Genomic DNA, 57,671 nt, shown 5'->3' with positions numbered 1-57,671 from the left:
GGGTGGCATCGCGCAGGGCGGCTCGAATCTCAACGGGGCTGAGCTCCTCCTCGTTGATGAACTTCTCCATCACCGTCTCGTCGGACTCGGAGAGCACGTCGATGAGTTCCTGGCGGTATTCGTCGGCCAGCTCCACCATGTCGGCGGGGATGTCGGTGACCTCCCAGGAGGCGCCCAGCTCCTCGCCGTTCCAGACCCACGCCTGCATCGTGACCAGGTCGACGATGCCCGCGTACTCGGCCTCGGCGCCGATCGGCAGCTGGATCACCGCCACCTTGGCGTTCAGCCGCTCCTTGATCGACTTGAGGGCGCCGAAGAAGTCGGCGCCGGTGCGGTCCATCTTGTTGATGAAGCACATGCGCGGCACGTGGTATTTATCGGCCTGACGCCACACCGTCTCGGTCTGCGGCTCCACGCCGGCCACCCCATCGAACACGGCAACGGCGCCGTCGAGCACCCGCAGCGAACGCTCGACCTCGACGGTGAAGTCCACGTGTCCGGGGGTATCGATGATCTGGACGCGGTGGTCGACCTTGTTGACCGTGTCGGTCCAATGGGCGGTGGTGGCAGCCGAGGTGATCGTGATGCCCCGCTCCTGCTCCTGGACCATCCAGTCCATCGTGGCGGCACCGTCGTGCACCTCGCCGATCTTGTAGCTCTTGCCCGTGTAATAGAGGATCCGCTCGGTCGTGGTCGTCTTGCCGGCATCGATGTGGGCCATGATGCCGATGTTGCGGGTTCGTTCGAGGGGAAGGTCTGACATGATCTAACTCGGTTCCTGCGTCTGCTGCGTTTCGGTGGGGTGTCGTCGGTGGTTGGGGATGTCTGCGTGATCGAGACGGATGTGTTGGCAACGGGTCGGCTGGTCAAACGGCCGAGGCTCGGGCAGTTCAGCCCGAGCCGTCGACAACTTCTGGAACTGCGACCGTTGCCGAGGCGCTACCAGCGGTAGTGGGCGAATGCCTTGTTGGATTCGGCCATCTTGTGGAGATCGTCACGGCGCTTGACCGAGGCTCCGATGCCGTTGGAGGCGTCGAGCAGCTCGTTGGCCAGGCGTTCGGCCATCGAGCGCTCCCGGCGCTGGCGGGAGTAGCCGACCAGCCAGCGGATCGCCAGCGTGTTCGACCGGCGGGGGCTGACCTCGACGGGGACCTGGTAGGTGGCGCCACCGACACGGCGACTACGAACCTCGAGGGCCGGCTTGACGTTGTCGATCGCCCGCTTGAGGGTGCCGACAGGCTCCGAACCCGTCTTCTCCTCGATCATGGTGAGGGCGTCGTACACGATCTTCTCTGCCAACGAGCGCTTACCCTGGCGAAGGACCTTGTTGACGAACTGGGTAACGAGAAGCGAGTCGTACACCGGGTCCGGAGAGAGCTCGCGACGGGTCGCAGGTCCTTTACGGGGCATCTCAGCTCTCCTTCTTGGCGCCGTAGCGGCTACGGGCCTGGCGACGATCGCGCACGCCGGCGGTGTCGAGGGTGCCCCGCACGATCTTGTAGCGAACGCCGGGCAGGTCGCGCACCCGGCCCCCGCGGACCAGGACGATGCTGTGCTCCTGCAGGTTGTGACCCTCGCCGGGAATGTAGGCGGTCACCTCCATGCCGGATGACAACCGCACACGGGCCACCTTGCGCAGCGCCGAGTTCGGCTTCTTGGGGGTGACGGTGTACACGCGGGTGCACACCCCACGACGCTGGGGGGCGCCCTTCAACGCAGGCGTGGTGTTCGTCTTGCGCTTGGTAGAACGGCCATTTCTGACCAGCTGTTGGATGGTGGGCACGTGTGACCTCTTCGTGGATGTAGTACGGATGTGGGGGCGTAGCGGACGGCAGCGACACAGGCGAGCCGCCGGCGCAGGGCCCCGGGAGGAAGCCCGCCGAAGCGGCGCACGCGAGCCTGCGCGCAGAAGGGCTGACCACCCTAGCGAGCAGTGCCCGAGCGGGCAAAGCCCACCCGGGCAGGGCGCCGGGTGGGATCGGGTCGGTGCCCTTCCCGGCCATCCACTCAGATGCCTCGTCTCCCCGACGTTCAGGCGAGGGCGGGCGCTGCCAGCTCCAGCTGATCTGCGGCGGCTTCGGCCTTCGACGCACTGCGGGTGATGCGCTTGCGGTCGGCGCCCCAGGCGCACAGCAGGTCGATCATCAACGAGCGGGTCAGGCCGGGCAGGTCTGAGATGGCGCCGTCGGGCAGGTTGGTGAAGAGCGAGGCGCCGTTCAACATGGCGACAAACTTGGCCGGACGCCGATCGGCGTCGACCTTGTTCAGCACGCCCGCTTCGACGGCTTCGTCGATGAGTTCCCGGACAAGGGTGGCCCACTGACCTGCGGCCTCCAGCACGGTGGCCTGATCCTCGGGGAGGATGGAACGCCCGCCGTCGGTCAGCAGGAGCAGCTGGAGAAAGAAGTCGTCGCGCAGGGATCCGGGGGCCCGAACCACGAACTCGACGAAGGTGGTCAGGCCGGCCTCGGCCTTACCCTTGGCGTCGAGGCGACCCATCTCGCCCTGCCAGCGCGGGGCGGCATCGGCATAGGTGGACGTCAAACGTCCGATCGCCAGCACCTGCAGCTCGGCGACCAATGCAGACTTGGATGCGAAGTACGTGTACGCCGTGCCGACCGCAGCACCCATCTCACGTGCGAGGGCCTGCATCGTCAACGCCTCCAGCCCGCCGTTGAGAACGATGCGGATGGCGGTGTCGATGTACTCCTGGCGCTTGCGCTGACGGTTCGCCGCCCGCCCGGTGGGCGCTGTGGTCAAGGTTTGGGTCATGGTCGTACTCCAATTGGGTGGCTTGAAGGCCGTTGTGTTGTGGTTGATCCCATTCGCCGGATTGGTCGGGCAGGGATGTGATCGCCCGTAGGATTGACATCCGATGACGCCTGGTACCCGTTTTCGCCACCGAGCAACCACGAGTGCATCCCGGTGGGCGGTTGCGCTCCGGGCGCTGCGTCGCGCTGCGGCTCGTCTTGCTGCACGACGTCGGTCGGGTTCGGTTGAGAACTATCTCGACGAGATCGTACGAGACGCTGTGGATATTCCCATGTCATCGAACGAGATATCTCACTCACGAACCTCACACGTCGGCCCCTTCGTCGATCCAACCGAACGCAGGTCGATCGGACGACCACCTACCGATGAATCTAAGCACCGATCCACTCAATTGTCCACCACGTTCAATCAATCCGAAATGATCGAACGGTCGGATTCGTGAAAAATCTCGCCATCGTGGCACCGAGCCCCGTCCCGTTTCGCGAGGGCGGCGCCGAACGGCTCTGGAACGGCCTAGCGGTAGAACTCCGACGCCAAGGAACCCCCACCGAGCTGCTCAAGACACCGGTAAGGGAACGCACGCTCACCCAACTCGTCACCGGTTACGCCGCCTTCGCCGAATGGGATCTCGCACATTTTGACCAAGTGATCACCGGCAAGTACCCGGCGTGGGCGGTCGATCACCCCAACCACCGGTTGTGGATGTTGCACCCGCTGCGCGGGCTGTACGACCGCTATCCGACGCACCTGCCTGCCGGGCCCGGCCGGCGAGTCGACCCGGACCTGGCCGCTGCGCTCGAACTCCCCGGGCGCTTGGCCGCCCGCGCCTCCGCATCCGGCGTGATCCTCGAGATCGCCGACCGTCTCGCCCGGGCCGCCGAGCGGCTCGGACCCGACCACCCCGACCTGGCGATCCCCTCGCCGACGGCGCGAGCGCTGGTGCAGGGGCTCGACCACCACCTCCTCGCCGCCTCGCGGGTGCGTTCGCACGCCGCCATCAGCGCCGAGGTGGCCACCCGGCCCGCCTGGTTCCCACCCGGAATCCGCCCGCTGGTGGTCCATCCCCCGCTCGACACCGACTGGGCGGCCGTCCTCGCCGGCCTCGCTCCCCCCGAGCGCACACCGGGGGCGCCGCTGCGCGTGCTCAGCGTCGGCCGGCTGGAACGGGCCAAGCGCCACGACCTGGCGATCGCCGGCGTGAAGGCCATGACGCGCCCGGCCCGTCTGCGCATCGTCGGCACTGGTCCCGATGCTGATCGTCTGGCCGAGCTGACGGCCGACGACGAGCGAATCGAACTGCTCGGCGGACTCGATGACCGGGCCCTCGCTGAGGCCTACGGCTGGGCCGACGTGCTGTGTTTCACCTCCGATCGCGAGGACTACGGCCTGGTCACGCTCGAGGCGCTCACCGCCGGGCGGGGCGTCATCGCCACCACCGACGCGGGAGGCGCGTTGGAGCTGCTGAACGATTCGGGCGCCACCGGTGCGTCCCATGAAGCCGACGGCCCGGCGAACGGGATGGTCGTCGCGCCCCGGGCGAACGACCTCGGCGATGCGCTCGACTCGATTGCGGGCACCGACGGGCTGGTCGAGCGGATGGGTGAGGCCGCCCGCATCTCATCAACCGCACTGTCGTGGGAGCGCACCATCGAGGCGCTCGTCGATCCGCCTCGAAAGCGTCGGGTGGCCGGCGCCCCCGGGCCGGTCCAGCAAGCTGGCCAAGGTCCGTCGGTCGTGGCGCTCAGCACCTACCCGATCGGCGAGCGCCGCCAGGGCGGAGAGCTGCGGGCGTTCCACCTGCTCGCCGGCCTGGCCGACGCCGGGGCGCAGGTGTTGGTGGTGTCGCTCACCACCGATGCCGACCGGGCGGGCCGACGTCGCCTGGCACCCGGATTCGACGAGGAGACCGTCGCCATCTCCCCCCGCCAGAGCGAGGCCGAGCACCGCATGCGGCTCGTCTCCACCACCCACGCCATCACCGACATCGCTGCGTCGCTGTTGTGGTCGGCAACCCCCGAGTTCACGGCGTCGGTCCGGGCCGAGTTGGCCGACGCCGCTGTCGCCGTGTTGGTCCAGCCCTATCTGGCGAGTGCGTTGGCGGCGCTGGCTCCCCGCCACCTGCCGGTCGTCCTCGATGCCCACAACCACGAGGCGACGATGAAGGCCTCACTCCTGGGAGGCACACGCGGTGGGCGGTGGCTGGCTCGGGAGGCCGCCGACGCCGAACGGCTGGCGCTCGATCTGGCGGCTGCGGTCGTGACGACCACCGCTCAGGACGCAGCGCTGTTTCGCCGCGTCGACGGCGTCGACGCGGACGCGCTGCACGTCATCGCCAACGGTGCCTCCGTCATCGGCTCGCCCTTCACCGATGGGGCCGAGCGCAGCGCTCTCGGGGACCGCCTCATCGGACAGCTCGGACTGGGCGGGCCGCCTGCGGCGGTCGGGCCCGGCCTCCGGCCTCGACGCCGCCTGGCGGTGTTCGTCGGCTCCGGCCATCCGCCCAACGTCGACGCCGCCCAGCGCATCGTCGACGCCGTCCGCCATCGCAACGATGTGGCGGTCGCCCTGATCGGCCGCCACTCGGAACTGCTCGGTGGCCGTCTTCCCGACCACATCGTTGCCTTGGGTCGCGTCGAGAACGAGGTGCTGGCTGACTACCTGGCCGGTGCCGACGTAGCGCTCAACCCGGTCGAGGAGGGCTCGGGGTCCAACCTGAAGCTGATCGACTACTTCGCGGCCGGGGTCCCGGTGATCACCTCGCCATTCGGCGCCCGTGGCGTCGCCGACCCGGAGCGGTTCGCCCTGCTCGCCCCCCCGAGGGGCCTGGGCGCCGCCCTCGACGCCTTGTTCGCCGATCCGGACGCACCGACACGGGCCCGGGCGGCCCGCGCCTACGCCGAAGCACACCTCGACTGGTCGTCGCTCGGTCGGCGCATGGCCGAGGTGACGCTGGCCTTGGCCCGCCCACCTGCCGATCGGGCCGCCGGGCAGGCACCGACGCCATTCGTGGAGGACCGACGATGAACTCCCCCGGGGATCCCACCGATGCATCGCCAGCCCGCCGACCGCCCACGCTCCGACCGATCGTGTGGGCCGACGTCACCAACACCGTCGCCAGCTCGGGTACGACCGGCGTCCAGCGCGCCTCCAAGAACCTGCTTGCCCCCTTGGCGGACCGGGACCCGCGCCTCGACCTCCGCCTGATCCGCTGGTGTCCGGAGTGCGCCGCATTTCTGCGCCTCGACGACGACGAGCGACGACGCTTCAGCGATGACGCCCCTCCCCCGGACCGACGGGTGGACCGACTCCCCCAGCGCATCCGACCCGTCGCCCGCCGGGTGGCCGACCGGCCGCTGCTACGGCGGCTCAACGAGGCGATGCGCCGGCGGCGCCGTCCACCCCACCCGGTCGACGCCCATGCCGGCCTGACGGTGAGCATCGACGACGGCACGTTCCTCGACCTCGACGCCGCCTGGCACAACCCGCTCGATCGTCGGGACCTGCTGCCGGCGCTGTCGGCGGCCGGCGTCCGCACGGCCGTGCTGTTCCACGACCTGTTCCCGATCGACCACCCTGAGTGGTCCGACCGGGGCACGCGGGAGCTGTTCCCACCGTGGGCCGACGCCCACCTGCGCTTCGACGCGCTGATCGTGGGCAACTCCGACTGGACGCTGCAACGGGCCCTCGATCGACGTCGAGGAATGGGACTGCCCGATCCCGGTGTCTCGGGGGTGGTGCACCTGAGCGGGGATGGAGGTGCGGGCCGTGACGAGCCCGTCGCCCCGCAAGGTCCGACGCCGACGGGCGCCCGGCCCGGCCTCCCTCCTCAACTGCAAACGGCAGGAGCATCCGAACGGCGCCTCGACGGCTACGTCATCTGTGTGTCCACGCTGGAGCCGAGGAAGAACCACCAGGTGCTGCTCGACGCCTTCGATCTGTGGTCACAGCGGACGCCGGGCCTGGGCCTGGTGTTCGTCGGGCGGATCGGGTGGAACACCGAGGCGCTGGTGCGACGTATCGAACGCCACCCCCTGCTCGGCAGCCAACTGTTTTGGTTTGCCCACGCGGACGACGAGACGATGCGCACCCTGCTCGGGGGTGCGACGGTCGCGGCGATGCCCAGCCATGCAGAGGGGTTCGGCCTGCCGGTGCTGGAGGCGCTCGCTCTCGGGGTTCCGGTCGTGACGACGAACGGCGGTGCGCTCGGCGAGGTGGGCGGCGACGTGCCCCTGAGGTTGGCGGCCGATGATTCGGAGGCCTGGGCCGACGCGCTGGTGCGCCACCTCGCCGACGAGGACTATCTCCGGACACGACGGGCCGAGGCCCGACGCGCCGCTGGGGCACTGCCCACGTGGAGTGCGGCCCGGGACGAACTGGTCGAGCTGCTCACCCGCCCCGCTCCCCCGTCCTGAGTTGACCCTCGGCCGGCGGTACAGCCGGTAGCATCGCAAGCCGCATCCGTCTGGTTGCGGAGCCCACCCCGACCCAGAGGTCAGCTGTGTACGACCCCCCGGCCATACCTTCGAGATCGCAGCTCTGACGTGCAGGTCCTGTATCTCTCCAACCGCCCCGAGGTACTCGCCGTCACCGTCGAGTCGTTGCGCACCGCGGTAGCCGAGGAGCTCGAGATCCTGGTCATCACCCCGGCCCCGACCGGCATCGACGGCGTGACCGACCTGATCGAGTCCGAGTTGCTCACCGCGGCCGAGCGGCGGGAGGCCGCTGCCGCCGACCACGACGACGTCACGATGCTGCGCGACCTGGCGGTGCGCCGGGGCCCAACCGCCGATCGGTTTCTGCTCTCCGACGACGACTACCGACCCCTCGGGCTCGTCCCAGCGGACTTCTGGCTGCGGTCGGGCAAGTTGCGCCACTACGTCAGCCACGACCTGGCCCGTTGGCGGCGTCTCAACACCAGCTACGACGGCATCCAGCTCAACACCTGGCTGGCGCTGGCCCAATGGGACTGTCCCCACCTCGGGTACGGCGCCCACCTTCCTCAGATGATCGTCCGCGAGCATTGGCTGGAGGCCTTCGACTCCTGGGCCGCGCTGTCGCAGGCGGCCGCAGCGGCCGGGCACCCGGCCGGTTGGCTGGTGGACGAATGGTCGCTGCCGCTCAACTGGGGGCGTGGCCGCCACCCGGGCGACTACCACGAAGCCGAACCGCACCGCACCCTGTGCTGGCCGCAGTTCCCGTGGGAATGGACCCGCGACTACCGGGCGCCCCGCTACGACTTCGAGAACTTCTACCCGCAGCATTACCAGCCCGGCGGGCTGTTCGAAGGACTCCCCGAAGTTGCACCGGCCAACCCGGCGGCTGCGGCGGCGACAGCCTTCGAAAAAGCGCGCCGCTGGCACGAACTGGAACGCACGATGGTCGACCTGCGGGTTCCCGACGGCCTGGTCACGCCATGGACGGGGAGCGCGTCGAAGCGCACCGCACTCGCCGGGCTCCGGCTGGCCAAACGCTTTCGCACCTGGAGCGACCTGGCTGCGGCGGGCCGCGACGAAGACGTAAGCGAGGACCTCCGCCATGGCTGAGCCCACTGACCTGACCCCGGCCGACACCGACGCTACGGCCCGCTCACGCTCCCTCGCCGACCTTCCCCGATGGGAATTGTTCCTGGCGCTGTCGATGGTGACGATCGGGCTCATCGCCCGCCTGTGGCCCCGAGGGCCCTTGTGGCTGGACGAGGCGCTGTCGGTCAACATCGCCCGCGTCCCGTTCGACGAGCTGGGCGCTGCGCTCAAACAGGACGGCCATCCACCGCTCTACTACGCCCTGTTGCACCTGTGGACCAACCTGGCCGGCACCTCGACCGCTGCGGTGCGAGCGCTGTCGGTGTTCTTGTCCTTCGCCGCCTTCCCCCTCGTCTGGATCGTGGCCCGCCGTGCGGGCGGCACCCGGGTGGCACTGTGGTCGGTGGCCGTATGGGCCGTGTTGCCCTACGGCGTCCGCTACGGCACCGAAACCCGCATGTATGTGCTGATGATGGTGTTGGTGCTCGCCGGGTGGTGGTTCCTCGAACGGCTCTGGACCGAGCCGCATTGGCCGGACGCTGTCGCCCTCGCTCTGATCGCCAGCGCCCTGTTATGGACCCACTACTGGTCGATGTGGCTGCTCGCCGCGGTCGGTTTGGCCACGCTGCTGCGCTGGTGGCTCAACCGCGCCGAAGCCCGGGCGTTGCCCGAGCTGTTGTTCACCGGCGGGGCGCTGGGCATCGCCGGGGTCAGCTTCCTTCCCTGGGTGCCCACCCTGTTGTTCCAGTCCCAACGCACCGGAACCCCCTGGGGCGGGGTGGAACGGCCGACGACCGCCGTGGTGATCACGATCATCGAGTTCGCCGGACGCGCCTCCGCCGAACCCCAGCTGATGACCTATGCCCTGGTACTCCTCGTCGTTGTCGCCCTGGTCGGGCACACCCGCAACGGCGACAAGTGGGCGCTCATGCTCGCCGGCCCGGTGCGCCACGGCGCCCTGTGGGCGCTCGGCCTGGCGGCCGCCACCCTGCTGATCGGCTCGACGGCAGCGATGGTCGGCGGTGCCACGTTCGTCAGCCGATATGCGGCGGTGATCTACCCGATCGCGGTCGTGCTGATCGGCTGGGGCCTGGCCAGCTGCCCACCGCGACTGCGCGGCGCCCTCGCCGCGGTCGTGTTCGCCGGCTCGCTGGTCGGCGTGGCCCTCGAGATCTCGATGCCCCGCTCCATCTCGGGAGTCGCCGCCGACGTGATCGAGGCCGAGGCGCCCGACGCGCTGGTCGTCACCTGCCCCGACCAGCTGTCGGTGGCGCTCAGCCGCGAGCTCGACGACGGACAACAGGTGGTCTCCTTCCCGGACCCAGGCTCCGACCCGAGGTTCATCGACTGGGTCGACTACGAAGCCCGGGTCGACGACGCCGACCCCACCGCGGTCGCCGCCGAGGTGTGGCGGTTGGCCGACGGCCGGCCGGTGGTGTTGGGCTCCGCCGACACCTACGCCACACACGTCACTGCATGCCCGGCCTTCCTTCGGGCTCTGTCGAACGGCCACGAGCAACGTGACCTGCTCGTCTCCACCGGCAAAGATGCCTTCGAGCACATGAGCCTGGTGCTACTCGTACCATGACTGACCGGCGAGGACTTCCAGCCCCAACCGCGCTTTCGGGAGCTCGGTGGAACACCTGCGGAACCATCGACGCCACCAGGTGGTGGCTGACCATTCTCGGCACATGGGCCGCCGGCCGTCTTATCGTGCTGATCAGCATCCTATTGTCACCCCGCTTGGCTACCTTCGTGCCAAAAGCGGTCCCCCTCGGGATGGACCTACGCTGGAGAGCGTGGGATGCGCTGTGGTACGAGCGGATGCTCACCCTGGGGTGGGATGGTGTCTCGCCTGAAGGCTACCGGTTCTTCCCCGGTTACCCCCTGACCGCCGAGCCACTGGCCATCCTCTTCGGCTCCCTTGTTGCCTTGTTTATGGTCAATTGGCTGACTGCCCTCGGGGGCATCGCCTTGGCCGGAGAACTTACGAAGCGGACTACCAACGACGATGCGCTAGCACGCCGAGTAATCGTATTGACTGGCATCTTTCCGGCCGCAATGGCACTGGTGCTGCCCTATAGCGAAGGCCTAGCGCTCCTGCTTATAGCCGCCGCACTGATCTCTCTGCTCGGCCACCGTTGGAGATGGGTTACCGCGCTGGGGCTCGCCGCTTCGGTGGTTCGTCCCACGGGGGTACTACTGGTGGTCCCGGTGGGTATTGAACTGTGGCGGGCTTGGCCAGGAACTACGGCGCGCAGCAGAACGGCAATGCTTGCCGCCATCGCCGCACCGGTGATCGGGCTGATCGGAGTGTTCACTTGGGTCGGCGTGGCCTCCGGTGACTGGGGACTACCCTTCTCAGTTCAACGCCAAATCCGCGGGGGGTTTCTTGATCCGGTTCGGGCTGTGGCCCAGCTTCCAGGTGAGGCCTTAGGCGGCAACCTGTCAGATGGCGTTAACCTGATATTCGCCCTACTGCTGTTGGCGGGGGCAGCCGGCATGTGGAGGGTAACTTTGCCAGCATCACTGAGGGCGTTTGGCATTGTCTCGCTCGTCGTGGCGCTGTCGGCCAACAACATCGACTCGATCGGCCGCTACGGCATGGTGACCACGCCTCTCATCATCGGCCTATGTGCCTGGCTCGATCGTCGTTGGGTCTACGCCGGAGCATTGGCCATCTCTACTTCTGGTTTGGTGGCCATGACCCTGGCTGCGCAGTGGAGCCTCGTGGTGCCGTAGGCTCCGCCCGCCAACTGCGCCCGCCGGGCCGGAACGGGTTCCTACTCAGAGCAGATTGACATCTCGTCCGTGAAACTCCGGCAGGTGAAACCGGGAGGAACAACACCGGACAACGTTGGATCTAACGGGCTAACCACCGCTGCCAGAACGCGCCCCCCACCTCCAAGATCTACAGTTGTTGCGCAAGCCTCGCCTTCGTCCGCTCGACCGCCGTAGTAGCCATTGATCGGTGTATCCGCCAGCGATGCGGCAATGACAGCATCCTGAAAACTCATCAAAGCCTCGGGGGAATCTGTGCAGTAATAGGCTGGCGCAATCCTGACCTGGTCAAAGCCCGACATCTGCGACGCCAACAAGTCAATGTTGGCAACCCTTTCGTCATCACTTCCAAGCATTTCAGGAACAAAAGAGCGGTACCTTGAGGTGTCAACAAACTGCAGAAGAGCAAGAAGAGCCATGGTCGTCGCCAGCATGGCCCTCCAGTGATCACGCCGAGGCGCGACCCGCTCGGCAAACCACCGATCTAGCCAAACAAGCGAGCCCAAGCTCAAACCGTAGCCGACGATCCAAAAAAACCTGCCGGAAGCACGAAATTGTTGAATAATACCTGAAGCAGAGCGGGGCGCGATCACCAGCATGACGCAGACTCCCGCCCCGAACACAAGAACAGCAAGAGTAGCTGGGCGCAGTACGGCCAATCGCTTGGTTACGAGAACCTCACGGACAAACAAAAGACCCACCAAAATGGCGCCCAGTCCTACGACGAGCAGTATGGAAGTGGGAGGAACTCTACTTCGGTCCTCACCCAGGATAAGGAACGGTTGGCTGTTCCACGTGTGCACCACATGAGTGACCGCAAACAGCGTTACTAATACAAGCGCGACAACGAAAACTTGTCGTTTCAGGATGAATTCGAAGATCGCCCTTATTCTAAGCAGGGTTGCCGCGAACAGGGCCACCACAACTCCGGCCCCCAAGTAGTTAACCCCCTCGAATGAGCCTTGTCGATTTAATAGAAGCCATTCATCGCCGGGCCAGAGGGTGGACCACTGCGGCCAGATCGGACCGAGCAAGTGGACCCCCAACTCGCCATACCCGCCGGGGGGCACAACCCCGCTTTGGAGGTAACCCATCACGACCATGAACAGGAGGGCGACACTACCGAAAGAACCAAGCCACACCAGAACCTGCTTCCAGACAAGCGATCCTTCGAAAAGACACGACCAGATTGCCGCTCCAAACATGAACGAGTTCATGGCGAAAAAGTAGGGGTGCACCGAAAGAGAGAGAATGAGGACGGGTATTCCCCACAATGCAGACTTCATGCTGGGGTTTCGCCAGAGGTTGCCAATAGCAGCCCAAATGAGAAGAATGGTGAATTGACCCAACAGGCCTGGGTGCCAAATGCGGAGGAGCAGGACGGGAGCAGTTACGGCAAACACCGCAAAAGCAAAGGTAGTCCACCTACTTGAAACGGAGAAGACACGAGCACATATGCCAGCCGCTATGCCCTGAGCGAGAAAGCAGCCGTAGTACCAAAGGCCAATCCAGGTCTCTGTGGAAATTCCCAGAAATTTGAACGTCTTCGCGATGATTGCCAACAGCGGAATGCCATCCGTCAACGCTATGTTCGCATGATCTCCCGCCACCGAGGTCAGATTCGACGTTTCCAGCAGAGGGAAATGCCACCCATCATTGACAAAGAACCGCAACCCCGCGAAACTACTACCCGCATCCCCACTGATAGCTCGTGTGAGAGATGTTTCGCCAAACAGCCGAGCTGGGCCAAGAGCCGCTAACCCGACGACTATCCCGACGGCTGCCCCGATGACGACGTCGAGTGTCCAACGGTCAGCTCTGAACTGGGACCACTCGGAGTGCCTTGACATCTTTCGAGGATTAGTCTCTAAATTCATGGCTGGTTTGCTTTTAGACGTCATTGGTTAACCTGGTTTCATCAGCTCTAGATTTCACTTCCGGCGCGGGCTCCACAATTGCAGATACCCATGGGCAGGTGGCCCGAGAAGCGGCCGTGGAATGTTGAGCCACCCTCACATCAGCAAACCGCGAGTTGCCGCTGAGTTCGATGTCGCTGCCAAGTATGTCGATTCCCTGAGGTTAATGGCATGACGCGGGATCATCCTGGACGGACAGCCACCAATGTTCCGTTCGGAAGACTCGAGATGACCTGCCACGCTTCTGGAAGCTCGCTCTCCTTCCCGGAGAAGAGCGCGACGGCGAGGTCTCCCGCCCGGGGGGCGTCAACCCAGAGTGACGGTGGCACGGCCAACTGCAACCCCGAGCCGGTCGAGTCACCCGATTCCGAATCGATATCGTGCCCAGCAGCGACGTTCACACCTGATCGGTTGAGTGCAGCGATAAACCCCATGGCGAACGAGAACTCCTCGTTGGAGACGCCTTCGGGCGACGCTTGCGAAATGACCACTCGTCCGTCTGACCCCGACGAAGTGGCAACCGATGTCTTTACAGCATCAACGGATTCCAGGAAATAGTCAGATCCCTCGTGCTGTGGTTGGAGGGACCTGGTCGTCAAGGAAGCGAAAGCCACGACTCCGGCCAGCGCGACAACCGGGAGCAACCCGCCGATGCTCGAGGACTTGGGGTCTAGTGTTGAAGAATCACGGCGATCGCGCCAGGCTCTCAGGCCCCGAAGCGCAAGATACGAGAGCGAAGACACGCAGATCACCGCTGCCAGACTTTCGATATGAACGGCATAGTAGACTCGAACAGGGCCGCGCCCTAGGCCGAGCATCACAATGGCGGCTGCCCATCCAACGGTTGCGATCCCCAACAGTCGTCTCGCCACCCGTTCGCCCGTAGGCTCATCCCCTTCGCCCACAACGGTCGCCCGACCAGAGCTTCCACCGCGGTGACCCCAGAGCATCAGAATGGCCACCGCCACCGGGGCCAGCAGCCACAACGGGCGACCGTGATCCGTCACCCCCTCATAAACGTTGGAGGCGCCAAGCCAAGCCGGCCGGGGACGGAAGGCTCGCATCCCAGCCTGCAAAGCGTCACCAAGCCCCGTCCTCGGGATCGTGCTATTGCGGCTGAACTGGACGATCCTCCACATGTTCCCGTCGCGCCCTGAGGTGAGCTGCTGAAGCCCAGGGACCATCCACAGGACCACAGCGGTGCCGGCAGCAGTTCCCCACGCTTTCAAGAGGTCAGGTCGAGCCTCTACTCGCCGCCACTGGCCCACTGCCAAGGCAACCAGAATTGCCAGGCAGACGCCAGCGTTGCCGACGTGTGATTGGACGAGAAGTGACGCCACAGCGACGGACACTGCCGACGCCAAGACATCACCATCCCATGCAGCGGCAGCGACGACAACCAGCAGCGGGACGCCCAAAACCCCCACCATGGGGTTCCAAGGGGATGTGACGTAGCCCCATCCGGTCGTGGAAACGAGCAGAATGAAGCACGTTGCAACAACGATTCCTATCCTCCTCCCCCAGCTCCTCCAAGCAACCCAAACTCCCGCACAGACGAATGTGGCCGATAACACGGTAGCCCCAAAGACGTACGCCGAACTGCCGTTAGCTACAAAGCGCGGCCAGTTCATCCACCAGATGTAGAGGGGACCGGGGTGGCGAAAACCATATTGAGAGTAGCTTCCGAGGACCGCCAAGCCGGATCTGACATCCAGGTCTAAAGCCGCCCAATCCCCCATTGGCGACCCGTCATCCCACGAGAGAATCCGTATTGAGGCAACTACAAACGGAAGGAGGACTGATAAACCGACCAAATAGGGTAAGTACCGTCTAACGAAACGACCAACATATCTGGACATTTGACCGATGATTCACACCTCACCCAACGGACGCACTCGCTCTCGCGTACTGCATGACGCTCACAACGTTAACCCACGTGGGGTCCGCCGGTGCGCCGGTGCGCCGACCGACCGGCCGAGCGGTCTCACCCGGGTCTACGAGGTGGGCCAGCAAAGCCGAGGCGCTGAGCGGAATGGACCGAAGCGTCGCCGCGACGAACGCAACCACCTCCATGACTGCTTTTCAGGGACGGGCTATTCCGGCCGTCGAGGTTGCTTGAGAGCTCAGACGTCGCCGGTCCACGATCTCTGGCCAGGCGTCCCGCAACAGTGACTGTCACGCCTACCGACCGTCAGCGGCAGGTGACGCCGTCAGCGACCCGTCGGCGCCCGCCTCAAGGCCCGCGCTCCTCGCCGGTGAAGGCTAGCTCCGCGACCTGACGAACGAGGTGGTTGGCAAGGGCCACCCACCGGTCGCCACGCCGCCCTGTGCGCCCAATAGCCCGCCGAAAGTCCGCCGCCAGAGCATTGGACACGGACCGATCAACCATGCGATCTACGACGGCACACTCGACCTCGGGACGACCGATGACCTCCATTCCCGCCGGCCCAGGCGACTGCGACGCCGGACGACCACATCTTTTACTCGGCGGCGAATTGTCCGAGGGCGTCAACCTGACCTCCGTCACCATCTTCATCGCCGGCTGCGTAGTGGTGTGCGCCGTCGGGCTGGTGCTGATGACGATGACCACCCAGTGGTGCCTGGTCGTCCCCTAAACGGGTCTCGCCGGGCCCTATCCCCCTGACGACATCAAAGGCGGCCACCGCGCCGACGACGATCACCGCCGGGGAGGCCACCGCAGCGTCGCCGAGGGCGTCCAGGGTGCCGCGGGTGGCGCCCTCCCGTCCGGTAGTCGCCGACTGGCTCCCCGCCACCGGCGTGGCGGGTGCCGGGCCGCCCGCCTGCAGCTCGGCTGAGATCTCGCCCCGGTGGGCCACACCCATGAGGATGGCGATCGTGCTGCCCACCCGTGCCAACGCACGCCAGTCGACATCCGGCTCCCCGGGACGCCGATGGCCGGTGACGACGCTGTAGCCGGCCGAGACGCCCCGGTGGGTCACCGGGATGCCGGCTGCGGCCGGAGCGGCGACCGACGACGAGATCCCCGGTACAACCTCAACGGGGATGCCGGCGCGCTGCAACTCGAGCGCCTCCTCCCCGCCGCGGCCGAACACGAACGGATCGCCGCCCTTCAGGCGCACCACCCGGCGACCCTGCCGCGCCAGGTGCACCAACATGGCCGAGATCATCTCCTGGGGCGTGGCCCGGCCCGGGCGCTTGCCGACATCGATACGTTCGACGCCCTCCGGGATCAGCGCCAGCACCCCGGCGCCGACCAGGGCGTCGTGAACGACCACGTCGGCCTCGGCCAACTCCCGGGCGGCCCGAAGGGTCAACAGGTCCGGGTCGCCAGGCCCGCCGCCGACCAGCACCACCGGCACCACCGGCACCATGGCCTGCGTCGGGTGCTCGGCGCTCACCGCCGACCTGTCGGGCCGCTCGGCGCCCGGCTCGACGGCGCTCACGACGCCACCTTCCTTCGCCGGGACTTCGCTTCCGGCAGCCAGGGCTGCATCGCCTCAACCCCCACCGCGTCGGCCCAGTCGCCGAAGTTGGTGTCCGGGTCGGCCAGGTCGGCGAACCGCTCCAGCACCGGCCGCAACACGTCGACGATGTCGGCGAGCAGGACGTCGGGCCGCAGCAGCGACGCCAGGCGACCGCTGGCGCCGCCCACGTACACGTCATAGGTGCGCTTGCTCCGGCCGACGACGCCCAGCTCGGCCGAGTAGGGCCGGGCGCAGCCGTTGGGGCACCCGGTCATGTTCAGCCTCAGCGGCAGCCCGGCGTTGCCGGTGTCGGCCAGCAGCTTCTCCAGCGAGGCCACCAGGTCGGGCAGCACCCGCTCGGACTCGCCCAGCGCCTGGCCGCAAGTGGGCAGCGCCGGGCAGGCGATCGCCAGGTTGCGCACCGGTGCCTGATCGGCGGCGAGGGGAAGGTCTCCCGCCCGCAACAGCTCGGTCACCCTCGACCGGTCCCTCACGCCGCACAACAGCAGGTCCTGGCGGGGGGGGACCCGCAGCTCGGACACCAGGCCCTCGGCGACAACGCCGTTGATCGTCCGGCGCCGCGCCTCGTCGAGGCGTCCCGACGGGATCGGCACCGCCAGCGTGCCCGCCGCATCGGCGGCGGCGCGCGTGGGGGTCAGCAGCACCGGCACCGCACCGTCGGCCGGTGCGGCGAGGGGATCGACCCCGGCATCCAGGTGTGGCTCCGGTCGCCCGTCGGCGTCGTGCCAACCCAGGTGGGCGTGGGTGGTCCACGGGAGTAGCTCGTCCGGTGGGGCCAGGGCGGCGCCCAGACGCTCCTCCACCTGGGTGCGCAGCCAGTCGATGCCGCGCTCCTCGAGCAGGTACTTCAGCCGGGCACGGCTGCGGTCTTCACGGTTGCCGTGTACACGCTGGGTGTCAACGACGGCGGCCACCAGGTCGACCACCTGCTCGGGCGGCACCCAAGCCAGCGGTTGGGCGACCATCGGATAGGTGTCGTCGGGTCGGGCGTGGCTCATGCCCATCCCGCCGCCGGCGAGCACGGTGAACCCGGTCAGCGCACCGTTCGTACCCCCGGTAAGGGTGGGCACCAGCCCGACATCGTGGCTGTGGATGTCCACGCAGTCGTCACCGGGCCAGGCCAGACCGATCTTGAACTTGCGGGGCAGATAGGCCTCGCCATAGATCGGCTCGACCGGACGGTCGGGGTCCTCGCCGGGCCCAACATCCCCCGGACGCGGCGCCGAGGTGGCGGACGCGGCACGGTCGCCGTTGACGAACAGCTCCCAGTAGGCGGCGGTGCGGGCCCGGAACCGGCCGACGAGTGCTGCGACCGTCGGGGCCAGCACCGCGGCGCGGGCGGGGTCGGGCAGCGGGCAGGCCATCACGTTGCGCACCACGTCGCCGCACGCCCCCAGGGTGGTCAGCCCGGCGGCGTTGATCTCGCTCACCAGATCGACCAGGTTTCCCTTGGGCACCAGGTGGTACTGCACGCCCTGACGAGTGGTCAGCCGCAGCGTGCCGTCACCGATGTCGGCGAGGGCGTCCAACGCCGCCCAGCCTTCGGCGCTGATCACGCCCCCGGGCACCGACGCCCGCACCATGCAGCCGTGGGCCAACGGTTGTTTGGCCTGGGTGCGCTGGCGGCGCACGTCGCGATCGTCCTGTTGGTAGATGCCGTGGAACTTCAACAGCATGGGGCTGTCGCCGGCGAACGCGTCGCCGCCCGCTTCCAGGTCGGCGGCCAGCCCGCCTCGCAGGTAGTCGCTGGCGACCTTGATCTCCTCGGCGCTCATCGGCCACTCCTTCGATTCGTCAGTTCGGCGTCGTTGGGGGTGATTCCGCTGCCGGTCAGGGTCACGGCCGCCCCGACCAACGCCGGTTGGGCCAGGTGCAGACCGCACTCGGTCTTGACGTCGCCGGCCCACCGGCCGGCGCGCGCGTCGTCGCCCTCGGCGACCGGCACCGTGCAGGGCCAGCAGCCGATCGAGGCATAGCCCCGGTCGGCCAGCGGGTGCGCCGGCAGGTCGTTGGCCGCCCCGTAGGCGGCCACGTCGTCGTCGGTCCAGGCGGCGATCGGGTTGATCTTCGTCACGTTGCGGGCGGCGTCGCTCGCCACGACCGGGGCACCGGCCCGAGACGGCCCATCGCTGCGCCGCAGCCCGGTGACCCAGGCGCTTTTGCCGAGCAGCGCCCGGTTGAGCGGCTCCACCTTGCGCGCCGCGCAGCAGGCGTTGGTGTCGCTGCGCCACACGTCGCGATCGGTGCCTGGCAGCGGGTGGATGGTGCGCAGGTTCAGCCCGTAGCGGCGGCGCAGGTCGTCGGCGTACCAGTCGGTCTCGGCGAACAGGTAGCCGGTGTCGAGCAGCACCACGTCGGCCTCGGGGATCGTCGAGGCAACCAGGTGCACCAGGGTGGCGTCGCCGAAGCTGGCGGTGACGACGAGCCGATCGCCGAAGCGGCCGTTCGCCCAGCGGAGCACCTCGATCGGGTCCTCGGACGGTGGGGAGTGGGAGGTCATGGCGGTGCAGTTCATCAAACTCGACTAACTAGGTCAACTTTGTCGAGTAATGTCCTCACCGTGTTCGACTACCCCGCGTTTCTCAACCTGGCCGACGTCGACGTGCTCGTCGTGGGCGGCGGCCGCATCGGGCTTCGCAAGGTGGCCGGTCTGGCCGGGGCCGGCGCCCGGGTTCGCCTGGTCGCCCCCGAGGTCGACGCAACGTTCGATCGGTCGCTCGTCGTCGAGCACCGCCGCCGCCCCTACCGTCCGGCCGACCTCGACGGCGTCCGCCTGGTGATCACCGCCACCGGCGTACCCGGCGTCGACGACGCGGTCAGCGCCCAGGCGACCGCCGCCGGCCTGTGGGTCAACGCCGCCGACCGGCCGGAGCACTGCTCGTTCATCCTGCCGGCGATCGCCCGAGCCGCGCCGTTGACGGTGGCGGTCAGCAGCGACGGCGCCAGCCCGGCGCTGGCGGGTGCGGTGCGCGACCGGGCCCGCAACCTGCTGACCGACGAGGTTCGGGATCTGGCACTCGAGCTGGCCAGGCGCCGCGCCGCCATCCACGCCGCCGGACAATCGACCGAGGACATCGACTGGGCGGTGATCATCGACGACGCGCTCGGACCTGCCGACGGTGCGCTCAGCGCCTCCGGCGGCGCTCAGCCGGAGGCCGGCCCGCACTGCCTGTCGAGCGCCAAGGCGTAGCTCTCGGCGAGCTGTTGTTGCCCCTCGGCGTTGGGATGGTCGGCCAGCGTGCCGCCGACCGCCGGCCCGAGGTCGGCCCACTTGGCGCCGTCGTAGGCCGCCACCCTGGGAGAAATACCCATCACTCGATGATCAGCGGCCACGTCACCATCGGGTCACACCACCGGCAACTCGGGTCAGCCGACCGCTCGACCTCAATCGCATCTGCTTGACGCCGACGATCCTTAGGTGGTCCTTCGGTAGGGTGCCCGGTCGACCCTCCGGGAGGACCCATGAAGTTCAGCGCTGCCCTCGCCTTTACCGATCCCGACCAATACCTGCCGTTGGCCAAGGCCTGCGATGAGGCCGGCATCTGGGCGGTCGCCTGCTCGGACCACGTGGTGCACCCTCGCCAGATTTCCTCGCCGTACCCCTACACCACCGACGGCAGCCCCCGCTTCAAGCCGCAGACTGCGTTCGTCGACCCGTTTGTGGCGATCGCCGCCATGGGTGCGGTCACCGAGCGGCTGCGGTTCTTCACCAACATCTACGTGCTGCCGCTGCGCCACCCGCTCGGCGTCGCCAAGCAGCTCGCCTCGATCACCTCGCTGATCGGCAACCGGGTTGCCCTGGGCATGGGCGTCGGCTGGATGGAGGAGGAGTTCGAGCTGATGGGCGCCGACTTCCGCACCCGCGGCAAGCGCGCCGACGAAGCGATCGACATCATGCGCGGCCTGTGGGAGAGCGAACCGGAGTGGTTCTCCTACGACGGCAAGCACTACCAACTGCCCGAGATCGAGATGACCCCGCGCACCTCCGAGCCGGTGCCGATCTACGTGGGCGGCATCTCCGAGTTCGCCTACAAGCGCGCCGCGCGCCTAGGCGACGGCTGGATCTCCGACCTGATGACGACCGCCGAGGTGGGCGCCGCCATCGAGCGCATCGAGCACTGGCGGGCCCACTACGGCACCCAGGACAAGCCCTTCGAGTACATCGTGTCCTGCTCCGACGCGATCAACGCCGACGGCTTCGCCCGCCTGGAGGACCTCGGGGTCACCTCGGTGCTCACCATGCCCTGGGTCTATACCCGCGGCTTCACCGAGGAGCTCGACGAGCGGCTGGCGGGCATCACCGACTTTGCCGAACAGGTGCTCTCCAAGCAGTAGGCGGAGCCCGGCCCTTCGCCGGGGCGCTCATCCGATCGTCGCGATCGAGGTGTGACCCTTTACGCTCGCCAGGGTGTCGACGACGAACCTCAAGCGCCTCATCGCGTTGATGATCGGAATCAGCACGGTCACCGCGGGGCTGTTCACCTGGCGCGGCGGACAGATCGGCTCGACCGCCGCCTACAACGACCGGCAATCGGTGGGCGAACAGATCGATGTGGAGACCGCCGAGGTCGACGTCAACATCGAGGCGGCACGCCAGGCCCGCCAATACGACCGGTACCTGGCCGACTATGCAGTCGCTGGTGGGCTCGACTCCGACGCCGAAGCGCTCCGCAGCACCGGGCAAGGTGAGCTCGCCGATCTGGCCGAACGCCAGGCAGCCGCTCGCCGGGCCGCCGCGACTCAGCGAGCCACCGACGCCGGAGTCTTCGGACCCAGCACCCTCGGTGAACGCTCCGAGGCCGCCACGGCCCAACCCCAGGCCTTCGACCTCGAGGAGCGAATCGACGAGTTGCGGGTACTCGAAAGCACCGGGTTGGGTTCGGCGAGCGACCTTCAGCCCCAGCGTTGGGCGGACGAGTCCTCGGCCATCCGACGGCGCATCCGCAACCTGACCTACTGGGTGGGGTTGTTGTTGAGCGCCGTGGTCGTGCTGACTGCGGCTGAGGTCACGGTCAGCAGACGGCTCCGGCTGTCGGGGTTGGCCCTGGGCAGCATCTTTCTCGCCACCGCCTGGATCGGTGGGCTGGCGACCGGGTTCATGTCGTGAACGACCGCAAGCTTGACGACCGCACCCCCGACGAGCGCGATGAACTGTCGGAGTCGGACCCCTACAAACGTCGCGTGGCGGTGGTGTTGGCGGTGCTGGGCCTGCTGGGCGCCTGGATCGGGGTCCTGCGGGTCGACTCGGGCAACAGGGAGTCCTACTACGCCCGAGAGACCACCCGGGCAGCGGCGGAGTCGATGAGCGCCAACATCTCCAAGGGGTCGCTCGACGGCCTTGAGACCGACCTCGACGCCGAGGCGGACGCCCTCGAAGGAGACGCCGGCTTCGACCCGGTCGGCTTACCGTCCGACGTGGGCGAGGTCGATCGGGACCTGGCCTCCGGCGACGCCGCTGCCGGGCTCGACGCCGGCCGGCGGGATGAGCTGCGGCGCCGGTTGACCCTGCGAGCCGAGCGGGACCGGCTGCGGCGCAAGGCGCTGGCCGAGACCCGCGTGGGCTACAACAACCGCACGTCCCAGTACGAGACCGTGCTCACCACCCTCGGGGTGGCCCTGTTTCTCGTCGGCTTCACGCTGGTGCTGAACCGGCGCACACGGCCGCCGGTGCTGGTGCCCGGCCTGATTCTGGCCGTCTACGTGGCCGGGTGGGCGCTGTGGATCCACGCAAAAGACATTCCGAGCACGCCGACGGCGGCGATCGACGCCGCGGCCGTTGGGGCCACCCACGCTGCATTCGGCGAGCACGACAAGGCCACTGCGGCGTTCGACCGGGCCATCGCTGCCGACCCCGACTTCGTCGCCGCTTACAACGGCCGCTCGGTCGCCTCGTTCCTCATCACGAACCCCGACTTCCTCGAGACGCTGGCGGTCATCGACGCCAACACCCCGGAGGCCGACCAGGCCCAAGCCGACGCCGAGACAGCGGTGTCGCTGAGCAACGAGCAGGACTTCACCAGCTTGTTCCTGTCCGGCCTCTACAGGTTCTACGACGACGACTTCGATTGGTCCGCTCGACGGATGCGCCAGGCGCTTGAGGTCAATGACCGGGCGCCGGAGGCGTACCTCAGCCTGGCCGCCGCCGAACTGGCGAGGGGCAACACCGACGAGGCCGTCGACCAGCTCGCCGCCGGGGTGAAGCTGCTCGGGCCGGCCGAGGACTCAGCCGAGGCCCGACAGCTGGCCGCCGACCTGTTCACGCTGCTCGAACAGGTCGACCTGGCCGTACCCCAACACTCCGACGGGACCGACGAAGTTCGAGCGCTCCTGGCCGCCGGCGAGGCGCGGCTGGTGTTCGGCGACCTCGCCGAACCAGCACCCGAGGGCGGCTCCTTCACGCTGGAGTCGTCCAATTTCGACCAGGACGCGCCCGGGCAGGGCGCGCCGGATGGGAACGACCGGGCCACGCTGTCGATCGAGCTCGGCTATGCCGAGCTGCCCCCCGACAGCGCAGTGTCGTTGTACGTGTTTGAGCAACCGGCACCTGGGGCGGCGTTTGTCCAACGCGCCGAATTGGCCCGGTTCTCCACCGTCGGTGGCTCCGGCACGCTCTCGGGCAGTGCGTCGCTCCAACCGCGTTGCACCCCGGTTGCGTTCCGCTATGACGTCTACGTCAACGGTGCGCCCGTGACGTCCTTCGACGCGCCCGGGGGCACCGCCACCTGCTGAGCCCGGTCGTGGAACCCGGCCGCAGCGGCGGTGTCGTCGGTGGCCCGGAACCAGATGAACACGGCGACCAGACCCATCACGGCCGCCGCGACGTAGAACGCGGTCGATGCCCCCTGGGCAAACGAGGCGCGGGCGCCCTGCGCCAGCGGATCGCCAAGCGCACCGGGGGCACGTCCGGCCACCTCGAGCGCCGCCCCGATCGAGCGACGGGCGGCGTCGGCAGCTGCGGCGGGCAGCTGGGCGGGCAGGCTCAGCGACTCCCGGTACACCGACGTCAGCACCGAGCCCATCACGGCAATGCCCAGCGCCCCACCCACCTCGCGGGTGGTGTCGTTGACCGCCGACCCGACTCCGGCCTTGCCGGCGGGCAGCGAGCCGACCAGCCCGGCGGTGGTCGACGGCATCGTCAGCGCCATGCCGGTCGCCGTCAACACCAGGGCCACCATCGCCACCATGTAGGGGGTTGACGGGCCGACCTGGGCGAACACCAACAGACCCGCCACCATCGACACCATGCCGACAAACACGGTCTTGCGCACCCCGATCCGAGCCACCGCTGCCGGGCTTCTCGGCGACAGAACGACCATGACGATCGCGGACGGCAGCTGGGCGATGCCCGCCAGCAGGGGCGAGTAGCCGAGCACGAACTGGAAGTACTGCGACAGGATGAAGAACATGCCAAACATGGCGAAGAAGCCCGCCGTGATCGTCAGCGCCGATACCGAGAACGCCCGGATCCGGAAAAACCTGGGGTCCAACATCGGGTGCTCCACACGCAGCTCGTAGCGCACGAACAGGGTTCCGGCCACCACGGCGCCGACCAGGGTGCCAACCACCAGCGGGCTGGCCCAGCCGTGTTCCGGGCCCTCGATGATGCCGAACAGCAACAGGCCCAACGTCAGCATCGACAGAACGGCGCCGCCCGGATCCAGCGGGGTGCCGTGCGGGTCCCGACTCTCGGGCACGACCAGCACCACCGCAACCACCGCAACCGCAACGATCGGAAAGCTGATCAGGAACACCGCGTGCCAGGAGTAGGCCTGCAACACCACCCCGGACAGCAACGGGCCCAACGCACCGCCGGCGCCGGCAAACCCGGCCCAGGAGGCGATCGCCTTGGCCCGCTCGCGCGGCGGGAACACCGAGGTGATCACCGAGAGGGTGGATGGCATGACGAAGGCGGCACCGAAGCCCATGATGCCGCGGCAGACGATCAGCGGCGCCGGAGTGGCGGCGAGGGACGCGGCCAGGGTGGCCGCCCCAAAGACGACCAGCCCGAACAACAACGCCCGCCGACGCCCGAAGCGGTCGCCGAGCGCGCCGGCCGGCAGCAGGAAACCGGCGAACACCAGCGGATAGATGTCGACGATCCACAGCAGCGCCGACGGCGACGGGTTGAGGTCGCGGATCAGGCTGGGGATGGCCACGTTGAGGCTGCTCACCGCTACGACGACCAGCACCAGCGACTGGTTGGCCACCCACAGCACCCGGCGACGATGGGGGTGCCCCACCATCGGGTCGAACTCGGCGTCGGTCTCGACGCGGCGGGCGGCCCGGTGGGCGCGACGGGAACGGTACTGCTCGGGGGGTGGGGCAGACATGAGCGCCGGACCCTACCGCCGCGTGCGGATCGTCCACCCGCTCCGGCCCGGCCCTGCCCCGTTACGGTGAGTGCCATGGCAGCCAGCCCGCAGACGACGTTGCGCCCGCTCGTCGCCATCCTCGAAGAGCTGGCGACGCATCCGCCCCCGCCGGTGAGGGGCACCCCGCTCGACGAGCTGCGTCACCTGCTCGAGGGGGCGGCCCGCACCGCCGTCGCCGGGGTGCCCGCCGGTTCGCTGCCGCTGCGCGCCCCCAAGTCGGCGATCGCCGATGCGATCCGCTGCGCCCGCTTCGCCGCCGCCAGGCGCAGCATCGGTTTCGAGGCCGGCTCCCCCGACGCGCAGCGCACGCGACGTCGCGGGGTGGCGGCCGATGTGCTGGTCGCCCACGTGCTCGCCGGCGGCGCACTCAACGAGCCCGCCGCGCAGATCGTCCTCGATGCCTGGGAGGCGCGAAGTGAACACAACGAACTGGAAGCGGTTGCCGACCTGGACGACTCGGAGCGGACGGGCTTCGACGAGGACTGCGTCGAGCTGGCCGCCCGGCTGCGCGCCGACTGGATGGACCTCCAGTGGGACGCCGACGGCGAGGGCGGCGGCGCACGGTGGTGGCCCCGCAGCCAGAGCACCGCAGCGGTGGCGCTGGCCGACGGCGACGTCGTCATCACCATGCGGCCCGACGTCGAGCTGGGCGGCCCGGCCGCCCGCCTGCCCCCTGCGCTGATCGAGGTGAAGGCGACCGCCCTCGCCCACGATCACAGCTTCGACCTCAACCTCTATGCCCTGGGCATTGGGCTGCGCGACGGCCTGGCCCCCGCAGCGGTGTTGCACTGGAGCCCGGGGACCGGCTGGGTTGAGTTGCCGCCGGTGACGATCGAGGTGCTCGAGAGCGCTGCCCGCCGGGTGGCCCACGCCCTCGACGTCCTCGGCTCGCTCGCCCGGGGCGAGACGCCGGAGGAGACGCCCGGCGCCCACTGCGGCTGGTGCCCCGACGCGGCGATCTGTCCCTCGGCCAACCCGTCGGCCCAGCGGAAGGGCGACATGCGATGAGCCCAGAGCCGACTGCCCCAGAGCCGACGAGCCCAGAGCCGATGAGCCCAGCCTCCGAGGCCGCCGATGATCGCGGCGCTACCCGCCCGGTCCCGGCGGCGGTCGACTGGAGTTGGCGCACCCGGCTGGTCGATGCCCTCTCCCCCATCGCCGCCCGGCTGGGCGACGGCGCCCCTCCACGGGTGGATGTGGATACCTTCGGGCTGGCCAACCATCGCCGCTGCCCCGGTTTCGAGTCCGAGCCGTTCGCCTGGAGTGCCCGCTTCGCCCGTCGGACGTTGGGGCTCGAAGCCCTGGCCGAGCTGCCAGCCGTCGGCTACCGGCCCAACCGGGCCCTCGACCGCGCCGAGGCCGCCCAGGCCGGGCGCAGCCTGGGCGAGTGGCTGGCAGAGCTCCCCCCGGGCGGCCTCAGCGCCGTGCGCGCGGAGGCGGCCACCTGGCTGGCCGCAGCCGTCGCCACCGTCGGGGTGGGCCAGGTCGCCGGCCTGGCCTGGGAGTCGCCCCCCGGCCGCTTCGAGTGGAAGGTGCCCCACACCCCGCTGCTCGTGTCCGCTCGGTTGGAGGGGGCAACCGCGGATCACCGCCGGGCCACCGACCTGGGGCTGATCCGCCTGCTCGACGGCCCGCTCGACGTCGCCGTCGAACGCGCCGAGGCCGGCTGGCTGGCCGTGCTGCATGCAACCCGGTTTGGGGTGGAGCCCACCCGGGTGATCGTCTGCGACCTGCGTCAGGGCCGACGCCGCACCCACCGCGTCACCCCTGCGCTGCTCGACGGCGGCGTGGCCGCAATCACCACGGCCGCAACAGTCGCCGTCGGCCGGTCGCTCGGTGATGCCATCAACCTCACCCCGGGCCGCCACTGCGGCTACTGCGACCGGCGGGCGGTGTGCCCCCAAGCCGCGCTCGACCTTCCCGTTTAACGCACCCGACGGCTCCAGCGGTTGGCCTCGTCCAGCCGGCGCTGCAGCTGGGCCTCGGTCGCCTCGGAAATGCGGGTCACCCCCGACAATCGGTTGAGCTCCCGGTTGACCTGGGCGTGGGTCATGTTGGCGCGTCTGGCAAGGTCGCGCGCCAGGGAGGCGTTGCGGTCGCGCAGCTCGCTGCGCCGCTGGCGGGCGGTCAGCTGAGGCTTCGCGTCCGCCCCCTGGGCTTCGCCGGGTACCGGCTGCGCCCGAACCCGCCCGTCCGGCGTCGGCGGCGCCACCAGCTCCAGGTCGACCCCACGGTCGTCGTCGAGGCCGTCATCATCGTCGTCGCCGTCGTCGGCGAACACGCCCTCCGACTCGGCCGGTTCGTGCTGGGCCACCGCACCGATCACGGCGAACAGCGACATCTGATCGGCCTCGTCTGCGCCGTCGGGCGAATCAAAGGCCGGCTCGTCGCCGCGCTCGTCGTCATCGTCCCGGCGCCGCTTCGCCAGGCTGTGGCGGCGCTGTGTGGCAAGCGAGTCGGCGTGGGAGCGCAGGCGAGGGTCGTCGGGCAGGAAGCACCAGGCCCGCTGGCGGGGCACGCCGCGCGTCCAGCGCACCAGGCGACCCATCGCCTGCCTGAAGAAGAGCTCGGTCGACGTATTGGTGGCGTAGACCCCGATCCGCAGCCGGGGGATGTCGACGCCCTCGGACACCATCCGCACCGCCACGATCCACGGCTCGCTGCTCTCGGAGAACCGGGCGATGCGGTCCGAGGCACCGGGGTCGTCCGACACCGCGACAACCGCCCGGGTGCCCAGCTTACGCAGCAGTTCGGCGATGCCGGTGGCGTGCGCCTGGTCCATCGCGATCACCAACCCGCCCGCCTCGGGATGCACCTGGCGCAACGTCTGGAGCCGCTCGTTGGCCTGCGCCAACACGGTCGACATCCACTCGCCCTCCAACGACAGGGCGGTGCGCAGCCGCTGGTTGGCCAGGTCGCGGGTCAGGTCGTCCTCGAAGGTGGCAGCCACCTGGGCGCCGTCGGGGGCTACCCACTCCATAAACCCACCGATGCGCGGGAAGAACAGCGGCCGCACCACGCCGCGGTCGGCCAGGGCGTCGCCGTAGCCATACTCGAAGTCGGGTTGGGCCTCGTCGAGGTGGTAGGTGACGAACGGAATCGGGGTGACATCGGATCGGAACGGCGTACCCGACAGCGACAACCGACGTCCGGCGTTGGCAAACGCAGCCATGATCGCCGTTCCCCAGGCCCGATCATCGCCGGCGTGGTGCACCTCGTCGAAGATGACGAATGCCCCGGCGGCCAGCCGGGACAGCTCAACCGAGCTGGTGGCCACCTGCTGATAGGTGGTGACGATGCCGTGCACGTCGCCCGGCAGGGTGCCTTCCCGGGCGGACCAGGCGGGGTCGAGGTGCAGCCCGAAGCGGGCCGCTGCATCGGACCATTGGGTCTTCAGATGTTGGGTGGGCGCCACGATGATCAGCCGACGACCCCGGGTGCCGGCCAGGTACTGGCTGGCGGCGGTCAGCGCAAAGGTCGTCTTGCCGGCGCCGGGCGTGGCGACGGCCAGGAAGTCGTCGCGTTCGGACGCGTTGAACTTCTCAAGCGCCTGGTGCTGCCAAGGCCGCAGCCGTATGCGTGTCGCCATCATCGTGACCGGTTGGGCTAGAGGATCGGGGGGGGGGTTGGGTGATCGGGACCGACGATTCTACGGGGCGGCCATCGCCGCCCGGGTCATCGACAGGTCCAGCCGGCGACGCTTGCGGTCGATCCCCACCACCATGACCCGCACCCGCTCCCCCGGAGCGACCAGCTCCTCGGGCCGAAACCCACGCCCCTCGGCCATCTCGCTGAGGTGCACGAGCCCCTCCAGCCCCGACGGCAGCTCGGCAAACGCCCCGTAATCGACCAGCCGGCTGATCGTGGCGTCGCTGACCGTCCCCTCCTCCAGCGTTGGAAGGGGGTCGTCGGCCAGCCGGCGCAACGACAACCCGATGCGCCGCTTGGCACGGTTGAGCTCGATGACGACCAGCTCGAGTTCTTGGCCCGGCTTGGCGTGGTCCTCCATGCTGGCCACCCGGCTCCAGGACATCTCGGTGCGGTGCAGCAGGCCTCGGGCGCCGGCCAGGTCGACCAGCGCGCCGTAATCGGTCATCGCCACGACCCGCCCGGTGACCGTCGCCCCTACCTCGAGACGTTCGAAGACGGAGCGTTCCTCGGCCCGCCGCTGGGAGCGCAGCACGTCCCGGCGGGACACGACCACCCGGTCGCGATCGCGGTCGACCTCGGTCACCCGCACCTCCACCTCGGTGCCGACCAGCTCGGACAGTTCTCCGCCGCGATCCTCGAATGCCTGAGAGGCGGGCAGAAAGGCCCGCAGGCCCAAGTCGACCAGCAGGCCGCCCTTCACCTGCTTGAGGACGGTCACGAGCAGGGCCGCGCCGGAGGACCGGGCGGCGTCGATCCGTTGCCAGGCGCGCTGCTTCACCGCCCAGCCGCGGGAGGTGGCCACCCTGCCCTGCGGGTCTTCCCGGGCCAGCAGGGCGACGTCGATCGAGTCGCCGACCGCTGGCACCTTGCCGTCGGCGTCCTCGACATCGCGGCGCATGACCACGCCGGGACGTCCGTCGACCATCTTGAGGACGATCTCCCGGTCGGTCAGGTCGTCGACGGTGGCGGTGATGATCCGTCCGACGTGAACCGCTGGTGGGGCGCCCGGGTCGGCGGGCGGGCGAACGGATGGTTCGACGCTCGGTGGAACGGACGTGTCAACGGGCGACGACCGGCGCGCGTCCGTGCCCGACCCTGGCGGTGCGGCAGCGTTCATACCTGCCGGTGCGGCAAGGATCGACCGTGGGGGCGGTCCCGGGGGACGTGGGGGCGGTTGACTTGGGGTGGGGCTGGACACCGAAACCTCGCAGGTGTCAGAAGGTGGAACCCCAGTGTGCCCCCTCGCAGCGGCCAACCGCCCTCGGGGTTACCCGGCAGGCATCAGTGGCACCGAAGGATCACCGCCGGATTGTGGCCGATCGAGTCGACGATCAGCCCTGGGCCAGGACTGCAACGGACACGACATAGGCGGAGGCCAGCGCCACCCCAGCGGCCCGCCCGATCCGAGCGCGCGTCACCATCAGGACGGTCACCACCGCGACGCTCAGCAGCATCACCACCATCCCCCGGTGCACCACAGCGCTCGTCACCTCCACGCCCTGGCCAACCACCCCGACCAGGCCGCCGACCAGCAGGCTGTTCAGCAGGTTGGAACCCACCAGGTTGCCGAGGAGCAGCTCGTCCTCCTTGCGTCGCACCGCCTGGACCGCTGCGGCCAGCTCGGGCAGCGACGTCCCCAGGGCCACGATGCTCAGGCCGACGAAGCCGCTCGACAGGCCAAACCGGTCGGCCAGACCCACCGCACCGATCACCAGCGCCCGGGCGGCGGCAACCGTGCCGACGAGCCCGATCAGCGTGCGGCCCACCTCCATCCAGATCGGGTACCGGCGTTCCTTCTCGGTGTACTCCTCGACGTCGGCGGTCAGCCGGTCGTTGCGACTGCGGCGCGCCTGCACCGCCGTGAGCGCCAGGTATCCCGCCAGGCCGACCAACAGGATCAATCCGCCGACGAGGGTCAGCTTCCGCCACGCCAGCAAGGCGACCAGCACGCAGGAGCCCAGCATCAGCAAGGCCTCTCGGCGCACGATCTCGGAGTCGACGCGCACCACGCCGATCATCGCTGCGATACCCAACACCACGGTGAGGTTGGCGGTGTTGGAGCCGACGATGTTGCCGATGCCCAGGTTGAGGTCGCCATCGACTGCGGCGAGAGTAGAAACGAACAACTCGGGCAACGAGGTGCCCAGCCCGATCACCAGCGTGCCGATCACCACCGACGGGACCGCCAGCCGATCGGCAAGAACGGCGGCGCCGTCGACAAACCAGTCGCTGCTATAAGCGAGCGCGGCGACGCCGAAGGCGATCAGGAGGAGGGACCAGACCACGGCGGCCATCTTGACAGTTCCAGCGGCCCGTCCCGAAGCAGGCGACCGCCGTCCGCCAACTCGGTGGCAGGCGCGCCCAACTGGGGAGCCCAAACGACCGCCAGAGCGCGCCCTGCACTCCCGACTACGGGAGTCACGGCCAACTCGGGAGCGCAAACGACCGCCAGACCGCGCTTTGGGCTCCCCAGTTCGGAGTTTGTTGTTGGCGTGCCTGGCCGCTGGGCTCAGTCGAGGTGCTTGAGGGCCTCGCTCTTGGTCAGGCTGGACAGCTCGCCGTCGTGGGCCGCCACGAAGGTCCGCACTGCGTCCGGATCGACGCGGGCGTACTGGCGCAGCGACCAGCCGATCGCCTTGCGGACGAAGAACTCGTCGTCGCCGGCCCGCGCCTGGGCGTATGAGAACAGCCGATGGGCATCGGTGGCCTCCCGGTACAGCAGCTGATGAAGGATTGCCGTGCGAGCCAGCCAGAAATCGTCGCTGTGCACCCAGCGGTCCATCGTCCCGGCCAGCTCAGGATGGGTCCGCACCATGCTGCCCACCGTGCGGGTGGCCAACGGATCGACCGTGTCCCACCACGACCTGGAGGTGAGAAGCGATCGAACTCCGTCGAGGTGACGGGGCTCAAGGCGCGACGCCTGCGATCGCAGCACGTCGCAGGCCACGTAGGCGAACTCCCGTTCGGACTGCTCCCAGCACTCGACAGCGAATGCCAACAGCTCGTCGGGTGAGGCGGCTTTGGCGGCGACCAGGGTCGGTCGGGTGGCCGCCCGGCGGTCCTTGGCCCCGATTCCCAAAAACGGAAACTGGTTGCGCAGGTAGGCCGACATCGCCTCTGCCCGCTCGGGCGCTGAGGCTGCCTCCAACCGGCGCCGCAGCGCCGCCATGTCCAACTCAGACGTCGACTCCATCACGATGATCGTCGCACGCAGCGGTCCTGTGGCCCATGCCGACGCTGTGTGAGCGCCCCGCCACTTGACCGATTTGGCCGACACGAGCGGCCTGGTGTTCGGCGGCGTCGGTGTGAGAACTCGCAATCCTCGATTGCGTCGGTGTGGACCACGCCATACCGGCGTAGCCACCGGCACATCCGCAAGGATGCCATGCGTCGAATCTCGGTCGTCGGTTGCCCAGGTGCTGGCAAGACGGCCTTCGCCCGACAGCTCGCCGACCGGCTGGACGTCCCCCGGCTCGAGTTGGACTCCATCTTTCACCTGGCCAACTGGACGGAGTTGCCGGGCGATGAGTTCGAGCGTCGGACCGCAGACGTGGCCAAGAGCGACGGGTGGGTGATCGACGGGAACTACTCCCGCGTTCGCGACCAGGTGGTGTGGCCGACCGCCGACACCGTCGTGTGGCTGGACCTCCCCCGGCGCGTCGTGATGACGCAGCTTCTTCGCCGCACACTTCGGCGTGTGCTCACCCGGGAGGAGCTCTGGAACGGCAACCGGGAGCGCGTCCCCAACCTGATGTCGTGGGACCCCCATCGATCGATTTTGCGTTGGGGGTGGACCCGTTACACCCCCTATCGGGAGCGGTACGCCGCCGCCATGAACGACCCGGCCTGGGATCATCTCCGCTTCGTCCGCCTGCGTACCGTGCGCGAGGCCGCCCGCTTCCTGGACGCAACCGCATCGACCGACGACCAAGCCTCGACGGCGCCGCCGAGTCGCATTGCGCGGCCCGGGGCCGGGCGGAGCGCCTCGTAGGCTGCGACCGTGAACACCGAGACCTCCACCAAGCCCGGAACCGGCGGCGTCACGCTGCACACCATCCGCTGGACGCCCGATGCCACCCCCAGAGCCGAGATTTTGCTGGTGCACGGGTACGGCGAACACTCCGGCCGCTACGAGCACGTCGCCCAGCGGCTGTGCGATGCCGGTTTCGCCGTCACCTCGCTGGACCACCGCGGCCACGGGCGCACCACGGGCGTCGAGCGGGGGACGGTCGACAACTTCGACTTGTTGGTCGACGACCTGGCGTCGGTCGTGACCGACCTGAGCTCGGGGACGTCCGACGGCGTGCCGTTGTTCGTCTACGGCCACTCGATGGGCGGCCTGGCCACCGTGCGCCTGGCCGAGCGCGGCGACGAACGCTTCGCTGGTCTGATCATCACCGGGCCCGCCCTGCAGACGGCGGCAAGCGTGCCCAAGCCCGTCTTGGCGATCGCCAACGCACTGGGCAGGATCGCTCCCAACCTGCCAACGATCGAGCTGGACGGCGACGCCATCTCGCGAGTTCCTGCGGTACGGGCCGACTACGACGCCGACCCGCTGAACTACCGCGGCAAGGTCACCACCGGAACCGCCAGAGAGCTGTCGGTGGCCATGAAGGCCGCCATGGAGCAGGCCGGCCGGATCACCGTGCCCGTCCTGATCATGCACGGCAGCGACGACACGCTGGCCGACCCCGCCGGGTCGGTGCGGTTCTCATCTGCGGTCGGTTCCAGCGACCGGACGGTCAGCATCTGGCCCGGCTGCTACCACGAACTGCACAACGAGCCCGAGGCAGACGACGTGCTCACTACGATCATCGACTGGATCGACGCCCGCCGCTAGCTCGGGCCCGAAACACGGTCCCACGTCCCGGTGATGAGCTGCTCGGTTCGGCGGGGCTCTGCCTTGAAGGGTTTCCTCGATCCACGCAGCGGCTACAGGTCGGGCATGCCCATGTCGAGCTGCCCCTTCTCGGCACCGCCGTCGACCTCGAGGATCTTGCCGCTGATGTAGCCGCCGGCGGGTGAGGCGAGGAACAGCGCCGCCGAGGCGATCTCCTCCGGCTCACCGATGCGTCCGAGCGGTGTGTTCCCCTCGATCGCGGTTCGCATCCCCTCGTCCTCGGTCACCATCTCGAGGGCCGAGGTGGCGATCGTTCCGACTGCGATGGCGTTGACCCGCACTCGGGGCGACAGGTCGGCGGCCGCCATGCGGGTCCAGTGGGTGAGCGCCCCCTTCGCCGTGCCGTAGGCGATGAACCCCCGGCTGCCAACCCTGCCGCTGAGCGACGAGATGTTGACGACCGCGCCGGTGCCGTCGTTCTCCAGCATCACCGGCACCGCTGCCCGGGTGAGCGCATGCGCCGTCGACACGTTCCACTCGAAGGCGCGGGTCATCGCATTGGGGGTCGTGTCCAGGAACGCTCGCGGCATGGACCCACCGACGTTGTTGACCACGATGTCCAGGCGGCCGAAGGCCTCCTTGGCGGCCCCGGCCAGGCCGGCGACAGCGTCGAGGTCGCTCAAGTCGGCGGTGACGATGTGGGCCCGTCGGCCCGCCGCCTCGATCCGACCGGCGACGGCCTCCAGCTGATCCTCGGTGCGGGCCGAGATCACCACGTCGGCGCCCGCCTCGGCTAAGGCCACAGCGGTCGCAGCGCCGATCCCCCGACCGGCGCCGGTGACCACCGCGACCTGCTCGTCAATGCGAAATCTGTCGAGAATCATCGCTGGCTCCCCCTGGTCTCGGCCCCCTGGCCGGGTCGGACGGACGCTACCCGAACCGGGTCGGACCCGGTGTCCCTGCGTCGCTCCGAACGCCCGACCGTCGCCCGCCCCAGATCACCTCGGGAGACGGTTGACGGTGGTCAGGTCGAGAGCGCGGTCGATGGTGCGCTGCCGCGGGTGGCCGTTGATCGAGATCCAGGCGTCGGCACGAACCTCCACCCGGTGGCCGTCGACGGCGTGATCCTCGGCGATGATCTGGGCCGCGGTGATCAGCAGGTCGACCCGGGAGGCCAGCTGGCCGACCTGCCACGGCTCGAAGACGTCGTCGGGGTCGACCGTCGCCGACGTTCCGGTGGCCGTATCGGTGACGACGAAGCGCACAGTGCCGGTCTTCTCGGTCAGCATCACCCGCAGCGACCCGTAGTAGCCGGCCTCGTTCTCGGTGACGTCACCCGCGTACAGGTAGTGCCGGGCGGGCACGACGATGTTGACGATCGCCACGGCGGCGACCGCCACCTGAACCCTCCGTCGCGGTGGTGACACCTCGGTGGTCGGAGGCACGTCAGCCGGTGCCTCGAACCGGCCGATCGAGCGAATCCAAGCCAGCGTGCGCTCGGGCCAGGCGGGCGAGAAGAACACCGGGGTGAGCAGCATCATCGCCCAGGGAAACAGGCCGATCTGGAACAGGGCGGCCGTCGAGAGGTGGAAGAGGACGACCGCTGCGTAGGCCCAGGGACGGGACCGCCTCCACAGCAGCCAGCCGACGATGGTCAGGTCGAAGATCAGCCCGGCCCAGGAGGCGACCAGGGCCGTGGTGGGAAGCTCGAACAGCGGGCCGACGACCGGCCGGTCGCTGCGGGCCGCCAGCCACATGCCGAGCGGCTCGCCCCGCACCAGCCAGTCGTCGTTCAACTTGGCGATGCCGGCGACGACGTAGACCACGCCGATCTGGGCGCGTGCCGCCCACACCATCCAGGCCGGGACGACGGTGGCCGGTGCGAGCCGACCGCAGCGCACGTCGAGCGACCACCGCCGCCCGACCGGCAACACGAACAGCAGGACGCCCAACAGGGTGATCAGCCAGTAGTGGTTGAGGTAGAGGGAGGCGTCGATCAGCTCCATCCACACGAATCCGACCAGAAAAACGCCGAGCGCAGCCCGGGTGTGCCAGCCGAGCGCAATGGCAAGCCCGGCTATGGCGACGACGGCGACGTGCAGGTACGCCCCGACACCGGGAAGGGGTGCCACCCAGTCGAAGCCCGGGTAGGTGAGGTGGTGCTCGGGGGCCAGGTAGAGGGAGCCCACCCAGCCGCGCGCGAGAAAGCGGACCGTCGATGCAACGACGAGCAGCCCGAACGCCATCCGCAGCGCCTCGAGCGACGCCGACGAGACCGGTCGGCCGTGCAGCGGCGGCGCCGAGCCTGCGGGTGGTGCGGGGGCCGGAGCGGCCCCCCGCTTAGCCGGCGCTGTCGCCGTCGGCATCGCTGAAGGTCACCGTGACGCCGAGTTCGGCGACCACCTGGGTGGCGACGGTGGCTCGCAGCTCGTTCATCGCGGCCAACGCCGCCTCGCTGGGCTCATCGTCGGCGGCCGCTTCGCCGTCCTTGGTCGCCGAGATCAACTCGTCGGTCTCGGTTCGCAGCTGGGCGGTGAGGTCGTCGTCGAGCAGAGCACTGAGGCCGCTGTCCCCCTCCGGCCCGAACAGCAGGTCTTCGACCGAGTTGCTGCGGGCCTCCCAGTTGGCCGCATCCTTGTTGGTCAGCAGCGCCAACAGGTGGTTGACCACAGCGTCGATCCCCACCGCGGGGTCGGCCAGCTCGTCGCGGTAGGGCTCACCGTCGTCGGGATCCGTCCAAGCGGCGGTCACCGCATCGATCCCCGATTCGGCCAGGGCGGTGGCGGCGTTGGCGTAGCCGCACTGGCGCTCGTCAAGCGGCGCCTGCTCGAGCAACGTCAGGACCGCCCCGTAGCCGCGGGTGTCGGCGCCCACGTAGGCGGCCAGGTAGTTGACGTCGATCGTCGCCGGCTCCTCGGCCGCGACGAGGTCGTCGACATCCTGGGCGTTGGCGGGCCAGTCGACGATCGAGTTGGACCGCAGGTCGGTGGCCGGCCCCAACCAGAACGCCTCGGCCTCGTGCCAGCGGGTCTGGGCGGCGGCGACATCCTCGACAGCGGCGTCGAAGTCGGCCTTCTCGCCCGACGCACAGGCTGTCTGGACCGCCGCTGTCGCAGCGGCCGCCACCTCGGGTAGCGCCTCAAGGGTCTCGGCGCCCTGTGTCGCCAGGTCGGCGAGCACATCGCCCCGATCGGTGCCACCGGAGCAGCCGGTCAGCAGTCCGACGACGACCAGCGCGCCGACCGCAGTTCGCTTGGTGGAGCGTGCGGTCGTCGACCTCGGCGTCCTCCTCTTCAACGGTTTCCTCCGGCTCACAGGGCCTCCAAATAGGCGATCAGTTCGGCCCGTTCGTTCTTCTCCAGCGCAGCGAACGCATCGGCGGCATCCTGGCCCTCGCCGCCGTGCCACATGATGGCCTCGTCGAAGCTTCGGGCCCGGCCGTCGTGCAGCATAAAGCGGTCGCCATTCACCACTGGCACCAGCCCGAGCCCCCACAGCGGTGGGGTCCGCCACTCGGAACCGGTGGCGACAAAGTCGGGGCGGTCGTCGGCCAGGCCGGGGCCCATGTCGTGCAGCAACAGATCGGTGTGAGGGCTGATCGTCTGCTCGCTGAGCTGGGCGATCTCGCTCGGTCCGGTCGTCTGGCCGACGGTGTGGCAGCCGGCGCAGCCGAGGTCGTCGAAGCGTGCCGCCCCGGCGACCACGTCGGCGTCCTCGTGCTTGCGCATGGCCGGCACCGCCAGCGTCTTGTTGTAGAACACGACCCGCCCGAGGGTCTCTTCGGGCACCTCCGGGCTGCCGCCGTCGGGGGCGGCCAGGCACTCGGCGTCGCCCGGGTTGCAGTTTTCGTCGGGGTGCAGCGGCGAGGTGATCCCCATGTCGCCGAGGAAGGCTGCGGCCACCTGCCCTTCGACGGTGCCGACGTTGGCCTTCCAGCCGAAACGGCCCACCACCGGTTTGCCGGTGCGGGGGTCGGGCACGATGTTGACCCGTCCGGAGATGCCGTCGCCGTCGGCGTCGTCCGGGTCGGCGGCCGCCCGCAGCGACTCCTCGGGGATCGCTTCGAGCAGCCCGGCCCCCATCACCTGGGGCGCCAACCGAGGGGAGATCTGCACATCGTCGGCCAGCGGACCCTGCGACAGGTCGGCGACCGAGACGTCGGGCCGGCGGAGCTCGTAGTCGCCGTCGTCGAAGCTGTGGGACTCGGTGACCCAGTCGATCGCCATCTTGCCCTCGGGCTCGACGCCCCGGATCGCCCGGTCCTGCAGCTGGTCGCCGTAGGTGGGCTCGGGCACGGGGCCGCCGTCGGCCCCGGCACCAGGCACCGACAGCCGCAGCAGCAGCCCCAGGGTTGAGGTGTCGCCTGCGTCATCGGGCGGTGCCCCCCGACCGTCGAGGTTGTGGCAGCTCGAACACGCCTGGGCGTTGAACGTGGGGCCCAAACCATCACGCGCCTTGGTCGACGCCGGCGAGGTCACCCAGTTCTTGGTGAAGAAGCTGTCGCCCACCTCGAAGCTCAGCCGCCCGTCGGAGTCGAGCCCGTCGACCGGCAGCGCAAACGCGTTGCGGGTGGCGGACGTTCGGGTGGCGGCGCCACCCAGGTTGGGGTCGAGCGCTTTCGGCTCTGCGCCCGCGCCTGCACACGCCGCCGTGATCAATCCGACGGTCATCAGCAGTGCGGCCAGACGGCGGGCGAACGCTGTCACGAAACCTCGACGCTCAGCCCCAGGTCGGAGGCTTGGGCGACGACCAGGTCGGTCTGGGCGCTCAGGGCGTCCATCGTGGTCTTGATGGCGAGACGCCCCGGCTCGTCGTCGCCAACGCCGTCGCGCAGGTGCTGGTCGAACGGTGCGGGGATCTCCTCGGCGTCGGCCACGCTGGTTTCGACCGCCTCGACCAGCTCGTCGGCGGCGGCCTTATCGTTCTCGGCGAAGAGCTGGGCCAATCCGGGGCCGGTCACTCCGCCCGGGTAGTCGCCGGTCACCACGTTGGCCACACCCTGGGCGTTGGCGACGATGTCCTCGGTCGTGTTGTCGGAGAAACACGAGTGCTCGTCCTCTTCGCTGCGCTCGGTGTAGGCCACCGACATGCGCTCACCGGCCAGCTCGCCCCGGCTGAGTTCGCCAGCACCGGTCACGATGTTGGTCAGCGCCTCGTCGGTGGGCAGGGCAAGAAACTTCACCCGAAAGTTGTCGTCCCCGTCCGGGTCCCATGCGTCTGTCACACCCTGCAGGTCGGTCAGCAGCAGCTGGGTCGCCGACGCCAGGTACTCGCTGCGCCGATCGGCGTTGGGGGCGTCGGTGTAGTCGGTCGCTGGGCGCTCGCCGGGCCCGTCCTCGGACAGGTCCTGGCCCCACAGCAGAAACTCGATGGCGTGCCAGCCCGTGGACACGTTGGTTTCGCCGCCGGCCTCGTTGAGCGATGCCAGCGTGTCGGTGTCGAGCGTCGGGTACTCGTCCGGGTCGTTAATGATGCCCGCCTCGGGGTCACCCTCGACGTAGTCGACGTAGGACTCGTCCATCGGCCAGGCGTTCAGCCGTCCCTCCGGCCCGGTGTCGTCGGCGTCGATCGGGCCGCCGTAAAAGCGGAACGCCTCGGTCACGCCGTAGTCGGGCCGAGCGGTCAGCCAGGCCTTCCTGGCCGTGGCGAGCGTGTCCTCGGTCGGATCGTCGAGGAATGCCTCGATGTCGTCGCCCATCTTGGTGGCGCTCTCGACGCTGGCCGCATAGCTGACATACACGCCGTCGGCGTAGTGCCCGACGACCTCGGAGCCCACCGCGGAGTCGACCGTCGACGATTCGTCGGTGGTCGAGGCCTCATCGCTGCCCCCGCAGGAGGACACGATGAGCACGGCGGCGAGGGCGGCTGGAAGCACGGCTGAAAATTTCACTCGGTATTTTTAGGCTGACCTAACAGTCGATGTCAAGGTTGGGTTTCGCTGACTGCCGCAGCGTCGGCGTTCGACCCGCTGGGGACCAGCTCGGAGCGCCAATGGGTACGGTGGGAACCGTACGTCTCGACTTTGACCTGCAACGGACGCGCGACCGGGAGCCACCGAGCCGCACGTCGTCGGCTCGCACCCAAGAACTGGAGCACCATGGACACGCCGTCGAACCACACTGCGCATCAGATCGATCCCACGATGACGCTGGGCGAGATCGTCACCCTCAAACCGTCACTTGCCGCCGAACTCCAACGGCGGGGGTTCGACTTCTGTTGCCACGGCGACCGAAGCCTCGCCGACGCTGCCGTCGAACTCGATCTCGACGCGCAGAAGGTTGCGGAGGACCTGTCGTCCATCCATCAGGACGAGGCGCCCGCTCAGTGGGCCTCCCTCGGTCCGATCGATCTGATCGACCACATTGAGTCGACGCACCACCGTTACCTGTGGGACGAACTTCCACGGCTCGGTCAGCTGGTCGACAAGATCGCCATGGTGCACGGAGACCGGCATCCTGAACTCGCAGAGGTGCAACGGCTGTTCGTCGAACTCCGCAGCGACTTCGAGCCACACCTCACCTCGGAGGAGCAGGTGGTGTTCCCGGCGATGCGCTCGCTCATGTCCTCAACCGACGCCCAGTCCGGATCAGCGGTCGATGAGCTGCCGGGTGAGGTCCGGTCGTTGATGGCCGAGCACGAGGTGGTCGGCGGCCTCCTGGAACAACTGCGGGAGATCACGGCCGACTACACGGTTCCGGCCGACGGCTGTGCCTCGTACACCGAGACGTACCGGGCACTGAGTGCGCTCGAGGCCGACACCCATCTCCACGTCCACAAGGAGAACAACGTGTTGTTCCCGACGGTCGAGGCGCGCACGTCCGCCGGGGCACGCGCCTGACCGCACCGGTCGCCTGATCGGCCGCAAGCGCCCCTTGGGTTACGTCTGCCCGGCTGGACGGTCGGTTACCGACCCCTCAGCGGCGGCGGAGGTGATGTCGGCGAGGGCCCGTTCGAGGCTCGGGTAGAAGTGTTCCTCGTCGAGCGTGGTGTGCAGGCCGTAGCGCTTCACCAGGCTCTGAAGTCGGTCTCGCATCTCGACGAAGGCCAGGTGGACGCCGGCGGCGTTGACTTCCTCGTCCAGGTCGCGCAGCACCTCCGCCGCGGTGACGTCGATGTCGGTGACCGCCTCGCACTGCAACACCACCCACCCGGGGTGCTGCTCCCGCACCAGGCGACGGACCTGGTCGCGGAACTGCCCGGCGTTGGCGAAGAACAGCGGCGCCTCCCAGCGGAACACGACGATGTCGGGAAGCTGGGTGGCGGAGGGGTGCTCGGTCACGCTGTGCCAGCCGCCCAGCTCCGGGACCTCCCCCAGAACCGCGCCGTGGGGCCACCAGTTGCGCCGGAAGAACAGCAGCACGGCCAGCACGATGGCCACGACGATGCCCTGAAGCACGCCCAGCAGGATCACGCCGGCGGCGGCGACCAGGCTGATCACCAGCGACGACGGCCGGATGCTGGCGTAGCGCCGGAGGGCGCCAAGGTCCATCAGCGACAGCGCCGCCGTGATGACCACGGCGGCGAGCGCAGTCTGGGGCAGGTCGGCGAGCAGCCCGTTGAGGAACAACAGCAGTGCGGCGACCAGTCCGGCACCGACGAGACCGGTCACCTGGCTCTTGGCACCGGCCTGGTCGGCGACCGCCGTTCGGGAGCCGCTGACCGAGACGGCAAACCCCTGGAAGAAGCCCGCTGCGATGTTGGCCGTTCCGATCCCGACCATCTCCTGGTTGGCGTCCACCTCCTCGTTGTGTCGGGCGGCGAAGCCGCTGGAGGTTGCGATGGTGTCGGCGAGCGACACCATCGTGATGCCGACTGCGCCAACCAGAAGCGGGACGACATCGGACCAACTGGTGAACGGCAGCGACGGCGCCGGAACGCCCCGAGGCAGCACGCCAACGGTGGTGACGTCCGAGGCTGCCAGATCGAACACCGCCGACGCGATCGTTGCGCCCACCACGGCCACCAACACCGCCGGCACGATCGTCGTCAGGCGCGGCAGCACCAGCAGCACCGCCAACACGCACAGCCCGGTGACCAGCGTCGCCCGGTTGGTCCGGTCGACGTTCCGAAGGAACTGGCGCACCTCGTCAACAAAGCCGTCGGCGTCGGTCGAGAACCCGAACAGCTTGGGCAGCTGCCCCACGATGATCGTGACCGCCAGGCCGTTGAGATAGCCGACCCGCACTTCGCTCGACAACAGGTCCGCAACGAAGCCCAGCTTGGCGAGCCCGAGCCCGATCATGATCACCCCGACGAGGACGGCCAGCATCCCGGCCAGGGCGATCGCGCTCTCCGGGTCACCGGTGACGAGCAGGGGCGTGATGGCGGCCAGGATCAAGGGCGACACCGACGAGTCCGGCCCCAGCACCAGCACCTTCGACGGTCCGAACACGGCGTAGGCCACCAGGCATGCGATCGTCGTGTAAAGCCCGGTCACGGGCGGGAGGCCGGCGAGCTCGGCGTAGGCCATGCCCTGGGGCACCAGGATCGCCGCCAAGACAACGCCGGCGATCAGGTCCGGGCGCAGCCAAGCCCCCTCGTACCGTCGCAACGTCCCCAGCCCTGGGGCCCAGCGCGCCAGTGTCTTCATCGATCCCGACCACGCGGCATGCCGGTCACGACGAGCCCGCGTTTGAGCGCATCAGAAGCGGGCCGGGACCCATCGCAGCGTCCGGTCCGGCTCGACATAGTCACCATGGCCCTCCCGCTCGGGCAGCTCGACCCGCTCCGGCGCGTTTCGCTCGTAGGGGATCTGGCTGAGCAGGTGGCTGATGATGTTGAGGCGCGCCCTGCGCTTGTCGTTGGAGTCGGCGACGTACCACGGGACGGCGTCGGTATCGGTGGCGGCGAACATGGCGTCGCGAGCGCGCGAATAGTCGTACCAGCGCGAGTACGACTCCAGGTCCATCGGCGAGAGCTTCCAGGTTTTCCGGCCGTCCTCGATGCGGGCCCGAAGCCGTCGAGTCTGTTCGTCCTGGTCGACCTCCAGCCAGTACTTCAACAGGATGATCCCGGACTCGACCATGACCTTCTCGACCGCCGGGACCAGCTCCAGGAAGCGCTCGACCTCCTGTTCGGTGGCGAACCCCATCACCCGCTCGACGCCGGCCCGGTTGTACCAACTGCGGTCGAAGATCACGATCTCCCCGCCGGCCGGGAAGTGCGCCATGTACCGCTGGGTGTACATCTGGGACTTCTCGCGTTCGTTCGGCGCCGGTAGCGCAACCGTGCGGAACACGCGTGGGCTCACCCGCTCGGTGAGGCGCTTGATGACCCCACCCTTGCCGGCGGTGTCTCGTCCCTCGAACACGATGCACACCCTCGCCCCCGTGTCGACGACCCACTGCTGAAGATGAACGAGCTCGACCTGGAGCTGCTTCAGCTCGCGCTCGTAGGGCTTGCGCTTGAGCCGCTTCGGCCGGTCGGCCCCGTCGGGCGTCGCAATGCTGCTACGCGTACTGCCGTTCCCGTGCTTTCCGTGCTTGTGCTTCTTCTTGTGCCTCTTCTTGTGCTTCGCCATGTCAATCCCCCCGGTTCATCGGCGTCGACGACGCCGATGTTCGACCCGCTTCCAGGCCTCGGGCCAATCGTTCCACCCTCGCTCCTCCTCGGCCCGCAGCCCGGCGACGAGCTGCCCGGCGACGAGCGCCGTCGACCATTGCTCCTTGGCAGCAAGCCGCAACCACTCCTGAGCCACCTCGCAGTCGTGGACATCGCCGAGGACGTCCTGCAGGCCACCCAGGTCACGCTCGAGTTTCTTGGACCTCGACCCCAGGATCGGCCGCGCCGCGCCTAGGGCGGCCCGGCAACGTTTCGCGACGATGCGGGTCCGATGGAGCACCGCCGGGCTTGGATCCCGTTCCAGGTGAGCAATGTGGCGATCGAGCTTTTTCCAACGCCGCCGCACCATCGCCCGGAGGTGATCCTTGTCGGTGACCTCACCGGCGCCGGGCCGATCGGGGTCGGCGAGACCTGCGACCGATTTCACCAACGCGTCGAGCAGATCGACGTATCGCCTGCTCTCCAGCGCCTCGAGAACCATGGCGCCGGCCTGCTCCGCTTGGAGGTCACAACGGTCCACCAATTTTTCCAGCGCCTTGGTGTCCAGCGGCGAAACCTCGTTCTTAGCTGCGACCAACCGGGCACGCAGCACATCCAAATCACGGCGGGCGCTCGTGGCATCAGCCAGCCACCCGAGCTCCCGAGCGAGCGCTGCGGCCGATGGCCTATCGAGCACGTCGAGAACATCGACGAAGGTGCGAAGGTCGGACCGGAGCCGTCGGACCGCCACCCTGAACTGGTGCAGGTCTTCCTCATCGCCGCCGAGGCGGATGCGGGGGTCATGGAACAGCAGCTGATCGAGCGAACGGGCCATGGCATGCCCGACGGCCTCATGGACGGTTGGCTCCGGCGGCAACGTTGGGACGACCACGTCGGGTGGGCCCAGCTGGTCGGTGCCGAGCACCCGCATCAGCTTCGGCACCTGCGACCCCCGCCGACACCCGGCGCTGCGCAGTGCCGTCACCATCGCTCGTCGGGCCCGCTTGGCTCCGAACCCGTCGAGCTGCTCGACCTCGACCTCGTCGAACTCCAGCACTGGACCGTCGGTGCGGGTGCCGCAGACGTGGTCGACCGCGACTTCGACCAACCCGGCACCATCGCTTGTCGTCAAGCGTTGGGTAACCCTGGAGGTGACCAGCGTTGCGACGACAGTCGGTGTCCTGCCGCGCAGTTGGGCGGTCAAGAGCCCCAGCAACGCTCTGGGCACGTCCGTTTCCGGGCCGTCGACGTCGACCTCACGTCGCGCAAGGTGGTGTGACTTGCGCGACCTCGCCGGAAGCTTGACGGTCCATCGACCCCCGCTTGGATCCGACCGATACCTCAACGTGATCGACGACCGGGCGAGCGCCAGGTCGTCGGTGTCGAAGTAGCGGGCGACGAGCCGTACAGGTTCGGCTGGGCCGACGCCTCCACCGGTTGGTCGTGTTCCGACGACGACGTCCAACAGGCCGGGCATGGAAAAACCCGACGGCGGCACCAGCTTCGTTTCGACTTCCATCATATATCGACCTCCGTATGCGTCATCAGCTCACCATGTGCCTCACTTTGACCGACCGGCGACCAGGTCTGCTCACCCGCTGCGGGTGACTGCGCGTCATACCCCCACCGGGCTCCCCGCAGGCTCGTGATCGGCAGGGTCGCCGTCGCGTGCTGGCGACTCGTGGGGAAGCCCGCCGGTGAACGCCAGCGAGATGAGCGCCAGCAGCGCTGCCGCCAGCAATCCGGCCTTGAGTGCCTGGAGCTGAGCGGTCTCGTAGTCGTCGACGATGGCGGCGCCGGTGCGCCCGTCGATGTCGGCCTGGGCGGCCGCCGCCTCGATCTGGGATGAGTCAACGAAGTCGATGCCGGGCTGGGCGGCGACGCTCACCTGCGCGCTCACCTCGTCGGCGATCCTGGTGTCGGATTCCACCTGGTTGACAAACGCACCGGTCAGCCCGGCCAACACGATGGCGCCGATCAGCGCCACCCCGAGCGACGAGCCGAGCTGCTGTCCGGTGTATTGCAGCCCGCCCGCCTCGCCTCGACCGGAGGCATCGACCGAGGACTGCACCACGTTGCCCAGCTGGGACACGATCAGGCCCATACCCACGCCGAGCACCGCCATCGACACGGCGAACCCGGCATCGCCCAAGTCCGGCTTGACCGTCGCCAGCAGCGCGACGATTGCAACGACGGTGGTCATCAGGCCGGCGCGTACGATGCCCCGAACCGGGAAGCGGCCCGACAGGCGTGACCCGACGGCGGAGGCGATGAACATCGTGATCGAGACCGGCAGCATCTTGATGCCGGTCTCCAGCGCATCGAGCCCGATCACCAACTGCAGGTACAAGGGGATCACGAAGAACACACCCATGAGGATGAGGTTCTGGGAAAACAGACCGATCAGCCCGGAGCGCAGCGGCACGATGCCGAGCAGCCCCATGTGGACCAGCGGGTCCTTTCCATGCCGCTCACGACGGTGCTGCCAGGTGACGAATGCCCACAACAACACCCCGCCGGCGGTGATCACAAAGATCGTCAGCGAGAAGCCAAACACTTCGATCGGCGAATCCTTCGGCCTGATCCATCCCCAGGTGGACGACTGCAGGGTGCCCAGCACGACCGCTCCCAGGCCGGTTGCCACCAGGACGCTTCCGACGACGTCGAGCTTGGGCGGGGTTTCACCGGTCTTTGCGTCGCCGATCAGGTGGGTCATCGCCAGGATGAACAGCACCAGCACCACCTCGCCGACGAACACCACCCGCCAGGACAGCTCGGTGGTGGCCCAGCCCCCCAGGATCGGGCCGATGGCGATCCCAGCACCGGCGACCCCGCCGATCACGGCGTAGGCCACCTTGCGTGCCGAACCCTCGAAGTTGCCCGCGATCAACGCCGCCAGCGCAGGCAACACCAAGGCTGCGCCAATGCCCTCGAGGATCGACCACCCGAGCGCCAGTACCGCCACCGACGGGGCCACGGCGGTCAACGCCGAGCCGCATGCGTAGATGATCAGCCCGACGGTGAACGCTCGCCGCCGGCCGATGATGTCGCCGATCTTGCCGCCGGTGAGCATCAGCATCGCCATGACGAGGCAGTACAGGGTGATGACCGCCTGGATGGTGGTGACCGTGGTGTCGAAGTCGTGGACCAACTGGCTGATCGAGACGTTCATCACCGACTGATCGAGCACCATGACGAACTGCGCCGTGCCCAACGCGATCAGCGGCAACCACTTCTTCACGACCCGCTCCCCCTGCCGAGCGACCCGCCACAGCGGCCTCGCGTGTGCGACGAAGCTACCCGGCGTCCGAAAGGCTGTGCAGGATTTTCACTCGACGAAGTTCTCGTACGCGGTTGCAAACCGTCCTCAGCTATCGCTGATCAGGGCGACGAGGCGGTGCAGGGCGTCGCCGAGGCCGTTTGGGGCACCCGATGACGGCGACCCACCGGGGTGCTGCGGGGCGACCCGCACTCGGAGCGCCCCTGGACGGGAGCGAAACTCAACCGGGGAGTCCATCACCAGCGCCTCGCCGTCGACGCCCAGTGGGATGGGCTGGTCGGACTCGACGACAAACTCGGCACAGGTCCACGACGACGACAGGCGACTCTCCCCGCGTTCGCGTGTGGCGGCCACCCCGAGGACGCCGCCGTCCAGCCGCGGCCTGGTCCCGTTACCGAACAACGCGCCCAGCCGGTAGGGGTTGTTCGACACCATCAGCACCGCGGCCGACCCGCGATCGCTTCCGTCCGGGCCGAGCCAGCGCATCGCCGCGCCGCCGTCCGCATCGGGACCGACCACGTCGGAGACCGTGTCGAGCAAGGTCGACACCTTCGCGTCGCGATAGCCGTCGCTCTGCACCGCAGAGGCATACACCCCCATCGACACGTTGTTGACGAAGACCCGCCCGTTCACCTCGGCCAGGTCCACCCGGCGCTCGCGACCGCCGGCGACGAAGGCGTCGAGGGCGCCGACCACGTCGTCGCGGTCAACGCCCAGGTCGAGGGCGAAGTGGTTGCGGGTGCCGGCGGGGATGCACGCAAACGGCAAGTTGTTCGCGGCCGCAAACGTCGCAACCAGAGCCTGCGTGCCGTCCCCGCCGGCGGCAGCCAGGCCGTCGGCACCCCGGGCGACGGCGTCAGCGACCAACTGCACCAGGTCGTCGCCTGGCTGCAAACCGATCGCCTCGATGCCCCGGGCCGCGGCCTCCGCCGCCAGGTTGTTGGACACCGCCTTCCCGCCACCCGACTTGGGGTTGTAGATGACGACCGGTCGACGCGGCGGATCCACTTCGGACAGCTCGGACGTCGGTTGAAACGTTCGGCGGGTGGCAACGGCGACACCCGCCAGGAGCGCGGCGAGCACGGCCAAATCCAGCACCATGTTCTTGGCGACCAACACCACGATCGCAGCGAGCAGTACCACCACGGCCGCTGCGGCCAGCACCGCTCGGGCAACGGAGCGACGGCGCGCTGCCTGATAGGCGGTGGTCGCCCCTCCGATCAGCAACGCCCCGAAGAGCAGGCCGAACGGAAAGTTGCGCACCACGGCCACGATCAGTGCCGCCAGAAACAGGACAAGCAGCACGAGGGTGAGCGCCGCCCAGCCTCGCTGCGCACCGCTCGGCCCGACCCGCCCGGTCGACCCCGCACTCATTCGGTAGCACCCGACCCAAAAAGATAAGAACCCATCTCAGCATGCTGACCGGGTGAAAGGGCGCCGTCGTCACCCGCTGCGGGTGATCTCGCGCCGGGCCTGACGCGTTGCCGGCGAGTCGAAGCAAACGGAGCCCCTCGGCCAGAGGGGCTGAGGGGACGTCGGCGGCGACCGTTCATGACGCCGGTACCAGGCATCCCGACTCGGCCAGTGCGTACTGCAGTTCCACGAACGCGGCGGCGCTGAGGTCGACGTCCCACCACTTGCGACGCTTGCCCGCCGTCCACCCCACCCAGTGCTTGCGGACACCTGTGGCGTGAGGGCATCCAACCGTGATGGATCGGCGACCTTCGCCTATGCGGAGGTAGGCGCCAGACCGAATCTCGACGGCGGCGCCTCCGTCGTTGCCGGTGTCACGACGAATGAACAGCGTGCCGGTCTCGACCGCAGCCGGCAGTGGGACCAGGCGGCGGCCGGTGCCCATGCGGTGGGTGAGGGCGATCCCCTCTTGCGTCACGGTCAGCCGCGAGCGGAACGCCTTGGCGGCCCACAGCACGGCGATGATGGCGGCGACCAACAGGCCGACCGCAACGAGAACCACGACAGGTTCCCGGACAATCTGCGACAGTGACGGATCATCGCCGACGACGGTCGGGCTTGGATCGGCGACCAGAGCAACGCCCACAACGACGAACCACACGACCACCAGACCGGCAAAGGTTCGCCGTATGCGGTGATCGATCCCGACGAGGGTCAGGTCCGCATCGTTGCTGCCCGGCGCCGCACCGACGGTGTCGGGGTGCTTGTCCCGGAGATGACGGCCAACGTTGGCGCCCTTCAGGCTGGTGGCGCACGCCGGGCACGGCAGGTTGGCATCGGGGTTCCCAGCGCCGCGCCGCTGGGCGGCATCGACCGATCGGCCTGCGGTGCTCTTCTGATCGATGGTCCGCAAACGAGATCTCCCCGAACTCGGGCGCTCGAAGCCACCCACCCAGACGAAAGAAACCGTACTCGTCGCCGCACTGTCTGCGTCGAAGATTGATTCATCTGCCGGAGGCGGCGACGGGAGTCGCTATCGGCTCGGCGAGTGACCAGCGAAGTGCTCCAGAAACGCGTCGAACTGATGCTCCTTGTCGAAGCCGGTCGTCATCAGCCGCCGGCCGGCTCCGCCCATAGCCCGTGCCGAGTCGCGATCGACGCCGAGCCGTTCGATCGCAGCGGCCAGCCCGGCGATGTCACCGGGCTCGACCAGCAGGCCGGTCTGGCCCTCATGGACCACTTCCGGCGTGCCGGCCAAACGGCTCGAGACCACCGGGAGGCCCATCGACATCGCCTCGAGCAGCACGTTGGGCAGGCCCTCCTTGTAGAGGCTGGGGAGCACCAGGACGTCAACGATCTCGAAAACGTCGGCTGGCGTGCGCGTGAATGGGTGAAACTCCACATGGTCCTGCAGGCCCAGTTGGCCAACTTTCGCCCGCAGCAGGCCCTCGTCGGGCCCGTCACCCACGAGCAGCAGGTACACATCGGGCAGGCCCGAGCGGATCCGGGCGACCGCCTCGAGCAACCCCACCTGACCCTTGCGATGCTCGAACGACCCCAGGTTGCCCAACACCGGAAACGCACCGTCGGGCAGCACGTACGCCAGCCGCGCCCGTTCGGCCCGCTCGGCATTCGGGGTGAACGTCGCCACGTCGGTTCCCTGATAGATGAGGCTCACCCGGTCGGCGGGGATGCCGTAGTGCTCGATGAGGTAGTGCCGTGTGAAATCGGTGATCGAGATCACCTGGTAGCTGATGTCCTCGGGGGGCGCATAGAACTCGCGCAGATACTCCGGGACGATCGTGCCGGTCTTGGGCTGCAACACCGTCGACAGGCCCGCCTGCTCGATGCACCGCGCAGCAAACCGGGAGCAATGGAAGCCGTCCCGAGGAGGATGGACGGTGCAGACCGCAACGTCCGCCGCTGCCAAGGCATCGATCCAAAGGTTCTGGTGGGCGACGTCCTCGGACACGACGTCGTCGAACCCGTAGGTGACCACCCGCGCGTCGGTGGTCACGCCGTCCCGGGCAACGAATCCTCCGGAGGGAGTCAGCAGCGTGACCTCGTGGCCTTTCGCCAAGAACACCCGAACGGCTTCGGTCACCCAGATCTGGGTCCCGCCGTGAAGGTGGGTGTCCTCAATGAAGCAGACGTGCGTCACTGAGACTCCGATGCGCGATCGAGGCGATCGACGATCTGCCTGAAGGTGTCCGTCAGCGAATCGAGCGAGTAGCGGGCGAGGACCGCCTTGCGGTTGTGCGCCTTCCGTTCGGACTGGCTCTCCGGATCGAGGAGGGCGGAGGTGAGGCTGGCCAGGAGGTCCTCTGGGAACGCACCGTCCGGAAACTCCTCGTAGAGGATCACCTGCTCTGAAGGGCGGCCCATTCCGACGACCTCCTCGAATACTGCCCGGGGTTCGTACTCGCTACAGACGAGGGGGATGCCCGCAGCGGCCGCCTCCGGGATCGGCAGGCCGCGACCCTCCTGCATGCTCGGAAACACCACCAGGTCGGCGAGATGATAGATGTCGACAATGTCGAGCTTGGTCGTCAGTGACGGATGGGTTTGGCATCCGACGGAGAAGGCTTGGAAAAGCCGGCGACCGACGTCCAAGGGCACCGAGTTCAGCGTCGACCTGTACGCGTCGAGCAGCCGGTCCATCGCATCTCGATGCTCGATCGGAACCGGCCCGCTGACGTGGAGCGTCAGGGTCATTTCGGGACGTTGATCGAACACGAACCGGAACGGCTCGTACTGCAGAAGCGCGGCGATCAGTTCCCAGTCCCTCCAGATGCGCTTGCGAGGCACGATACGGGTCGGCTGCAAGAGATAGAGCGCACCGTCGGCGGTGATGTCGAGCTGCAGATCGCGATGTGCCGCGCACACCAGCGGCGCTTGATCGGCCATCCACGTGCCGAGCGTCTGCTGAAAGCGACCGACGGAGGCGGGCTCGATCACCGGGGTTCCGCCGAGCACGTGAGCCATTTGCCGACGGTTCTCGACCTTGCGCGCCGGCGTGGGTTCATCGAAGAAGCTGGCATCGATGGCGGTTCCGATCGTGAAGACGCTGTCGGGATGGAAGTGGAACCGGTCGATGAGACGCCGCGATTGCACCGGGTTGATGTTGGCCTGTACCCAATTGCGACCGTTCCACGGAAAGATGCGTTGGAGGAAGGAGAAGAACTCCTCGTTGTCGTGGTTACGGAAGAAGTGGTCACGCGGGCCGGGTTCTTCACCCGGGTTGCGTTTGCATCCGGCCTTGCCGCCTTCCCAGTAGAAGTCGTGGTTGTTGTTGATGACCGCGCAACCGGTCACCTCGGTTGCGAGCACGATGGCCAGCGCGTAGGCCACATTGCCGGGGTTGGAGTTCGTATTGACGATGATGAGGAGGCCGAGGTGGTTGTCCTCGATGTAGTTAACGAGCCGCTCAGCGAGGACGAGCGCCTGCTGCCACATCTCGGCCGACAGCTCGCTTGACTGCTGACTCCCCGGCGGCAGGTCCTCGAAGAAAAGACGGGCGAACCACTTGCCATCGTCCCACTTGTCCCAGCCGTCTGCTCCCTCCAACCGGCAGCGTTGCCACTCCGGGTCGAGGATGGCGTCCGCCTTCTCGCCGAAGTTTCCCGCTATGCAATGGATCGGGGCACCGGGCGAGATCTCGGTGAGGCACCTCGCATACTTGGCGATCTCCATCGACACTCCGTCGATGTCGAAGGCGAAGGTGACGAATCCGATGCCTTGGGCCATACGGTCCCGCAGGCTGGACGACGGGGGATCGAGGGTGTGTCGAGCGAGCTCGTCCAACACCTCGCTGATGCCGTCGCCTGTGTCGACGTGGCGCTGCTTCAGATCCTCAATGCGCACGAGCATTCCGTTTCCGGTTGGCGGGTTTCCATGCCCCTCATCGTAGGTTTGGTGACCCGTTCGTAGCCCATTGGCGGTTCGCTTTCGACCCAGGGCTCGTGAGTCCCGCTGCTCAACCCTCGATGTAGCCCGAGTATCATGTGTCCGCCCTTGGCCACATGTGGTGTCAGCGCCGACGTCTGGCCCGGCTTGGAAAATGGAGACCTGCCAATCGACCACCCGACCCCAGGCTCCCACCTGAGCAGATCCACGGCATGGGTTGCTGCGCTGGGCATCGTTGCCGTGACTGTTCTTGCCATCGGCATCGTTGGCTCAACGCGCGCCGAACCGGGCGAGGTAGCTGCGACAGGGGCCAACGTCCCGAAGCCGGCGGACGGCGCCTCAAAACCGACATCGAAGGCTCTTTCGGCGACCCAAGCCCAAGGGGCTCCTGTTCGGCCGTGGATGCGCCGCTTCGAGCCCGGCGAGCGCCCGCCCCAATTCGTGGTGTTCTCCTTTGACGGAGGGGGCTACAAGGAACGCTGGCAGCTGTTCCTCGATACAGCCAAGGCATCCCAGGCGGCGTTCACCGTGTTCATGACCGGCACCTATTTCGTCCCGGAGGCGTCCCGGACCGACTACACCCCACCCGGTAACCCGCCGGGCATGGCCGACGTGGCGTTCTCGAAGAGCGATGAGCAACTGGCCACCCTGTTGACCAACCTCAACCGGGCCGTCGACGAGGGCCACGAACTCGGCAACCACGCTGTGGGCCATCTTTGCAAGGGGATGTCGACCGAGGTGGGTGCCACCTGGTCCGCCGACCAATGGGGTCACGAACTGGACCAGTTCACCGCCTTCTTCGAACGAGCTCGAGACCGAGCGCCCGAGCTGATCGGCGAACCGCTGCTCGCCGACCCCAACTCGGTCGAGGGATTCCGGGCGCCATGTTTGGAGTATCGGAAGGAGGCGCTGACGCCGGCGCTGCGGGAGCGCGGGTACCGCTACGACTCCAGCGCCATCGCTACCGGCGTCGAGTGGCCAACCATCGATGAGGGACTCTGGGAATTCCCCATCTCCACCGTGTACTTCGACGGCGACCGCACCCTCACCCTGGATTACAACCTGTGGTTGCAGTTCAACGGCGGCAAGGACCGACCCGAAGACGCGCCCAGCATGCGGGCACGCACGACGGAGGTCTACGACGCAGTGCTCGACTTCGTGATCACCGGCAACCGTGCGCCGCTGGTGATCGCCAACCACTTCAACAACTGGAGCGGCAACGCCTTCAACCCGGCAACCGCCGACTTCATGGCAGCTGCATGCCCACGAGCAGATGTGCAGTGCGTGCCCTTCACCACCGTGGTCGACTGGCTGGAACTGCAAACCCCCGGCTACCTCGACGCCATGCGAGCCGAGCCCACCGGCTATATCGACATCCCGACGACATAGGCCGGAACCCTGCGCCAATCCCCGCAGCTGTGCGCTGGGAACCCCCGTCGTGTGATCAGTCGGCGAAGACGGTCAACTTTCGAATCGGGGCGTTGTCGGGTGACACCGGTTCGTCGAGGGTGACGTCGGATGCGTCGCTGCTCAGGACAGCTGCGAACCGCCCCGTACGGGCGGCCGACACCACCGTGCTCTGGTCACTCACGAGGTTCAGGTTGGTCGTCGAGTCGACTCCGACGAGCGACGGCTGACCCGACTTCTGAGCGTCGGTCACCACAATCTCCGGAACATTGCCTCCCGGCCCTGAAACTGGCGAAGCAGACAGGGCCTGGGTTGTTTGCAAGCCGGGTTCACCGGTGGCTGTGCCCAGCGTGCGGTCGGTCAGGGGGCGCCACCTGCCGTCCACCAGTTGGCTGGCTTGGGTGTTTGTGCAGAGCAGCTCGCCGTTGATCGAGAAGTCCCCCGTGACGCCGGCTTCGTAGGGTTCGGAGATCCTGCCTTGTGCAGTGATCTCTCTCATGAGGAGCTTGGTCGTTTCCAACCCGGCGTCGGGTGCTTGACCAGGTGGAACACTCCGTGGCGTTGCGGCGCCGGGCGCCGGCGCGGTGACGATCACTTCGCCGGACTCTGTGACGGTGGCTCCAGGCGGTGCGGTCACACCCGGCGGGATGAAGGTTTGAACGTACGTCGTGGTCTCCGTGGAGCACATCCTCCGCACTGCCTCGGTTTCTCCGAGGTCATCCCACGCGTCGCCGTTCCAGCGGTACAGATGCGACGCATCGGTGTCGGTTCGGACCGCGACGATGACGGCGTCACCTTGCGCAGCGGCCCGCAGATCGGAGAAGCCCCCGTCGAGTCCGGTCAGGTCAGGCCCGTCGACGGTCTCGACAAGAGCGCCGTCCTCGATCTGGTAGAGACGCACGTTGCCCTGAGGGCTGGAACACACGTCGCCCTGCTTCTCTCCTTCGCAGACACCGGCGACGACCGACGTGCTTGTGGTGCCTCCAACGACTTGCCACGAGAACCCTTCGTCGATGGTCACGGTGTCGTCCCATGCCGACGACTCAAGGTCAAAGGCCGAAACGAGCAGAGACTCACCAGTCGTTCCCGACACCACAAAGTGGTCATCCGTGGCGCTGATCGTGTCTGCCGCTGTTGCCAAAGGCTCAGGGAGCTCGACACTTCCGGCCGCTCCAAGACCATCTGCCGTCACAGTGGGGCCGCCGTCTGACCCGCAAGCAACAGCGGTGGCTGCCACGAAGGCAACAAAAACGCACGTCATGAATTTAGTTCTCATGTTGAGGACCACCCCTCATAGGTATGGTGATCAGACTCTGCACGGGGCGTAATGCGAGCGAGTAGATCCGCCGTAAATGGAGCACGAAACCAAATGTAGTCACGCCTGCTTCCGCCGTCGGTGGTCGAACTGGTCGAAAGTTCACCAGCACCACTCGTGGCCTCAGTCCATCCGTTATTGCGGTAGTCGTTCAGCGCTGCGGTTCCGGAGTGACCCGGGGTGATGTTGTAATCCCCGGCTGCGATGTGCGGCGCCACAGTGGTTCGCATGTAGGTCGCTTGGGCCGAGCTGGACGCGTCGAGATCCAGGTGGGTGCTGCAGGCCTTGATGTCGGAGCGGCCGCCAACCGTCGCAACGTTGCAGACATACCCCCGCTGTTCATAGTTGGGATTGACCGGGTAGAGGCCGTAGGAAACGCTGTCAGCGTTGCCGAGGAAAAACATGGCGTTTCCAAAAGATTGGCAATTGGGCTTGCCCAATGGGTGTTGTAAATACGACGCAGATGAATACTCTGGCAGCTGCGCCGCGAGTTGGGCTAATTGGTTTGAGCACACTTCCTGCAGCATGATATATTGCGGCTTCGGGTCCTGCGCCGAGATAGTGTTGACCAACGCAGAAACAACGTCCGGGTTATAAGCAGTGTTCCCTTTGTATCCCCAAATGTTCCAATCGAAGACGAGGCCGCCATTTCCTGGACCATGGCAGGCGGGCAGCAGCGCTCCCAAAACTGCGAGCGCTAGCGCAGATATTGCGAGTCGTCTTGAAGAGATCATGTCGCTTCCTTAGTGTCTGTCCGGTATGTGAGTGACGGCCATTCATGGTCACCATCCGCGCGAATAAATCGTGCGTAGAGTGAACTATCGGGATGGCGGACGAACGCACCTACCCCTCTGATCTCACCGACGAACAATGGGAGGCCGTCGCCGACCTGTTCGAACAACGATCGACCATGGGCCGACCTCACGTTCACTCTCGACGGCTCATCGTCAACGCGATCCTCTACCAAGCCCGAACCGGCTGCCAATGGCGCTACCTGCCATCGGAGTTCCCACCTCGCTCCACTGTCAACGACTGCTTCGTGGCCTGGCGCGAGGACGGCACCTGGGACACCGTTCACCAACGCCTCCACAACGCCGCCCGCGCCCAATCAGGCCACGATCCTGGCCCAGGGGCAGCGGTCATCGACGCACAAAGCGTCCCCAACGCCGGACGTGCAGAGGAGGTCGGCTACGACGCCGGAAAGAAGATCAGAGGCCGAAAACGCCATATCATCGTTGACAGTCTCGGTCTCCTCATCGCCGTGCTCGTCACCTCCGCGTACGTCTCCGACATCGCCGGCGGCCACCAGCTCCTCCGAAAAGCCCGCCTGACGAACTCGATGCTCGGCATCGTCCGCGCCGATTCCGGCTACCGAGGCCTCGCCAAGCGAGCCGAACGGCTCAGGTTGAAGATCGTGATCGTCAAGAACCCGTCCCGACACGCGTTCATCCCGGTCAAACACCGGTGGGTCGTCGAACGATCGCTCGCTTGGCTGTCCGCCTACCGGCGGCTTGGAAAACGGGATCTCGAACACACCACCATCGCCGCCGAAACCTGGATCAAGGTCGCCTCAATCGCCATGATGCTCGCCCGACTCCACCCAACACCGAACAGCCCTCAAGCAATTACCTGGGCACGCCTCTGGTGACATACCGGACAGGCACTTAGGAGCAGGCGTCCACGTGCGTGTTCGTCCACACTAGCGAAGCAGATTCTTCAGCCCCCATGTCGCAACCTCACCATCGGGGCTTCGCACGCTTCACCATGCGTTCAGCGGACAGCCGCTCCATCGGCTGGGCCAGCTGGTCGCCTCACCGGCAGCCCTGAACATGACCAAATCCTCCCTACGAGCGAGACCGGCTTGCTACGGTCGAACGGTCGCCTGGGTCACGTCTCGTGGAGGGAATTGATCATGACTATCATTCAATCGCGCATCCGGATGTCCGTGGCGTTGCTCCTCAGCATCGCCACGTTGGGACTTGTCAGCGGGTGCGGGTCGGCCGGCGTTCCGCCCAGCAACGTCACCACCCTCGCCGGGAGCACCGCCGGGTTTGCTGACGGCTCCGACACCACCGCCCAATTCAATGGCCCGACCGGGGTGGCTGTCGCCCCCGACGGCACCGTCTACATCGCCGACACCAACAACCATCGAATCCGGGCCACCAACCCCACCACCGGGCAGGTCACCACACTCGCCGGAACCGGGATCGTCGGTCATGCTGACGGCCCCGGCGACACCGCCAAATTTGCTGTCCCGTTCGGGGTCGCAGTCGCCCCGAACGGGACCGTCTACGTCGCCGACACCAACAACCATCGGATCCGGGCAATCGACCCGACCACCGGCTCAGTCACCACCGTCGCCGGAACCGACAATGCCGGGTACGCCGACGGCCCCGGCGCCAGCGCCCAGTTCAACGGTCCGACCGGGCTGACGGTCGCCCCCGACGGCACCATCTACGTCGCCGACTTCTTCAACCATCGGATCCGGGCCATCAATCCGACCACCGGCTCGGTCACCACACTCGCCGGCAGCGGCTCCGGCTTTGCTGACGGCCCCGGTGACACCGCTCAATTCTTCCGCCCGTTTGGGGTGGCGGTCGCCCCGAACGGCACCGTCTACGTCGCCGACTACCTCAACCATCGAATCCGGGCAGTCGACCCGACCACCCGGAAGGTCACCACACTCGCAGGCAGCACCGGTGGGTTTGCCGACGGCCCCGGCGCCACCGCCCAGTTCACTGGCCCGTCCAGTGTGACGGTTGACCTTGACGGCACCGTCTACGTCGCCGATCGAGCCAACCATCGAATCCGGGCCATCGACCCGACCACCGGCCAGGTCACCACCTTCGCCGGAAACGGCACTGCCGGGTTTGCTGACGGCCCCAGCGCCACCGCCCAATTCAACGGGCCGACCGGGGTGACCGTCGCCCCCGACGGCACCATCTACGTCGCCGACTTTGACAACCATCGGATCCGGAAGATCACCCGCTTGGATACGGAGTAGATCGCCCAGGCCAGGCCTCGATACACCGCCGGATGAGATCCTCAATACGTTGCGAGTTGCTGGTTTTGCACCCGAAGTCTGATTCGAAGCGATGACCTGATGCTCGCATGTCCACTCCGGATCCTCGCTGAGAGCGTGCACTGCACTGTCTGGTAAATTTTGATGCACGCCTCTGGAGCAGAACCCGACATGACAATGAGTCAATCGAGGATCTGGGTGTCCATGATGCTGCTCCTCGGCATCGCCGCGTTGGGGCTCGGCGTGCCACAGCCGGGGCATCCCCCAACGCGCCGCAAGCCGTAGGCGACGCGTCGTGTTTCTCACCGGCTCCGCACGGGTTCTCTGACGTTCCCACCACCTACTTCGCCAACACCGCCATTGCATGGCTCGTCGAAGCCGGCATCACCACCGGCACCACACCCACCACCTTCTCCCCCAACAACAAGGTCACCCGCGCCGAAATGGCCGTCTTCCTCTGGCGCAAC

Annotated in this window: 48 protein-coding genes (1 of these 48 running past the window's edge); 18 read left to right on the top strand and 30 right to left on the bottom strand. The window is 67.8% G+C overall.

Annotated features, from left to right (window positions below):
- The 4 genes from fusA to PKD89_RS13605 all read right to left on the bottom strand — a co-directional run.
- Positions 1–763: the 5' portion of an elongation factor G gene (fusA, locus tag PKD89_RS13620; protein WP_289010449.1), read on the bottom strand. Its footprint begins 1,334 nt before the window's first position; only the first 763 of its 2,097 coding nucleotides appear in the window; it begins with the start codon at positions 761–763; its stop codon lies off the left edge, out of view.
- A 176-nt stretch (positions 764–939) separates the two neighbouring features.
- Positions 940–1,410, bottom strand: a complete 471-nt coding sequence (gene rpsG / locus PKD89_RS13615) for a 30S ribosomal protein S7 (protein ID WP_287390950.1) — start codon at positions 1,408–1,410, stop codon at positions 940–942.
- Between the two features lies 1 nt (position 1,411).
- A complete protein-coding gene (rpsL, locus tag PKD89_RS13610; protein WP_287376775.1) occupies positions 1,412–1,783 on the bottom strand; it encodes a 30S ribosomal protein S12 in 372 nt (123 codons plus the stop codon).
- A gap of 248 nt (positions 1,784–2,031) precedes the next feature.
- Positions 2,032–2,772 (bottom strand): TetR/AcrR family transcriptional regulator, encoded by a 741-nt coding sequence (locus PKD89_RS13605; RefSeq protein ID WP_287376772.1) that lies wholly within the window; start codon positions 2,770–2,772, stop codon positions 2,032–2,034.
- A gap of 438 nt (positions 2,773–3,210) precedes the next feature.
- Between PKD89_RS13605 and PKD89_RS13600 the strand changes: the two genes are divergently transcribed.
- The 5 genes from PKD89_RS13600 to PKD89_RS13580 all read left to right on the top strand — a co-directional run bounded on the left by PKD89_RS13600 (position 3,211) and on the right by PKD89_RS13580 (position 11,036).
- Positions 3,211–5,796, top strand: coding sequence for a glycosyltransferase family 4 protein (locus tag PKD89_RS13600; protein WP_289010448.1), 2,586 nt, complete (start codon positions 3,211–3,213; stop codon positions 5,794–5,796).
- Positions 5,793–7,184: a glycosyltransferase family 4 protein gene (locus PKD89_RS13595; protein WP_289010447.1), complete on the top strand. Its 1,392-nt coding sequence runs from the start codon at positions 5,793–5,795 to the stop codon at positions 7,182–7,184. Before PKD89_RS13600 ends, PKD89_RS13595 begins: the two co-directional genes overlap by 4 nt.
- A 129-nt stretch (positions 7,185–7,313) precedes the next feature.
- On the top strand, positions 7,314–8,315 hold the full coding sequence (locus PKD89_RS13590) for a hypothetical protein (RefSeq protein ID WP_324332497.1): 1,002 nt from the start codon (positions 7,314–7,316) through the stop codon (positions 8,313–8,315).
- Positions 8,308–9,882, top strand: a complete 1,575-nt coding sequence (locus tag PKD89_RS13585) for a glycosyltransferase family 39 protein (protein WP_289012593.1) — start codon at positions 8,308–8,310, stop codon at positions 9,880–9,882. Before PKD89_RS13590 ends, PKD89_RS13585 begins: the two co-directional genes overlap by 8 nt.
- A gap of 125 nt (positions 9,883–10,007) precedes the next feature.
- Positions 10,008–11,036, top strand: coding sequence for a hypothetical protein (locus PKD89_RS13580; RefSeq protein WP_289012592.1), 1,029 nt, complete (start codon positions 10,008–10,010; stop codon positions 11,034–11,036).
- Between the two features lie 41 nt (positions 11,037–11,077).
- On the opposite strand, the gene PKD89_RS13575 is transcribed toward PKD89_RS13580, so the two are convergent.
- From PKD89_RS13575 to PKD89_RS13555, 5 genes are all read right to left on the bottom strand, one after another.
- Positions 11,078–12,925: a DUF6311 domain-containing protein gene (locus PKD89_RS13575; protein WP_287390938.1), complete on the bottom strand. Its 1,848-nt coding sequence runs from the start codon at positions 12,923–12,925 to the stop codon at positions 11,078–11,080.
- 248 nt (positions 12,926–13,173) lie between these two features.
- Complete coding sequence (locus tag PKD89_RS13570; protein WP_289012591.1) at positions 13,174–14,622, bottom strand: hypothetical protein; 1,449 nt, start codon at positions 14,620–14,622, stop codon at positions 13,174–13,176.
- A gap of 849 nt (positions 14,623–15,471) precedes the next feature.
- Positions 15,472–16,416, bottom strand: a complete 945-nt coding sequence (cobA, locus tag PKD89_RS13565) for a uroporphyrinogen-III C-methyltransferase (RefSeq protein WP_324332496.1) — start codon at positions 16,414–16,416, stop codon at positions 15,472–15,474.
- Positions 16,413–18,233, bottom strand: a complete 1,821-nt coding sequence (locus PKD89_RS13560; protein ID WP_289012589.1) for a sulfite reductase — start codon at positions 18,231–18,233, stop codon at positions 16,413–16,415. The genes cobA and PKD89_RS13560 overlap by 4 nt, the downstream gene beginning before the upstream one ends.
- Positions 18,230–18,958 (bottom strand): phosphoadenylyl-sulfate reductase, encoded by a 729-nt coding sequence (locus tag PKD89_RS13555; protein ID WP_287390935.1) that lies wholly within the window; start codon positions 18,956–18,958, stop codon positions 18,230–18,232. The genes PKD89_RS13560 and PKD89_RS13555 overlap by 4 nt, the downstream gene beginning before the upstream one ends.
- A gap of 60 nt (positions 18,959–19,018) precedes the next feature.
- On the opposite strand from PKD89_RS13555, the gene PKD89_RS13550 reads away from it, so the two are divergent.
- Positions 19,019–19,648, top strand: coding sequence for a precorrin-2 dehydrogenase/sirohydrochlorin ferrochelatase family protein (locus PKD89_RS13550; protein WP_289012588.1), 630 nt, complete (start codon positions 19,019–19,021; stop codon positions 19,646–19,648).
- Here the strand turns inward: PKD89_RS13550 and PKD89_RS13545 are convergent.
- Complete coding sequence (locus tag PKD89_RS13545) at positions 19,603–19,770, bottom strand: hypothetical protein (RefSeq protein WP_289012587.1); 168 nt, start codon at positions 19,768–19,770, stop codon at positions 19,603–19,605. The genes PKD89_RS13550 and PKD89_RS13545 overlap by 46 nt on opposite strands.
- Positions 19,771–19,920: 150 nt before the next feature.
- Here PKD89_RS13545 and PKD89_RS13540 point away from each other — a divergent pair, with 150 nt between their 5' ends.
- The 3 genes from PKD89_RS13540 (at position 19,921) to PKD89_RS13530 (ending at position 23,187) form a co-directional block, all read left to right on the top strand.
- On the top strand, positions 19,921–20,793 hold the full coding sequence (locus tag PKD89_RS13540; protein WP_289012586.1) for a TIGR03619 family F420-dependent LLM class oxidoreductase: 873 nt from the start codon (positions 19,921–19,923) through the stop codon (positions 20,791–20,793).
- Between the two features lie 73 nt (positions 20,794–20,866).
- Positions 20,867–21,565, top strand: a complete 699-nt coding sequence (locus PKD89_RS13535) for a hypothetical protein (RefSeq protein WP_287390931.1) — start codon at positions 20,867–20,869, stop codon at positions 21,563–21,565.
- A complete protein-coding gene (locus tag PKD89_RS13530) occupies positions 21,562–23,187 on the top strand; it encodes a tetratricopeptide repeat protein (protein WP_289012585.1) in 1,626 nt (541 codons plus the stop codon). The genes PKD89_RS13535 and PKD89_RS13530 overlap by 4 nt, the downstream gene beginning before the upstream one ends.
- Here the strand turns inward: PKD89_RS13530 and PKD89_RS13525 are convergent.
- A complete protein-coding gene (locus tag PKD89_RS13525) occupies positions 23,127–24,788 on the bottom strand; it encodes an MFS transporter (RefSeq protein WP_289012584.1) in 1,662 nt (553 codons plus the stop codon). The genes PKD89_RS13530 and PKD89_RS13525 overlap by 61 nt on opposite strands.
- 75 nt (positions 24,789–24,863) lie before the next feature.
- Here PKD89_RS13525 and PKD89_RS13520 point away from each other — a divergent pair, with 75 nt between their 5' ends.
- Together PKD89_RS13520 and PKD89_RS13515 are read left to right on the top strand one after the other, a co-directional pair.
- Positions 24,864–25,838 carry a hypothetical protein gene (locus PKD89_RS13520; RefSeq protein WP_287390925.1) on the top strand — a complete coding sequence of 325 codons (975 nt, stop codon included), beginning with the start codon at positions 24,864–24,866 and terminating at the stop codon, positions 25,836–25,838.
- A 41-nt stretch (positions 25,839–25,879) separates the two neighbouring features.
- A complete protein-coding gene (locus PKD89_RS13515; protein ID WP_289012583.1) occupies positions 25,880–26,758 on the top strand; it encodes a hypothetical protein in 879 nt (292 codons plus the stop codon).
- Here PKD89_RS13515 and PKD89_RS13510 read toward each other — a convergent pair.
- From PKD89_RS13510 to PKD89_RS13495, 4 genes are all read right to left on the bottom strand, one after another.
- A complete protein-coding gene (locus PKD89_RS13510) occupies positions 26,755–28,419 on the bottom strand; it encodes a DEAD/DEAH box helicase (protein ID WP_287390922.1) in 1,665 nt (554 codons plus the stop codon). The two genes, PKD89_RS13515 and PKD89_RS13510, sit on opposite strands and share 4 nt — an antisense overlap.
- A 60-nt stretch (positions 28,420–28,479) precedes the next feature.
- Positions 28,480–29,598, bottom strand: a complete 1,119-nt coding sequence (locus PKD89_RS13505; protein WP_287390921.1) for a S1 RNA-binding domain-containing protein — start codon at positions 29,596–29,598, stop codon at positions 28,480–28,482.
- A 214-nt stretch (positions 29,599–29,812) separates the two neighbouring features.
- A complete protein-coding gene (locus PKD89_RS13500) occupies positions 29,813–30,766 on the bottom strand; it encodes a calcium/sodium antiporter (RefSeq protein WP_289012582.1) in 954 nt (317 codons plus the stop codon).
- A gap of 224 nt (positions 30,767–30,990) precedes the next feature.
- Entirely contained in the window at positions 30,991–31,674 is a 684-nt protein-coding gene (locus tag PKD89_RS13495; RefSeq protein WP_287390917.1) for a DNA alkylation repair protein, read from the bottom strand.
- A gap of 141 nt (positions 31,675–31,815) precedes the next feature.
- Here PKD89_RS13495 and PKD89_RS13490 point away from each other — a divergent pair, with 141 nt between their 5' ends.
- Together PKD89_RS13490 and PKD89_RS13485 are read left to right on the top strand one after the other, a co-directional pair.
- The gene (locus PKD89_RS13490; RefSeq protein ID WP_287390916.1) at positions 31,816–32,472 is read left to right on the top strand and encodes a hypothetical protein; all 657 of its coding nucleotides are present in this window, start codon (positions 31,816–31,818) and stop codon (positions 32,470–32,472) included.
- A 9-nt stretch (positions 32,473–32,481) separates the two neighbouring features.
- Positions 32,482–33,321: a lysophospholipase gene (locus PKD89_RS13485; protein WP_287379697.1), complete on the top strand. Its 840-nt coding sequence runs from the start codon at positions 32,482–32,484 to the stop codon at positions 33,319–33,321.
- 92 nt (positions 33,322–33,413) lie between these two features.
- On the opposite strand, the gene PKD89_RS13480 is transcribed toward PKD89_RS13485, so the two are convergent.
- From PKD89_RS13480 to PKD89_RS13460, 5 genes are all read right to left on the bottom strand, one after another.
- A complete protein-coding gene (locus PKD89_RS13480) occupies positions 33,414–34,205 on the bottom strand; it encodes an SDR family oxidoreductase (RefSeq protein WP_287390914.1) in 792 nt (263 codons plus the stop codon).
- A 114-nt stretch (positions 34,206–34,319) separates the two neighbouring features.
- Positions 34,320–35,687: an HTTM domain-containing protein gene (locus PKD89_RS13475; protein ID WP_287390912.1), complete on the bottom strand. Its 1,368-nt coding sequence runs from the start codon at positions 35,685–35,687 to the stop codon at positions 34,320–34,322.
- Positions 35,662–36,636, bottom strand: coding sequence for an imelysin family protein (locus PKD89_RS13470; RefSeq protein WP_289012581.1), 975 nt, complete (start codon positions 36,634–36,636; stop codon positions 35,662–35,664). The genes PKD89_RS13475 and PKD89_RS13470 overlap by 26 nt, the downstream gene beginning before the upstream one ends.
- Positions 36,633–38,027, bottom strand: a complete 1,395-nt coding sequence (locus tag PKD89_RS13465) for a di-heme oxidoredictase family protein (RefSeq protein WP_289012580.1) — start codon at positions 38,025–38,027, stop codon at positions 36,633–36,635. Before PKD89_RS13465 ends, PKD89_RS13470 begins: the two co-directional genes overlap by 4 nt.
- Complete coding sequence (locus PKD89_RS13460; RefSeq protein WP_289012579.1) at positions 38,024–39,211, bottom strand: imelysin family protein; 1,188 nt, start codon at positions 39,209–39,211, stop codon at positions 38,024–38,026. Before PKD89_RS13460 ends, PKD89_RS13465 begins: the two co-directional genes overlap by 4 nt.
- 207 nt (positions 39,212–39,418) lie before the next feature.
- Between PKD89_RS13460 and ric the strand changes: the two genes are divergently transcribed.
- Complete coding sequence (gene ric / locus PKD89_RS13455; protein WP_287390906.1) at positions 39,419–40,159, top strand: iron-sulfur cluster repair di-iron protein; 741 nt, start codon at positions 39,419–39,421, stop codon at positions 40,157–40,159.
- 39 nt (positions 40,160–40,198) lie between these two features.
- Here the strand turns inward: ric and PKD89_RS13450 are convergent, their stop codons facing one another.
- The 8 genes from PKD89_RS13450 to PKD89_RS13415 all read right to left on the bottom strand — a co-directional run bounded on the left by PKD89_RS13450 (position 40,199) and on the right by PKD89_RS13415 (position 51,418).
- On the bottom strand, positions 40,199–41,911 hold the full coding sequence (locus tag PKD89_RS13450; RefSeq protein WP_289012578.1) for a SulP family inorganic anion transporter: 1,713 nt from the start codon (positions 41,909–41,911) through the stop codon (positions 40,199–40,201).
- 51 nt (positions 41,912–41,962) lie between these two features.
- Positions 41,963–42,841 (bottom strand): polyphosphate kinase 2, encoded by an 879-nt coding sequence (gene ppk2 / locus PKD89_RS13445; protein ID WP_289012577.1) that lies wholly within the window; start codon positions 42,839–42,841, stop codon positions 41,963–41,965.
- A gap of 15 nt (positions 42,842–42,856) precedes the next feature.
- The gene (locus PKD89_RS13440; protein WP_289012576.1) at positions 42,857–44,380 is read right to left on the bottom strand and encodes a CYTH and CHAD domain-containing protein; all 1,524 of its coding nucleotides are present in this window, start codon (positions 44,378–44,380) and stop codon (positions 42,857–42,859) included.
- Positions 44,381–44,476: 96 nt separating this feature from the next.
- Positions 44,477–46,102, bottom strand: coding sequence for an MFS transporter (locus tag PKD89_RS13435; RefSeq protein ID WP_287390900.1), 1,626 nt, complete (start codon positions 46,100–46,102; stop codon positions 44,477–44,479).
- A gap of 126 nt (positions 46,103–46,228) precedes the next feature.
- Positions 46,229–47,515: a diacylglycerol/lipid kinase family protein gene (locus tag PKD89_RS13430; protein ID WP_287390898.1), complete on the bottom strand. Its 1,287-nt coding sequence runs from the start codon at positions 47,513–47,515 to the stop codon at positions 46,229–46,231.
- A gap of 175 nt (positions 47,516–47,690) precedes the next feature.
- Complete coding sequence (locus PKD89_RS13425) at positions 47,691–48,467, bottom strand: hypothetical protein (protein WP_287376681.1); 777 nt, start codon at positions 48,465–48,467, stop codon at positions 47,691–47,693.
- Between the two features lie 120 nt (positions 48,468–48,587).
- A complete protein-coding gene (locus PKD89_RS13420) occupies positions 48,588–49,715 on the bottom strand; it encodes a glycosyltransferase family 4 protein (protein WP_289012575.1) in 1,128 nt (375 codons plus the stop codon).
- Positions 49,712–51,418 (bottom strand): glycosyltransferase, encoded by a 1,707-nt coding sequence (locus PKD89_RS13415; RefSeq protein ID WP_289012574.1) that lies wholly within the window; start codon positions 51,416–51,418, stop codon positions 49,712–49,714. The genes PKD89_RS13420 and PKD89_RS13415 overlap by 4 nt, the downstream gene beginning before the upstream one ends.
- A gap of 444 nt (positions 51,419–51,862) precedes the next feature.
- Between PKD89_RS13415 and PKD89_RS13410 the strand changes: the two genes are divergently transcribed.
- Positions 51,863–52,849 (top strand): polysaccharide deacetylase family protein, encoded by a 987-nt coding sequence (locus PKD89_RS13410; RefSeq protein ID WP_289012573.1) that lies wholly within the window; start codon positions 51,863–51,865, stop codon positions 52,847–52,849.
- A 55-nt stretch (positions 52,850–52,904) separates the two neighbouring features.
- Here the strand turns inward: PKD89_RS13410 and PKD89_RS13405 are convergent, their stop codons facing one another.
- The gene (locus PKD89_RS13405; protein WP_287376670.1) at positions 52,905–54,155 is read right to left on the bottom strand and encodes a hypothetical protein; all 1,251 of its coding nucleotides are present in this window, start codon (positions 54,153–54,155) and stop codon (positions 52,905–52,907) included.
- On the bottom strand, positions 54,140–54,916 hold the full coding sequence (locus tag PKD89_RS13400) for an endonuclease/exonuclease/phosphatase family protein (RefSeq protein ID WP_287376667.1): 777 nt from the start codon (positions 54,914–54,916) through the stop codon (positions 54,140–54,142). The genes PKD89_RS13405 and PKD89_RS13400 overlap by 16 nt, the downstream gene beginning before the upstream one ends.
- Positions 54,917–55,008: 92 nt before the next feature.
- Between PKD89_RS13400 and PKD89_RS13395 the strand changes: the two genes are divergently transcribed.
- From PKD89_RS13395 to PKD89_RS13385, 3 genes are all read left to right on the top strand, one after another.
- Positions 55,009–55,830: an IS5 family transposase gene (locus tag PKD89_RS13395; RefSeq protein ID WP_289012571.1), complete on the top strand. Its 822-nt coding sequence runs from the start codon at positions 55,009–55,011 to the stop codon at positions 55,828–55,830.
- Between the two features lie 264 nt (positions 55,831–56,094).
- Positions 56,095–57,186, top strand: coding sequence for an NHL repeat-containing protein (locus tag PKD89_RS13390; RefSeq protein WP_289012570.1), 1,092 nt, complete (start codon positions 56,095–56,097; stop codon positions 57,184–57,186).
- Positions 57,187–57,326: 140 nt separating this feature from the next.
- Positions 57,327–57,671: S-layer homology domain-containing protein (locus PKD89_RS13385; protein ID WP_324332498.1), on the top strand; the 345-nt coding region annotated here is incomplete at its 3' end.

The organism is Candidatus Neomicrothrix sp. (assembly GCF_035329545.1).
Classification (GTDB): Bacteria; Actinomycetota; Acidimicrobiia; order Acidimicrobiales; family Microtrichaceae; genus Microthrix; species Microthrix subdominans.
This window is presented reverse-complemented; position numbering and strand designations above follow the sequence as displayed.

Excerpts from the sequence above, each read along its gene's own strand:
- rpsG (WP_287390950.1), bottom strand. The coding sequence starts at position 1,410 with ATGCCCCGTAAAGGACCTGCGACCCGTCGCGAGCTCTCTCCGGACCCG.
- PKD89_RS13605 (WP_287376772.1), bottom strand. The coding sequence starts at position 2,772 with ATGACCCAAACCTTGACCACAGCGCCCACCGGGCGGGCGGCGAACCGT.
- PKD89_RS13595 (WP_289010447.1), top strand. The coding sequence starts at position 5,793 with ATGAACTCCCCCGGGGATCCCACCGATGCATCGCCAGCCCGCCGACCG.
- PKD89_RS13585 (WP_289012593.1), top strand. The coding sequence starts at position 8,308 with ATGGCTGAGCCCACTGACCTGACCCCGGCCGACACCGACGCTACGGCC.
- PKD89_RS13575 (WP_287390938.1), bottom strand. The coding sequence starts at position 12,925 with ATGTCAAGGCACTCCGAGTGGTCCCAGTTCAGAGCTGACCGTTGGACA.
- PKD89_RS13570 (WP_289012591.1), bottom strand. The coding sequence starts at position 14,622 with ATGAACTGGCCGCGCTTTGTAGCTAACGGCAGTTCGGCGTACGTCTTT.
- PKD89_RS13560 (WP_289012589.1), bottom strand. The coding sequence starts at position 18,233 with ATGAGCGCCGAGGAGATCAAGGTCGCCAGCGACTACCTGCGAGGCGGG.
- PKD89_RS13555 (WP_287390935.1), bottom strand. The coding sequence starts at position 18,958 with ATGACCTCCCACTCCCCACCGTCCGAGGACCCGATCGAGGTGCTCCGC.
- PKD89_RS13545 (WP_289012587.1), bottom strand. The coding sequence starts at position 19,770 with ATGGGTATTTCTCCCAGGGTGGCGGCCTACGACGGCGCCAAGTGGGCC.
- PKD89_RS13540 (WP_289012586.1), top strand. The coding sequence starts at position 19,921 with ATGAAGTTCAGCGCTGCCCTCGCCTTTACCGATCCCGACCAATACCTG.
- PKD89_RS13525 (WP_289012584.1), bottom strand. The coding sequence starts at position 24,788 with ATGTCTGCCCCACCCCCCGAGCAGTACCGTTCCCGTCGCGCCCACCGG.
- PKD89_RS13520 (WP_287390925.1), top strand. The coding sequence starts at position 24,864 with ATGGCAGCCAGCCCGCAGACGACGTTGCGCCCGCTCGTCGCCATCCTC.
- PKD89_RS13515 (WP_289012583.1), top strand. The coding sequence starts at position 25,880 with ATGAGCCCAGCCTCCGAGGCCGCCGATGATCGCGGCGCTACCCGCCCG.
- PKD89_RS13510 (WP_287390922.1), bottom strand. The coding sequence starts at position 28,419 with ATGGCGACACGCATACGGCTGCGGCCTTGGCAGCACCAGGCGCTTGAG.
- PKD89_RS13505 (WP_287390921.1), bottom strand. The coding sequence starts at position 29,598 with ATGAACGCTGCCGCACCGCCAGGGTCGGGCACGGACGCGCGCCGGTCG.
- PKD89_RS13495 (WP_287390917.1), bottom strand. The coding sequence starts at position 31,674 with ATGGAGTCGACGTCTGAGTTGGACATGGCGGCGCTGCGGCGCCGGTTG.
- PKD89_RS13480 (WP_287390914.1), bottom strand. The coding sequence starts at position 34,205 with ATGATTCTCGACAGATTTCGCATTGACGAGCAGGTCGCGGTGGTCACC.
- PKD89_RS13475 (WP_287390912.1), bottom strand. The coding sequence starts at position 35,687 with ATGCCGACGGCGACAGCGCCGGCTAAGCGGGGGGCCGCTCCGGCCCCC.
- ric (WP_287390906.1), top strand. The coding sequence starts at position 39,419 with ATGGACACGCCGTCGAACCACACTGCGCATCAGATCGATCCCACGATG.
- PKD89_RS13450 (WP_289012578.1), bottom strand. The coding sequence starts at position 41,911 with ATGAAGACACTGGCGCGCTGGGCCCCAGGGCTGGGGACGTTGCGACGG.
- ppk2 (WP_289012577.1), bottom strand. The coding sequence starts at position 42,841 with ATGGCGAAGCACAAGAAGAGGCACAAGAAGAAGCACAAGCACGGAAAG.
- PKD89_RS13440 (WP_289012576.1), bottom strand. The coding sequence starts at position 44,380 with ATGGAAGTCGAAACGAAGCTGGTGCCGCCGTCGGGTTTTTCCATGCCC.
- PKD89_RS13430 (WP_287390898.1), bottom strand. The coding sequence starts at position 47,515 with ATGAGTGCGGGGTCGACCGGGCGGGTCGGGCCGAGCGGTGCGCAGCGA.
- PKD89_RS13410 (WP_289012573.1), top strand. The coding sequence starts at position 51,863 with ATGCGCCGCTTCGAGCCCGGCGAGCGCCCGCCCCAATTCGTGGTGTTC.
- PKD89_RS13400 (WP_287376667.1), bottom strand. The coding sequence starts at position 54,916 with ATGATCTCTTCAAGACGACTCGCAATATCTGCGCTAGCGCTCGCAGTT.
- PKD89_RS13395 (WP_289012571.1), top strand. The coding sequence starts at position 55,009 with ATGGCGGACGAACGCACCTACCCCTCTGATCTCACCGACGAACAATGG.
- PKD89_RS13390 (WP_289012570.1), top strand. The coding sequence starts at position 56,095 with ATGACTATCATTCAATCGCGCATCCGGATGTCCGTGGCGTTGCTCCTC.